This window comes from Streptomyces sp. NPDC093544, assembly GCF_040683495.1.
In the GTDB taxonomy this organism is placed as follows: domain Bacteria; phylum Actinomycetota; class Actinomycetes; order Streptomycetales; family Streptomycetaceae; genus Streptomyces.
Genome location: NZ_JBFBEA010000014.1, coordinates 115,343 through 173,013 on the forward strand (window position 1 = coordinate 115,343; position 57,671 = coordinate 173,013).

General features: G+C 70.9%; 36 protein-coding genes (2 of these 36 running past the window's edge). 14 read left to right on the forward strand and 22 right to left on the reverse strand.

What is annotated here, in order from left to right; genetic code table 11:
- Nucleotides 1-1,343, forward strand: the 3' portion of a protein-coding gene (locus tag AB0N66_RS22345) for a benzaldehyde dehydrogenase (RefSeq protein WP_365437797.1). It extends 94 nt beyond the left edge of the window; only the last 1,343 of its 1,437 coding nucleotides appear in the window; its start codon lies beyond the left edge, outside the window; it ends in the stop codon at nucleotides 1,341-1,343.
- Nucleotides 1,344-1,361: 18 nt separating this feature from the next.
- Here AB0N66_RS22345 and trxA read toward each other — a convergent pair whose 3' ends face one another.
- Nucleotides 1,362-1,739 (reverse strand): thioredoxin, encoded by a 378-nt coding sequence (gene trxA / locus AB0N66_RS22350; RefSeq protein ID WP_365437800.1) that lies wholly within the window; start codon nucleotides 1,737-1,739, stop codon nucleotides 1,362-1,364.
- A gap of 119 nt (nucleotides 1,740-1,858) precedes the next feature.
- Here trxA and AB0N66_RS22355 point away from each other — a divergent pair, with 119 nt between their 5' ends.
- A complete protein-coding gene (locus tag AB0N66_RS22355) occupies nucleotides 1,859-3,292 on the forward strand; it encodes an NAD(P)/FAD-dependent oxidoreductase (RefSeq protein WP_365437803.1) in 1,434 nt (477 codons plus the stop codon).
- A gap of 176 nt (nucleotides 3,293-3,468) precedes the next feature.
- Here the strand turns inward: AB0N66_RS22355 and AB0N66_RS22360 are convergent, their stop codons facing one another.
- Nucleotides 3,469-4,125 (reverse strand): peptide deformylase, encoded by a 657-nt coding sequence (locus tag AB0N66_RS22360; RefSeq protein WP_365437805.1) that lies wholly within the window; start codon nucleotides 4,123-4,125, stop codon nucleotides 3,469-3,471.
- A gap of 203 nt (nucleotides 4,126-4,328) precedes the next feature.
- On the opposite strand from AB0N66_RS22360, the gene AB0N66_RS22365 reads away from it, so the two are divergent.
- Nucleotides 4,329-5,732, forward strand: a complete 1,404-nt coding sequence (locus AB0N66_RS22365) for a PepSY-associated TM helix domain-containing protein (protein WP_365437808.1) — start codon at nucleotides 4,329-4,331, stop codon at nucleotides 5,730-5,732.
- Nucleotides 5,733-5,816: 84 nt separating this feature from the next.
- Here AB0N66_RS22365 and AB0N66_RS22370 read toward each other — a convergent pair whose 3' ends face one another.
- From AB0N66_RS22370 to AB0N66_RS22380, 3 genes are all read right to left on the reverse strand, one after another.
- Nucleotides 5,817-6,164 carry a tetratricopeptide repeat protein gene (locus tag AB0N66_RS22370; protein WP_365437811.1) on the reverse strand — a complete coding sequence of 116 codons (348 nt, stop codon included), beginning with the start codon at nucleotides 6,162-6,164 and terminating at the stop codon, nucleotides 5,817-5,819.
- Between the two features lie 100 nt (nucleotides 6,165-6,264).
- Nucleotides 6,265-6,705, reverse strand: a complete 441-nt coding sequence (locus AB0N66_RS22375; RefSeq protein WP_365437813.1) for a MarR family transcriptional regulator — start codon at nucleotides 6,703-6,705, stop codon at nucleotides 6,265-6,267.
- 23 nt (nucleotides 6,706-6,728) lie between these two features.
- Nucleotides 6,729-7,250, reverse strand: coding sequence for a MarR family transcriptional regulator (locus AB0N66_RS22380; protein WP_365437816.1), 522 nt, complete (start codon nucleotides 7,248-7,250; stop codon nucleotides 6,729-6,731).
- Between the two features lie 372 nt (nucleotides 7,251-7,622).
- On the opposite strand from AB0N66_RS22380, the gene AB0N66_RS22385 reads away from it, so the two are divergent.
- Nucleotides 7,623-8,588 (forward strand): pirin family protein, encoded by a 966-nt coding sequence (locus AB0N66_RS22385; RefSeq protein ID WP_365437818.1) that lies wholly within the window; start codon nucleotides 7,623-7,625, stop codon nucleotides 8,586-8,588.
- A gap of 32 nt (nucleotides 8,589-8,620) precedes the next feature.
- On the opposite strand, the gene AB0N66_RS22390 is transcribed toward AB0N66_RS22385, so the two are convergent.
- Both AB0N66_RS22390 and AB0N66_RS22395 read right to left on the reverse strand, forming a co-directional pair.
- Nucleotides 8,621-8,992, reverse strand: coding sequence for a VOC family protein (locus tag AB0N66_RS22390; protein WP_365437821.1), 372 nt, complete (start codon nucleotides 8,990-8,992; stop codon nucleotides 8,621-8,623).
- A 194-nt stretch (nucleotides 8,993-9,186) separates the two neighbouring features.
- Nucleotides 9,187-10,539 carry a discoidin domain-containing protein gene (locus tag AB0N66_RS22395; RefSeq protein ID WP_365437824.1) on the reverse strand — a complete coding sequence of 451 codons (1,353 nt, stop codon included), beginning with the start codon at nucleotides 10,537-10,539 and terminating at the stop codon, nucleotides 9,187-9,189.
- A 429-nt stretch (nucleotides 10,540-10,968) separates the two neighbouring features.
- On the opposite strand from AB0N66_RS22395, the gene AB0N66_RS22400 reads away from it, so the two are divergent.
- On the forward strand, nucleotides 10,969-12,624 hold the full coding sequence (locus tag AB0N66_RS22400) for a xylosidase (protein ID WP_365437827.1): 1,656 nt from the start codon (nucleotides 10,969-10,971) through the stop codon (nucleotides 12,622-12,624).
- 126 nt (nucleotides 12,625-12,750) lie between these two features.
- Here AB0N66_RS22400 and AB0N66_RS22405 read toward each other — a convergent pair whose 3' ends face one another.
- A complete protein-coding gene (locus AB0N66_RS22405) occupies nucleotides 12,751-14,100 on the reverse strand; it encodes a SidA/IucD/PvdA family monooxygenase (RefSeq protein ID WP_365437830.1) in 1,350 nt (449 codons plus the stop codon).
- A 50-nt stretch (nucleotides 14,101-14,150) separates the two neighbouring features.
- Between AB0N66_RS22405 and AB0N66_RS22410 the strand changes: the two genes are divergently transcribed.
- Nucleotides 14,151-15,098, forward strand: a complete 948-nt coding sequence (locus AB0N66_RS22410) for a methionyl-tRNA formyltransferase (protein WP_365437833.1) — start codon at nucleotides 14,151-14,153, stop codon at nucleotides 15,096-15,098.
- Between the two features lie 35 nt (nucleotides 15,099-15,133).
- On the opposite strand, the gene AB0N66_RS22415 is transcribed toward AB0N66_RS22410, so the two are convergent.
- The 3 genes from AB0N66_RS22415 to AB0N66_RS22425 are packed head-to-tail and all read right to left on the reverse strand — an operon-like array spanning nucleotide 15,134 to nucleotide 18,144.
- The gene (locus tag AB0N66_RS22415) at nucleotides 15,134-16,021 is read right to left on the reverse strand and encodes an ABC transporter ATP-binding protein (RefSeq protein ID WP_365437836.1); all 888 of its coding nucleotides are present in this window, start codon (nucleotides 16,019-16,021) and stop codon (nucleotides 15,134-15,136) included.
- Between the two features lie 3 nt (nucleotides 16,022-16,024).
- Nucleotides 16,025-17,122 (reverse strand): iron chelate uptake ABC transporter family permease subunit, encoded by a 1,098-nt coding sequence (locus AB0N66_RS22420; protein WP_365437839.1) that lies wholly within the window; start codon nucleotides 17,120-17,122, stop codon nucleotides 16,025-16,027.
- Nucleotides 17,119-18,144 (reverse strand): iron ABC transporter permease, encoded by a 1,026-nt coding sequence (locus tag AB0N66_RS22425; protein ID WP_365437843.1) that lies wholly within the window; start codon nucleotides 18,142-18,144, stop codon nucleotides 17,119-17,121. Before AB0N66_RS22425 ends, AB0N66_RS22420 begins: the two co-directional genes overlap by 4 nt.
- A gap of 216 nt (nucleotides 18,145-18,360) precedes the next feature.
- Here AB0N66_RS22425 and AB0N66_RS22430 point away from each other — a divergent pair, with 216 nt between their 5' ends.
- Both AB0N66_RS22430 and AB0N66_RS22435 read left to right on the forward strand, forming a co-directional pair.
- Entirely contained in the window at nucleotides 18,361-37,701 is a 19,341-nt protein-coding gene (locus AB0N66_RS22430) for an amino acid adenylation domain-containing protein (RefSeq protein ID WP_365437846.1), read from the forward strand.
- A gap of 53 nt (nucleotides 37,702-37,754) precedes the next feature.
- Nucleotides 37,755-37,973 carry an MbtH family protein gene (locus AB0N66_RS22435; protein WP_365437849.1) on the forward strand — a complete coding sequence of 73 codons (219 nt, stop codon included), beginning with the start codon at nucleotides 37,755-37,757 and terminating at the stop codon, nucleotides 37,971-37,973.
- A gap of 70 nt (nucleotides 37,974-38,043) precedes the next feature.
- Here AB0N66_RS22435 and AB0N66_RS22440 read toward each other — a convergent pair whose 3' ends face one another.
- The 3 genes from AB0N66_RS22440 to AB0N66_RS22450 form a co-directional block, all read right to left on the reverse strand.
- Nucleotides 38,044-39,111, reverse strand: coding sequence for an iron-siderophore ABC transporter substrate-binding protein (locus tag AB0N66_RS22440; protein WP_365437851.1), 1,068 nt, complete (start codon nucleotides 39,109-39,111; stop codon nucleotides 38,044-38,046).
- Nucleotides 39,112-39,215: 104 nt separating this feature from the next.
- Nucleotides 39,216-40,997 carry an ABC transporter ATP-binding protein gene (locus AB0N66_RS22445; RefSeq protein WP_365437854.1) on the reverse strand — a complete coding sequence of 594 codons (1,782 nt, stop codon included), beginning with the start codon at nucleotides 40,995-40,997 and terminating at the stop codon, nucleotides 39,216-39,218.
- Nucleotides 40,994-42,676: an ABC transporter ATP-binding protein gene (locus AB0N66_RS22450; protein ID WP_365437857.1), complete on the reverse strand. Its 1,683-nt coding sequence runs from the start codon at nucleotides 42,674-42,676 to the stop codon at nucleotides 40,994-40,996. The genes AB0N66_RS22445 and AB0N66_RS22450 overlap by 4 nt, the downstream gene beginning before the upstream one ends.
- A 362-nt stretch (nucleotides 42,677-43,038) precedes the next feature.
- Between AB0N66_RS22450 and AB0N66_RS22455 the strand changes: the two genes are divergently transcribed.
- A complete protein-coding gene (locus AB0N66_RS22455) occupies nucleotides 43,039-43,881 on the forward strand; it encodes an alpha/beta hydrolase (protein ID WP_365437860.1) in 843 nt (280 codons plus the stop codon).
- 214 nt (nucleotides 43,882-44,095) lie between these two features.
- The gene (locus AB0N66_RS22460; protein ID WP_365437863.1) at nucleotides 44,096-44,893 is read left to right on the forward strand and encodes an RNA polymerase sigma factor SigF; all 798 of its coding nucleotides are present in this window, start codon (nucleotides 44,096-44,098) and stop codon (nucleotides 44,891-44,893) included.
- Nucleotides 44,894-44,949: 56 nt separating this feature from the next.
- Here the strand turns inward: AB0N66_RS22460 and AB0N66_RS22465 are convergent, their stop codons facing one another.
- Both AB0N66_RS22465 and AB0N66_RS22470 read right to left on the reverse strand, forming a co-directional pair.
- Nucleotides 44,950-46,260, reverse strand: a complete 1,311-nt coding sequence (locus AB0N66_RS22465; RefSeq protein ID WP_365437866.1) for an ABC transporter permease — start codon at nucleotides 46,258-46,260, stop codon at nucleotides 44,950-44,952.
- Nucleotides 46,261-46,263: 3 nt separating this feature from the next.
- Nucleotides 46,264-47,055 (reverse strand): ABC transporter ATP-binding protein, encoded by a 792-nt coding sequence (locus AB0N66_RS22470; RefSeq protein WP_365437869.1) that lies wholly within the window; start codon nucleotides 47,053-47,055, stop codon nucleotides 46,264-46,266.
- Between the two features lie 161 nt (nucleotides 47,056-47,216).
- On the opposite strand from AB0N66_RS22470, the gene AB0N66_RS22475 reads away from it, so the two are divergent.
- The 4 genes from AB0N66_RS22475 (at nucleotide 47,217) to AB0N66_RS22490 (ending at nucleotide 50,586) form a co-directional block, all read left to right on the forward strand.
- Nucleotides 47,217-47,897 (forward strand): ABC transporter permease, encoded by a 681-nt coding sequence (locus AB0N66_RS22475; protein WP_365437872.1) that lies wholly within the window; start codon nucleotides 47,217-47,219, stop codon nucleotides 47,895-47,897.
- Nucleotides 47,894-48,565, forward strand: coding sequence for an ABC transporter permease (locus tag AB0N66_RS22480; protein WP_365437875.1), 672 nt, complete (start codon nucleotides 47,894-47,896; stop codon nucleotides 48,563-48,565). Before AB0N66_RS22475 ends, AB0N66_RS22480 begins: the two co-directional genes overlap by 4 nt.
- Nucleotides 48,562-49,551 (forward strand): ABC transporter substrate-binding protein, encoded by a 990-nt coding sequence (locus AB0N66_RS22485; RefSeq protein WP_365437878.1) that lies wholly within the window; start codon nucleotides 48,562-48,564, stop codon nucleotides 49,549-49,551. Before AB0N66_RS22480 ends, AB0N66_RS22485 begins: the two co-directional genes overlap by 4 nt.
- A 78-nt stretch (nucleotides 49,552-49,629) precedes the next feature.
- The gene (locus AB0N66_RS22490) at nucleotides 49,630-50,586 is read left to right on the forward strand and encodes a hypothetical protein (RefSeq protein ID WP_365437881.1); all 957 of its coding nucleotides are present in this window, start codon (nucleotides 49,630-49,632) and stop codon (nucleotides 50,584-50,586) included.
- Here AB0N66_RS22490 and AB0N66_RS22495 read toward each other — a convergent pair.
- The 6 genes from AB0N66_RS22495 to AB0N66_RS22520 all read right to left on the reverse strand — a co-directional run.
- Complete coding sequence (locus AB0N66_RS22495; RefSeq protein WP_365437884.1) at nucleotides 50,553-51,707, reverse strand: betaine/proline/choline family ABC transporter ATP-binding protein; 1,155 nt, start codon at nucleotides 51,705-51,707, stop codon at nucleotides 50,553-50,555. The two genes, AB0N66_RS22490 and AB0N66_RS22495, sit on opposite strands and share 34 nt — an antisense overlap.
- 22 nt (nucleotides 51,708-51,729) lie before the next feature.
- Nucleotides 51,730-52,371, reverse strand: a complete 642-nt coding sequence (locus tag AB0N66_RS22500; RefSeq protein WP_365437887.1) for a lactate utilization protein C — start codon at nucleotides 52,369-52,371, stop codon at nucleotides 51,730-51,732.
- Nucleotides 52,368-53,846, reverse strand: coding sequence for a LutB/LldF family L-lactate oxidation iron-sulfur protein (locus AB0N66_RS22505; protein WP_365437890.1), 1,479 nt, complete (start codon nucleotides 53,844-53,846; stop codon nucleotides 52,368-52,370). The genes AB0N66_RS22500 and AB0N66_RS22505 overlap by 4 nt, the downstream gene beginning before the upstream one ends.
- Complete coding sequence (locus tag AB0N66_RS22510; RefSeq protein WP_365437893.1) at nucleotides 53,843-54,634, reverse strand: (Fe-S)-binding protein; 792 nt, start codon at nucleotides 54,632-54,634, stop codon at nucleotides 53,843-53,845. Before AB0N66_RS22510 ends, AB0N66_RS22505 begins: the two co-directional genes overlap by 4 nt.
- A gap of 71 nt (nucleotides 54,635-54,705) precedes the next feature.
- Nucleotides 54,706-56,154 (reverse strand): rhamnulokinase family protein, encoded by a 1,449-nt coding sequence (locus tag AB0N66_RS22515; protein WP_365437896.1) that lies wholly within the window; start codon nucleotides 56,152-56,154, stop codon nucleotides 54,706-54,708.
- Nucleotides 56,151-57,671, reverse strand: partial view of a bifunctional aldolase/short-chain dehydrogenase gene (locus AB0N66_RS22520; RefSeq protein ID WP_365437898.1) — the 3' portion only. 519 nt of this gene lie beyond the right edge of the window; 1,521 of the gene's 2,040 nt are visible here — the last part of the coding sequence; the start codon falls outside the window, past its right edge; its stop codon occupies nucleotides 56,151-56,153. The genes AB0N66_RS22515 and AB0N66_RS22520 overlap by 4 nt, the downstream gene beginning before the upstream one ends.

A 57,671-nucleotide genomic window follows, 5' to 3' on the forward strand; every position in this document is an offset into this window, starting at 1 on the left:
GCGTCACGCTCGCCACCGCCGGGGACGTCGCGGCAGCCGCGCGGACCGCCCGCGCCGCCCAGTCCGACTGGGTCAAGGCCCCGCACTTCGTCCGTGCCGCCGTCCTGCGCAAGGCGGGCGACCTGTTCGCCGCCCACGCCGACGAACTGCGCGACTGGATCGTCCGCGAGTCCGGCTCCATACCCGGCAAGGCCGACTTCGAGCTCCACGTCGCCGCCCAGGAGTGCTACGAGGCGGCCGCGCTCGCTTCGCGCCCGACCGGCCAGATCCTGCCGTCGGAGGCGCCGCGTCTGTCGTACACGCGACGCGTCCCGGTCGGTGTCGTGGGCGTGATCGCCCCCTTCAACGCCCCGCTGATCCTCTCGATCCGCTCCGTGGCCCCGGCGCTCGCGCTCGGCAACGGTGTCGTCCTGAAGCCGGACCCGCGCACCGCTGTCTGCGGCGGCCTCGCGCTCGCGGCCGTCTTCGCGGAGGCGGGTCTCCCGGAGGGGCTGCTGCACGTGCTGCCCGGTGGCCCCGAGACCGGGCAGGCACTGGTGGCCGACCCCCAGGTGCCGGTCATCTCGTTCACGGGATCCACTGCGGCCGGGCGCGCGGTCGGTGAGGCCGCCGGCCGTCAACTCAAGCGCGTACACCTGGAGTTGGGAGGCAACTCCGCCCTGATCGTGCTGGAGGACGCCGACATCGACGCCGTGATCTCCACGGCGGCCTGGGGCTCGTTCTTCCACCAGGGCCAGATCTGCATGACGACGGGCCGCCATCTCGTCCACGCCTCGCTCTACGACGAGTATGTCGAACGGCTCGCCGCCAAGGCCGACTCACTCGCCGTCGGCGACCCGCACCGCGCGCAGGTGCACCTCGGGCCGATCATCGACAGCGCCCAACTCGCCAAGATCCAGGGGCTGGTGGAGTCCAGCACGGCACGCGGGGCGAAGCTGGCGGCGGGCGGCACGCACGAGAAGCTGTTCTACCGGCCCACGGTGCTCGCCGGAGTCGACGACTCGACACCCGCGTACGCGCAGGAGGTCTTCGGCCCGGTCGCGCCGGTACGTTCCTTCGCGACCGTCGACGAGGCCGCGGCCCTCGCCTCGGCGGGACCGTACGGCCTCTCTCTGGGGATCGTCACCCGGGACACCGCACGCGGCCTCGACCTCGCCGACCGCATCCCCACCGGCATCGCCCACATCAACGACCAGACCGTCAACGACGAGGCCGTCGCACCCTTCGGCGGCATCGCGGCCTCCGGCACCGGCGCCCGCTTCGGCGGTGAGGCCAACCTGGAGGCCTTCACCGACGTGCGCTGGACGACGGTACGCGGGGACGTGGCGCCGTACCCGTTCTGAGCGTGAGCGCGGGAGAACCTACTGGCCGGCCTCGGCCTGCTGCTCGGCGACGGACTTGCGGACCTCGTCCATGTCCAGCTTGCGGGCCTGGCCGATCACGTCCTCCAGGGCGGCCTGCGGCAGCGCACCGGGCTGGGCGAAGATCGCGACCTGGTCGCGGACGATCATCAGCGTCGGGATCGACCGGATGTCGAAGGCCGCGGCCAGCTCGGGCTGCGCCTCCGTGTCGACCTTGGCGAACACCAGGTCCGGGTTGGCCTCGGCCGCCTTCTCGTAGACCGGGGCGAACTGACGGCACGGCCCGCACCAGGACGCCCAGAAGTCGATCAGGACGAACTCGTTGTCCTTGACCGTCTGGTCGAAGTTCTCCTTGGTGAGCTCCACGGTGCTGCTCATGCCTGTCTCCCTCTTTCTCGGGTCGGTTCGTGCCGGTTCGCACAACGCCGCCTGCCGGTGCCGTATTCCGCGCCCGTACCCGTGTGGCCACGAAGCACACCAGGAACCAGACTGATCCCATGACGGAAACGGAATCCATCGCGTACGACGTCGTGGTGCTCGGTGCCGGGCCCGTGGGGGAGAACGTCGCGGACCGCGCCCGCGCGGCCGGCCTCTCCGCCGCGATCGTGGAGAGCGAACTGGTCGGCGGCGAGTGCTCCTACTGGGCCTGTATGCCCAGCAAGGCCCTGCTGCGCCCGGCCATCGCCCGCGCCGACGCCCGCCGCGTGCCCGGCCTCAGCCAGGCGGTGCAAGGCCCCCTCGACGCCCCCGCGGTCCTCGCGCATCGCGACTACTTCACCTCCCACTGGAAAGACGACGGCCAGGTCGGCTGGGTGGACGGCATCGGCGCCGACCTCTACCGCGGGCACGGGCGGCTCGCCGGATCACGCACGGTGACGGTCGAAGGGCCGGACGGCGAGCAGAAGGTGCTGACCGCCCGGCACGCGGTCGCCGTGTGCACCGGCACCCGCGCCCTGCTCCCAGACCTGCCGGGACTCGCCCAGGTCAAGCCCTGGACCAGCCGCGAGGCCACCAGCGCGCAGGCCGTGCCCGGCCGGCTCATCGTGGTGGGCGGCGGAGTGGTCGCCGTCGAGATGGCCACGGCCTGGCAGGCCCTCGGCTCCCAGGTCACGGTCCTGGTCCGCGGCAAGGGCCTGCTGCCCCGCATGGAACCCTTCGCGGGGGAACTGGTGGCCGAAAGCCTGCAAGAAGCGGGCGCGGACATCCGCACCGGCACCTCCGTGACCGCGGTGACCCGCGAGGGCTCGACCGTGGTCGTCCTGACGGACACCGGTGACCGCCTGGAGGCCGACGAGATCCTCTTCGCGACCGGTCGCGCGCCCCGCACCGACGACCTCGGCCTCGACACCGTGGGCCTGGAAGCGGGGTCCTGGCTCGACGTGGACGACAGTCTCCGGGTGATCGGCAGCGAGTGGCTGTACGCGGTCGGCGACGTCAACCACCGCGCGCTCCTCACCCACCAGGGCAAGTACCAGGCCCGTATCGCGGGCGCCGCCATCGCCGCCCGCGCGGCCGGCGTACCGCTCCTGGAGACGGACCCCTGGGGCGCCCACGCCGCCACCGCCGATCACGCGGCCGTCCCCCAGGTCGTCTTCACCGACCCGGAGGCCGCCGCGGTGGGCCTCTCCCTCGCCGAGGCCGAACAGGCGGGCCACCGGGTCCGGGCCGTGGACGTCGAGATGTCCTCGGTTGCGGGCGCGGGTCTGTACGCGGACGGCTACCGCGGCCGGGCCCGCATGGTCGTCGACATCAACCGCGAGATCCTCCTCGGCGTCACCTTCGTCGGCCCCGGCGTCGGCGAACTGATCCACTCGGCGACCATCGCCGTCGCCGGCGAGGTACCCATCAGCCGCCTGTGGCACGCGGTCCCGTCCTATCCGACGGTGAGCGAGGTGTGGCTGCGGCTGCTCGAGGCCTACCGGGATGCGTAGCCGGCCCGGGGGGATGGCGCGGCTCGGTGGGGCAGGTTGAGGCCGAGGGGCGCGGCCGTCTCCTGCGGTGTGGGCTGCGCCGTGTGGCTGCTTGAGGCCTACCGGGACGCGTGGTCGAGCGGTTGGCAGGGTGCCATGCCTGCACCGGGGCACTCTGGCACCGCGGCCGGAGCGGCTCAGTCGGGCAGCGTGAAGCCGAGGACCGCGGCCGCCTCATCCGGCGTCGGCTGCGCCCAGTGCTCCGCCATCGCCTGGTTCGAGGACAGCGAGCGCGTCTCCGCGCGGTCGAGATAGAGCACACCGTCCAGGTGATCGGTCTCGTGCTGGACGATTCGTGCGGGCCAGCCCGTGAACACCTCGTCGATCGCGTGACCCTCCTCGTCCAGCGCGCGCAGCCGCACCTCGGCGTGCCGGGGCACCACGGCCTGCCAGCCCGGCACGCTCAGGCAGCCCTCGAAGAACACCGCCCGGTCGGCGCCGATCCCCTCGTACGACGGATTGACCAGCACCCGGAACGGCTGCGGCACCCGCCCGCGCACCAGCCGCACCTCTTCGGACACCGGTGCCGGGTCCTCGATGACCGCGAGCCGCAGCGGTACGCCGACCTGCGGCGCCGCGAGGCCGACACCCGGCGCCGCGTGCATCGTCGCGCGCAGGGCGGCGACGAAACGGGCCAGCAGCCCCGCGTCCAACTGGCCGTCGAAGGGCTCGGCGGCACGGCGCAGCACCGGGTCTCCGGCGGCCACGATCGGCAACGGGCCTTCGTGGGAGAGGAGTTCCTCGACCTGGTCGCTGAGGGAGCGGGAGGCGCTGGGGTCACGTTCGGATGCCATCGCGCCAGGATGTCAAGCGGTCCGGCGCGGAGCGAGGCGGCGCAGGGCGCGTCCCTCACCTTCCTCCATGTGACGCACACCACTTGTCGGCCCGGGAACTCGACGCGCCCACGCTCCGACTACTGGACCGCCACCGTTGGAGGGAGCCCCACTCCCGGCCCACGGCCCGATCCCGTCCCCTGCCTGACCGGAGAACCCCGCCGATGTCCACCGCTCCCCCGATCACGACGGACGAGTCCCCGCAGTCCGCCACGCCGGCACCCACCCGAAGAGCCTGGTCCTCGCTGCGTCCCCTGGTGCTGCGCCTGCACTTCTACGCAGGAGTGCTCGTCGCCCCCTTCCTGCTGGTCGCCGCGGCCACCGGCTTCCTGTACGCCGCCTCGTACCAGGCCGAGAAGATCATCTACTCGCACGAGATGACCGTCCCCGTCGGCGACGAGAAGCTGCCGCTGTCCGAGCAGGTGGCCGCCGCCCGCAAGGCCCACCCGGAGGGCACGATCTCGGCGATACGCCCCTCGCCGGAGGCCGATGCGACGACCCGGGTGATGCTGTCGGGCACCCTGGGCGTCGACGCCGATAACACCCTCGCGGTCTTCGTCGACCCGTACACCGCGAAGGTGCGCGGGGCCCTGGAGCAGTACGGTTCCACCGGCGCGCTCCCGGTGCGGACCTGGATCGACGAGTTCCACCGCAACTTGCACCTTGGCGAGAACGGCCGCCTCTACAGCGAACTCGCCGCCAGCTGGCTCTGGGTGATCGCGGGCGGCGGCCTGGTGCTGTGGTTCGCGCGCCGACGTTCGCAGCGCAAGGTGCGTGGGACGAGCGGGCGCCGCCGCACCCTGGGGCTGCACGGCACCGTCGGCGTCTGGGCGGCGATCGGATTCATCTTCCTCTCGGCGACCGGCCTGACCTGGTCGACGTACGCCGGGGCGAACATCGACGTCCTCAGGACCTCGCTCGGCCAGTCGACGCCCTCTGTCTCCGCGGCGGCGGGCGGCGAACACGCGGAACACGAGGCCGCGGCCTCGGCGGGCGACGCGGCGGGCGGAGCGGGTATCGACCAGATCCTCGCCGCGGCCCGCGCCAAGGGCCTCGGCGACCCGGTCGAGATCACCCCGCCCGCCGACGCCTCTTCCGCCTACGTCGTCAAGCAGGTCCAGCGCAGCTGGCCCGAGAAGCAGGACGCGGTGGCCGTCGACCCGACGACCGCCGAGGTCACCGACGAACTCCGCTTCGCCGACTACCCGGTGCTCGCCAAGCTGACCCGCTGGGGCATCGACGCCCACATGGGCGTCCTCTTCGGCCTGGCCAACCAGATCGTGCTGATGGCCCTCGCGGCTGCGCTGATCCTTCTGATCGTCCTGGGGTACCGGATGTGGTGGCTGCGCGGTCGCGCCTCCGCGTTCGGCCGTCCCATCCCGCGCGGCGCCTGGCAGCAGGTCCCGCCGCAGATCCTGGTCCCGGCCATGGCGGCCATCGCCGTGCTCGGCTACTTCGTCCCGCTGCTCGGCATCCCGCTGGCGGTGTTCATCGCCGTGGACGTGCTGCTCGGCGAGATCGCGCACCGGAGGGGGAAGCGTACGTACGCCGACGGAGCCGCCAGGTAGCGGCGGGCGGGGGTCGCTCAACTCCCCGAGGGTGCACGCGAAAAGGCCGGTCACCGTGGTGACCGGCCTGCCTTCGCAGGGCTGTTACACCTGCTCGAAGTCGCCCGCGAGCGCCGAGGCGATCCGCAGGTGCGGCTCCGCCTCGTCGGGCCGCCCCTGACGCTGAAGCGTGCGCCCCAGCATCAGCCGGGCGTAGTGCTCGACCGGGTCGAGTTCCACGAGTACGCGCAACTCGGCCTCGGCGCGCCACAGTTGGGCCGAGTGATAGTACGAGCGGGCCAGCAGCAGCCGGGGTCCGACCAGCTCCGGCACCTCCTCGACCAGTCCACTGAGAACCCGCGCCGCGGCGGTGTAGTCCCTGGCATCGAAGAACATCCGCGCCCGCTCCCAGCGCTCCGCGGCCGTCCCGTGGTCGTAGTACTTCATGTCCACTGCTGACCTCCTTTGACGGGGTCAACGGCAGGAGTTGGTTGAATATTCCACTACATCGGGCCGGTGGGGTTCGGGGGGCTTTCAGAGGGGTTCGGTGAAGTCACGCGTCGCCGAGCTCCGCGTTGGCCCGCTCCGTGACCAGGGTCAGTACGCGACCGGCGGTCGCCAGGTCCTCGGCCGAAATGCCCGCGTACAGTCGGGCCGAGACCTCACGTACGCCCGGTTGGATCCGGTCGAAGAGCTCCTGGCCGCTGTCCGTGAGGGACACCTGCCCCGAGGCTGACTCTTCCAGCAGCTTCAGGGCCGCCAGCTCGTCGACGATCTCCCGGGCCGGCGACTCCTCGATCTTCAGCGCCCCGGTCAGGCGGCCGATGAGCCAGTCGTGCTCGACGGTGCCGCCCTTGCCGACGACGGCATTGAGGGTCACCGACTGGTGGAACGTGGTTCCGGTGCGGGCCAGCACTGTCTCCAGTACGGCCCGGCTCGAGTAGTGGGCCAAGGCTATGACCTGGCCGTTGGCTGGGGGAGTGGCGGTGGTCATGACTGCTCCTTCTCGGAAAGTTCTTACTTGAGGTGGTCCTTCTGAGGCTGTTCCCGCTCGGAACGTGGATCGAGTGGTACGTCGAGAAGGGCCACCAGTTCGCGGCTGAACGCCTGTGTGTGCTCGCCGTGGAGCCCGCCGAGGGGTTCGAGGAGCTGGTCCAGGAGACCCTGGACCACCTTGATCGCGCGGCGCGTGACCTCGCGTCCCTCCTCCGTGAGTGAGAGCTGCACCGCCCGGGGGTCGGCCGGATCCCGTGTCCGGTCGACGATCCCGGCCGTCTCAAGGGCGCGGGCGAGCTTCGAGACGTAGAGCGGTTCGAGTCCGGTGTGGTCGGCGAGTGCGCGCTGGCTCGGCCGTCGGCCATCCCTGTGCATGCCATACAGCGACGCCACCAGCGAGTACTGCGCGTGGGTCAGGCCCAGCGGTGCGACCGCCCGGTCGACGGCCACCCGCCATTTCATCGACAGACGCCAGACGAGGAAGCCGGGCGTCGCGTTCTCAGGTGCCGAACTCTTCGAACCGGACGAGGTGATCGAACTCATGCGAGAAACGGTACATGGCTACTATATCCATGGCTACTATTTTGAGAGCGGTCCGACCAACGGTGTATGCGGACGGGTCCCAGGTCCTAGTGCTCCAGCCGTAGAGCGTTACTTTCCGGGACTGGATCCGGCCCCGGGACGGGGCCGATAGCCGGCGATGATGACTCCGGAGGACGTTGAAGTCGCGTCGGCGACATCGAACGTGGTCGGGTCGAAGGCGTCGGTGAACAGGCGGTGGCCGGTGCCCAGGACGAGTGGGTGGATGCAGAGCAGGTATCCGTCGATGAGGCCTGCCGGATCTGTGCAGTGTGCCCCTCAATGGGCGGGTCGATGGCCTGACGGCGGGTCCCCCGCGGGGCTAGGTTGTGGGCCATGAGCAATCTTGATCGCGAGGCAGTGCCCGCCCTGTGCGGTGGCCGCGGTTTTGTGGTGGCCGAACCGGTGCGCGAACTCCTCAGTCCCCGCCGGGTCAAGCTCGGCGAGTCCACCGAAGTCCGCCGCCTGCTGCCCAACCTGGGCCGCCGCATGGTAGGCGCGTGGTGCTTCGTCGATCACTACGGGCCCGACGAGATCGCCGAGGAGCCCGGCATGCAGGTCCCGCCGCACCCGCACATGGGCCTGCAGACCGTCAGCTGGCTGCACGAGGGCGAGGTGCTGCACCGCGACTCCACGGGCAGCCTGCAGACCATCCGCCCGCGTGAACTGGGCCTCATGACCTCCGGCCGGGCCATCAGCCACTCCGAGGAGAGCCCCAAGTCGCACGCCCGCTTCCTGCACGGCGCGCAGCTCTGGGTCGCCCTCCCGGACAGTCACCGTCATGCCGAACCGCGCTTCGAGCACCACGCCGAACTGCCCCTCGTCACGGCTCCCGGCCTCCGCGCCACGCTCATCCTGGGCACGGTCGACGGCACGGCCTCACCGGGCACGACGTACACCCCGATCGTCGGCGCCGACCTGGCCCTCGCGAGCGGCGCGGACGTCCGCCTGCCGCTGGAGCCCGACTTCGAGTACGCCGTGCTGGCCATGTCGGGCGAGGCCCATGTCGACGGCGTACCGGTACTCCCGGGCTCGATGCTCTACCTCGGGTGCGGCCGCACCGAACTCCCCCTGCGCGCCGAGTCCGACGCGGCCCTCATGCTCCTCGGCGGTGAACCGTTCGAGGAGGAGCTGATCATGTGGTGGAACTTCATCGGGCGGTCCAACGAGGACATCGCACAGGCCCGTTCGGACTGGATGGCGGGCTCGCGGTTCGGTGAGGTGGTGGGGTACGACGGTGCGCCACTGCCTGCTCCTGAACTTCCGCCGGTGCCGCTGAAGCCGCGGGGGAGGGTGCGCTGAGCTGGGGTTTCAGCTCTGGTGCGGGCTGATGCTCAGCTCAGGCGCGTTCGCAGGAGGCAGAACTCGTTGCCTTCGGGGTCGACCAGGCAGTGCCAGGTCTCCTCGCCGGTCTGGCCGATGTCGGCCGGGCGCGCCCCGAGCTTCAGGAGGCGTTCGAGTTCGGCGTCCTGGTCGCGGTCGGTGGCGTTGACGTCGATGTGCAGCCGCAGCTTGCCCGCCTTGGGCTCGGAAGTGGGGCTGAAGACGAGCGTCGGCTGCAATCCGCCGAACCCTTCCCGTGGTCCGATCTCCACCGCGCCGTCCTCGGTGTCGAGCACGATGAAGCCCAGCACCTCGCACCAGAACGCCGCCAGCCGTTGCGGATCCCGGCAATCAATTACCAGCTCGGAAATGCGACTCACCATATTCGGACCCTACAGCGCAGCAACCGCATGTAGCCGGACCTTGAACGGCCCAGGGGTGCGACGCGGTGGGCACCCGGGAGCGGCGGTCGGGCCCGGTCCGTTCCCGGCCCCGACCGCTGTGGCACACAGGGGTGAGCGGCTTCTTGTCAGCCGCACACCTTGAACTCGTATCAGCCGCACACCCTGAACTCGGATCAGCCGAAGACCTTGAACTCGTAGACGCGGGTGGCGGGGTCGGTCGTCTGGGTGGGAGTGGTGACGTTCAGTCGGACGTAGCGGGCGGAGGTGCCGGTGAGGGTGTGTGTGGTGACGCCGGCGGTGTTGGCGGTGGCCTGGGCGACGGTGGTCCAGGTGGTCGCGTTGGCGGAGACCTGCACGGTGTACGCCCGGGTGTTGTAGGTCGCGGCCTCGCCGCCCGCGCCGGCGTGGTCGATCTCCAGGCCGGTGAGGGTGCGGACGGAGCCGAGGTCGACGGTGAGCTGCGACGGGGAGGTGAGGGAGCAGAATTTGTCGGTGTTTCCGCCGCTCACCGTGCCGTTGACGGCTTTGGCGGGGGCCTCGTTGCTGTTGCAGGGCGTGCTGCCGGTGGCGCTCTTGCCGAGAGCGAGGTTGGTGGGGCCGGTGCCGCCTCCCATCGCGGCGTTCACCGAGGCGGCCCACTGCCAGGGCGCGCCGGTGCCGCCGGGCAGGGAGTTGAAGTACTCCCAGCCGGAGACGCCGCCGAAGGTGGGGTACCTGGCGGAGAGTGTGGCGAGGGTGCTGTTCAGAATGCTGGGATCGACGTAACCGCTGCCGCAGTTGGCCGGATTGGTGAGGGTGCCCGCGACGACCTTGTCCGCGGGGATCACACCGCGGTTGATGATCGCGTCGTAGCCGCTGGTGGAGCTGAGCGAGCCCCAGCCGCAGTAGAACTGGGCGTTGAACCAGGCGATGGAGCTTGCGCGGTCGCGATAGAGCTGGTCGTAGTTGAAACCGGAGAGGTTGCCGCCGCCGCTCAGCGCGGTGGCCACGGGCGCCAGCGTCACGATGAAACCGGCGCCGAAGTCGGTGTGGAGCTGGTCGATGAGCCGCTCCACGCCGCCCAGCGACATGTACTCCTCGACATCCAGGTCCAGGCCGTCGAGGTGGTACGTGGACACCACGTTCTTCAACAGCGGGTAATAGGTGGCGAAGTCGGTGTCCAGGCGCTGGAAGCTGCCCTGGGCGGCCCCGCCGACCATGCCGATCGCGTGCACGCCCTTCGCCTGCATCGCGGCGACGTCCGTCCACATCTGGTTGAACATCGCGTTGCTGGGCGGGTTGTCGTTCAGATGGACCGACAGGTCGCTGTTGAGATGGATGGCGCCGATCAGGAGGTCGGTGACCCCGGTGTTGTTGTTGGTCAGGCCCAACGGGGAGACGTAGGAGCCGTTGTAGTACTGCGTCTGGTAATAGACCACGACCCGCTTGCTGCTTGCCGCAGCCGCAGGTGTCCCGCTGGCGAACAGCACGGTCGCGGCCGCGACTAGTCCGGCCACCATCCGGACGAGTGTTCTCCTGACAGTCATGCCTTGGCCTCCTTGGCCCCTCGGGCGGGGGGCGGTCGCGGTGACGACCACAGCAGCCCCAGCCCCGATGACAATGTTGTCATGAACACTCCGACGTTGTGCGTTGAACCTGTGAAGCCGGTAGTCCGGCCCCGGCCCGCTGCGGCAGCCATCCCGGCAGCTCGCGCGTCACAGGAAATTGCTAGGTGGGGCAGCTGGGAAGTTGCTTGGTCCAGACCTATTGCGGAGTCATCGCTCCAGCAGTTCAATCCCCGCAGACCTCAAACCGCATGCAGTAGTGCTCAGCGTGGTGTGCGCCGGGACCGGCCCGCACCTTCCCCACCGCAGGCCTGCGCAACAGAGCGGAGAGTTTTGCACGAATCTCCGGGCCCTTGCGCCCGAGTGCGGGTCAGGGACGCTGAGTTCAGCTGTTGAACATCGGAGTCAACCATGGGTGTGTCACGTCGTACTTTCCTGACCACGGCAGTCGGCGGTTCGGCGGCCGCGGGGCTGTCCGTGCTCGGCCTGGCCTCGACCGCGTCGGCGGCGAGCCCGCCGGGAGATGTGGTCGGAAAGGTCACCGTCGGCTACCAGGGCTGGTTCGCTTGTATAGGAGACGGTGCGCCGATCAACGCCTGGTGGCACTGGGCGCCCAACTCCGGTCAGGCGCCGTCGCCTTCGAACAACGGCATCAAGTGCTGGCCCGACACACGCGAGTACACAAGGACGTACCAGACCGGTTTCGCCGCGCTGGGCAACGGCCAGCCGGCGACGCTGTTCTCGTCGTACGACCAGCAGACGGTGAACACGCACTTCCTTTGGATGCAGCAGAACAGCATCGACACCGCGGCCCTGCAGCGGTTCAACCCCAACGGAGCCGAGGGCCCGACCCGCGACGCGATGGCCGTCAAGGTGCGCAGCGCCGCGGAGGCGTACGGCCGGAAGTTCTACATCATGTACGACGTCACCGGCTGGACGAACATGCAGTCCGAGATCAAGACGGACTGGACCAACAAGATGAAGGCCCACACGGCGTCTTCGGCATACGCCGTCCAGAACGGCAAGCCGGTCGTCTGCATATGGGGCTTCGGCTTCAACGACAGCAATCACCCGGCCACCGCGGCCGCGGCCCTGGACGTGATCAACTGGTTCAAGGCCCAGGGGTGTTACGTGATCGGCGGCGTGCCGACCTGGTGGCGGACCGGCACCAGCGACTCCAGAGCCGGGTTCCTGGACACCTATCACGCCTTCAACATGATCTCCCCGTGGATGGTCGGCCGGATCGGCAATGTCGGCGACGCGGACAATTTCTACAACGTGGCGACCGTGCCCGACCTCGCCGACTGCGCCGCACGCGGCATCGACTACCAGCCGTGCGTCCTGCCCGGCGACGTCTCGGCACGGCAGCGGGCGCACGGCGACTTCATGTGGCGGCAGTTCTACAACATGGTGCGGGCCGGGGTGCAGGGCATCTACATCTCGATGTACGACGAGTACAACGAGGGCAACCAGATCGCCAAGACCGCCGAATCCCAGGCCTGGACCCCGAGCAACGGCGGCATGCTGGCCCTGGACGAGGACGGCACCGCCTGCTCCGCGGACTACTACCTGCGGCTCACCGGTGACGGCGGGAAAATGGTCAAGGGGCAGATCGCCCTCACCGCCACCCGTCCCACCCAGCCGGTGCTCTCCGGTACCCCACCGGGTGTCGGCTCAGTGATCTCTCTGAAGGCGTTGGCCAACAACCTCTACGTCTGTGCGGACAACACCGGGACGTCCCCGCTGGTCGCCAATCGTACGAGCGTCAGCACCTGGGAGCAGTTCACCCTCGTCGACGCGGGCAGCGGCAACGTCGCCCTGCTCGCCCATGCCAACAACCTCTACGTCTGTGCGGACAACACCGGGACCTCCCCGCTGATCGCCAACCGTACGAGCGTCAGCGCCTGGGAAACCTTCCAGCTGGTCAGGAACGCCAACGGCACGGTCAGCTTCAGGGCGTTGGCCAACAACCTGTACGTCTCCGCGGACAGCACCGGGGCGCTACCGCTGATCGCCAACCGTGCGACCATCGGCACCTGGGAGCAGTTCACGATGGCCAACGCGTAGTCCTCCAACGGGCAGGGGCACTCCGGAACCGGTGACGCCGCCCGGTGGGACCGCGAGTACGAGAACGGCGACACCGGTTCCGGAGGTCGGGTGGCCCATCGCTGGGCCATGGACGGGCAGTTGGGGTCAGTGGACGCCGAGGCGCGCCACCAGGGAGTCGTGGATCTCGCCGGCTCGGATGGCCGTGGTGGACAGCAGGGTCGAGGTCAGTCCGTGGGTGTGTTCGGTGCCGCCTTGGAGATAGATGCCGGCGGTGACCTCCGGCGCGACTTCGACGCGGTGGTCGCGGCCGACCCGGACGGCATCGCCGTCGTCGCGCAGGCAGTACTTGGCGGATTCACCCAGCAGGGTGCCGATGTCCTGGGAGCGGTACCCGGTGGCGTGGACCAGGAGGTCCGCCCCCAGGGTCTGCCGCTCGCCGGTCGGCAGAAACTCCACCGTGACGTCCAGCCCGTCATCCAGGACGTTCACGTCCCGGATGCGGGAGACGTTGAGGAAGCGCAGCCGCTCGTGGCCCTGTACCTTCTCGCGGTACGCGGTCGCGTACAGGGCTTCGATGAGATCCATGTCTACGACCGAGTAGTTGGTGGAGCGGTGGTAGTCGACGAGTGACTGCTTCACCTCGGACGGAGCCCGGAAGTAGACGTCGACGGCCTCGGGGTCGAAGATCCGGTTGGCGAAGGGGCTGTCGTCGGCCGGTGTGTAGCCGTACTTGGCGAACACCGCGCAGATCTCGGCCTCGGGGAAGGCGCGGTGAAGGTAGTCGACCGCCTCGGCGGCGCTCTGGCCCGCGCCGAGGACCACGGCCCTGCGCAAGGGGGTGCCCGAGGCCTGGAGTTCGGCGACTCGTGGCATCAACTGGCTGTTGTGCCAGACGCGTTCGGACAGTTCCGTGCCCGGTGGCAGATGGGGTTCCAGGCCGACGGCCATGCTGATGTTGCGCGCCCGGTGGACCACCGTACGGGTCGGGTCGGCCTCGTCCCGGCAGGTGACGTCGAGGTGCGAGATGTCACCGTCCTCGTCCCGCACCGTTTCGACGGACAGCACCTCGGAGGAGTAGTCGACCAGGTGTCCGACCCGGGCGGCGGCCCACTCGAAGTAGTCGTGGAACTCGACACGGAGTGGGAAGAGCGTCTTCTGATTGAGGAAGTCCACCAGTCTGCCCCGCTCCCGTAGGTAGCAGAGGAAGCTGAAGTCGCTCGTCGGATTCCGCATGGTGACGAGGTCTTTGAGGAAGGACACCTGCATCGTCGCGTCGTCGATGAGCATGCCACGATGCCATCCGAAGCGTGGTTGCCGTTCGAGGAACCGAGCGTTGAGCCGCTGGTCCTCCGGGAGTTGTGCGTTGTGCTCCTCAACGGCTATCGCCAGTGCCAGATTTGACGGTCCAAAACCAATTCCGAGGACATCGTGAATGACGTGCGGCCCACCGCGCGGTGATTTCACCGTTCCATCGCCTCCCTCAGCGCGGCTCATAGTAGATAAGGTTAGGCTTACCTTGCAATAACGTCGAAGGGGAGAACCGCATGCGGGTCGTCATGTTCGGCTATCAGACCTGGGGTCACCGCACGCTGCAGGCGCTTCTGGGCTCCGACCACGAGGTCGTCCTCGTCGTCACCCACCCGAAGAGCGAGCACGCGTACGAGAAGATCTGGGACGACTCGGTCGCCGAACTGGCTGCCAAGCACGGCGTCCCGGTGCTGTTGCGCAACCGTCCCGACGACGCCGAACTCCTCGACACCCTGCGAGAAGTGGCCCCGGACATCATCGTGGCCAACAACTGGCGCACCTGGCTGCCCCCGGAGATCTTCGACCTGCCGCCGCACGGCACGCTCAACATCCACGACTCGCTGCTGCCCGCCTACGCGGGCTTCTCGCCGATCATCTGGGCCCTCATCAACGGTGAGGAGCGGGTCGGTGTCACCGCGCACCGGATGAACGGCGAACTCGACGCCGGAGACGTGCTGATACAGCGCTCGGTGCCGGTGGGCGCTGCCGACACCGCGACCGACCTGTTCCACCGGACGGTGGACCTGATCACCCCCATCGTGCGTGAGTCGCTGGACCTGATCGCCGCGGGCGAGGACCGCTGGCAGCCGCAGGACCGCACGCGCGCGAGCTTCTTCCACAAGCGGTCCATCGAGGACAGCCGTATCGACTGGTCCTGGCCCGCCGAGGACCTGGAACGGCTGGTGCGCGCCCAGTCCGACCCCTACCCCAGCGCCTTCACGCACCATCGTGGCGAGCGGATCCGCGTCGTGTCCGCGGCCGTGTCGGAGGCGCGGTACGGCGGAACACCCGGCCGCATCTTCATCCGCGAGGGCGACGGCGTGGTCATCGTGGCCGGTGCGGACGCCCGTGGCGGAAAGAGCCGTGGCCTGGTCATCCGCCGGTTGCGCACCGAGGACGGCACCGAGCACGCGGCGAACGACTACTTCCGCACCATGGGCGGCTACCTCACGGCCCGCCCCTGAACCCACCGCCGGACCGGCCCGGGCGCGTGCCCGGGTCAGTCCGTGCCGACCGGAACCGCCTCGTGATGGCGGCCCATCGGAATCACCAGCGGGGTACCGCTGACCGGGTCGGTGGTGACCTGGCAGCGCAAAGCGAAGACGTCCTCGACCGTGGCGGCGGTGATCACCTCGGCCGGCGGTCCCTCGGCGACGATGCGGCCGGACTTCATGGCGATGACGTGATCGGCGTACCGGCAGGCCTGGTTGAGGTCGTGCAGCACCATCACCACCGTGCGGTTCTCACGGCGGTTGAGGTCCGTGATCAGATCCAGGACGTCGATCTGGTGGGCCAGGTCCAGATACGTCGTGGGCTCGTCAAGGAGCAGTACGGGCGTGCCCTGGGCGACCGCCATGGCGATCCAGGCGCGCTGCCGCTGGCCGCCGGACAACTCGTCCACGGTGCGGTCGGCGAGGTCGGTCAGACCGGTCGCCTCCAATGCCTCGTGCACGGCGAGCTCGTCGGCCTTGGACCACTGCCGCCACCAGGTCTGATGCGGTGAACGGCCCCTGCTCACCAGGTCGATGACGGTCAGCCCCTCCGGGGCCACCGGGGCCTGCGGCAGGATTCCGAGCTGCTGCGCCAGTTCCCGGCTGGGTATGGAGCGAAGAGCCCGGCCGTCCAACTGCACGGAGCCGGCGCGAGGTGTCAGCAGCCGGGCCAGAGCACGCAACAGGGTGGACTTGCCGCAGGCGTTGGCGCCCACGATGGCGGTGATCCGGCCGGGCTGGAGCGCCAGGTCGAGGTCCTCGACGACCAGCCGGCTGTCGTACGCCAGATGCAGACCGCTCGCCCGCAGGTCGGGGCCGGGGGAGGGGGCCACGGTGGGGTCTGCTGCCGGGCCGGTGTCGGGGCGGGGAGCCTGGCCAGGTGTGGTGGTCGTCATGCGTCAGCCTCCTGTGCCCGCGCGGTTGGCGCGGATGAGCAGCCAGAGCAGCACCGGCGCGCCTAGGACGCCGGTGACGATCCCGACCGGCAACTCGATGCCGGAGATCGCTTCACGTGCGATGAGATCGGAGCCGAGGACGACCAGCGCGCCGGTCAGTCCCGAGGCGACGAGCGGCGGCCATGCCGTACCGACCAGCCGCTGGGCGATCTGCGGGGCGGCCAGCGCCACGAAGGCGACGGGTCCCGCCGCCGCCGTACCGAAGGCGACCAGGCCCACGCCGGTCAGCATCAGGGCGAGCCGGACCAGCTGTACGGGGGTGCCGAGTCCGGTGGCCACGTCGTCGCCGAGGTGCAGGGTGCGCATCCAGCGGCCGCATCCCAGCGCCACGGGTACCAGGACCACCAGGGCGACGGCGAGAGTCGAAACCTCGTCCCACGTACGGCCGTTGAGGTTGCCGACCAGCCAGCCGACGGCGGCCTGCGCCTCGAACTGCCGGCCCCGGGCGAGCAGGAAGTCGGTGGCGCTGCTGCAGATCCAGGACACGCCGATACCGACCAGGATGATGCGGTAGCCGGTCGCGCCCTGCTTCCAGGCCAGGGCGTACACGACCAGGGCCGTGGCCAGGGCGCCGAGCAGTCCGAGGCCCTGGCTGCCCAGGCCGCCGTCCCAGCCGAGCACGATGCCCGCCACGACGGCGGTACCGGCGCCCTCGGTCAGACCGATCATGTCCGGACTGGCCAGCGGGTTGCGGGTGATGGTCTGGAACAGCGCCCCCGAGATCCCGAAGGCGATGCCGACCAGCAGGCCGGTCAGGGCGCGTGGCAGCCGCAGGTCCTGTACGACGATCACCGTCCCCGGATCGCCCGAGCCGGCCAGTGCCTTGACCACGTCGGGCAGGGTGATCGGATAGTCGCCGATCGACACACCCCAGCAGAACAGCAGGAACACCGCGACGGTCAGGGCCAGGCAGACCATGACCAGCCGCGGCCGCAGCACCCCGGAGACGGGCGGTGCGGTGAGCCGGAAGGGTCTGCGATCCCAGGGCGTCCTGGGGCGTCGCACGCCGGAGGCGGTGGTGGCGGGTGCGGACACGCTCATACCTCCGCGAGCTTGCGTCGGCGGACCAGGGCGATGAAGAACGGGCCGCCGACGAACGCGACGAGTACTCCGGCCTGGATCTCGACGGGCCGGTCCACGACCCGTCCGAGGATGTCGGCGGTGAGCAGCAGACAGGGTGCCAGGGCGGCCGAGAGGGGCAGCAGCCACCGGTGGTCGGGGCCGAGCCCGGCCCGCTGCGCGAGGACCCGCGCGAGGTGCGGGACGACAAGGCCGAGGAAGACGACCGGGCCGATGGCCGCGACCGACGCACCGGTCAGCAGCATGACGGCGGTGACTCCCTGGAGCCGTACGAGACCCACCCGGCGTCCCAGCGAGGCAGCCACGTCGTCGCCCAGGGCCAGGCTGTTGAGCGCCGGCGCGGAGGCGACGGCGAGCACCGCGCCCACGGCGAGGAAGGGCAGGATGCGCTCGACCACACCGCTGTCCTGGGTGGCGAGCGAGCCGGCCGACCAGAAGCGGAAGCGGTTCAGGGCGTCGGGGTCGGTGAGGACGACGGCGCTGGTGAGTGACGAGAGCAGCGAGGTCACCGCGACCCCGGCGAGCGCGAGTTTGACGGGGGTGGCGCCGGAACGCCCCATCCTGCCCAGCATGAAGACCACCACGCTGGCGACGAGCGCACCCGCGAAGGCGAACCACACATACCCGTACAGCGATCCGACGCCGAACACCGCGACGGCGATCACGATGGCGAAGGAGGCACCCGCGCTGACACCCAGGATCCCGGGGTCGGCGAGCGGGTTGCGGGTCAGGGCCATCATCAGGGCGCCCGACAGGCCGAGCGCGGCGCCGGTGGCCAGGCCGAGTGCGGTGCGCGGGACGCGGACCGACCAGACCACGTCCTGGACCGTCTGGCTCGGTGGATGACCGAAAACCGCCTGGACGACCTGCACCGGCGGAATGTTCAGGGCACCGAGGCCGATCGAGAGCAGGCACAACAGGGCGAGGACGGCGATGACCGAGCCCACGAGCAGGGTGGGCCGCAGTCTTTCCGCCCGGGTCACCGGCCTGGCTCCACGTCAACGTCCTTAGGTTAGGCAGGCCTTAACTCTAACGCTCTGAGCTGTCCGGTTCCCCGGGCGGGGAGAGGGGAAGGGTAGGCCGAGGGGTACCTAGTTAGGTAATGCTTACCTTAATATGGCGACCGGTTGCGGCTCGGCCGAGTCGGTTCTGCAAGGTTTTCGCATGTTTTCGACATGCTTGAGGAGGCGCGGGCGGCTGTGTCTGGTAACTCGGGTTACGAAGAACTGACGGCCACGGCAGCGGAATACTGGCGCGAGCAGTTGGTTCCGCTCCCGCAGGAAACGGCTCTGCCCGTCGACTTCGCCTACCCACAGCGCCCGGTCGGGCAGACCCTGACCCGCGCTCGTGCGCTCACGGCCCCGGCACCCGAATCCACGCTGCTCGCCGCGTACGCCGCCCTGTTGCACCGCTACGGCGGCCGCGAGGGCGACCTCGCACTGGCGTATCGAGGACTGCCCGTACGGATCGCGCTCGAAACCGAAACCTCGTTCGCGGAACTCGCCGCGGGGACCACCGCCGCGTATGAGAAGGCCGCCACCCACCGGGTCCCGGTGGGCGCGCTGGTGGCGACGCTTGGCCCCGAACCCACGCGCGCAGGGGGTTGGTTCTGCAACACCGGGTTCGGTGGTGGCACGCGTCCCTGGGACGGCGGTCCCCTCGATCTCGAACTGCAGGTCGGTGCGGGTGAGGTCCGCGCGATCTACCGGACCGATCTCTTCGAGGCGTCGACCGTCGACCGGCTGCTCGGTCATTACGAGAACCTGCTCACGGACGCCCTGGCCCGCCCCGACGCGCCGATCGGCGAACTGGCGTTGCTCGGCGACGAGGAGCGGCACCGCGTCCTCGTCGAGTGGAACGACACCGATCACGACGTGCCCGCCGCGACTTGGCCGGAAATGTTCGCCGCGCAGGTGCGGGCCCGCCCGGACGCGGTGGCTCTGGTCTTCGAGGACACCCGGCTCACCTACGGCGAACTCGACGCGCGTGCAAACCGTCTCGCCCACGCCCTCGTGGCGCGTGGCGCGGGCCCGGAGCGGGTGGTCGCCCTCGCCGTGCCGCGCTCGGCCGAACTGATCGTCGCCGAGGTCGCCGTGCTCAAGTCCGGAGCCGCCTATCTGCCCGTCGACACCGACTACCCGACCGACCGCATCGCGTACATGCTCGCCGACGCCACCCCGGTCTGCCTGGTCACCACCTCGGACGTGGCCGCCGACCTGCCCCTGGACACCGGGACGGGCCGACTGGTCCTCGACGACCCCGCCACCGTGGCCGAGTTGGCCGCCCGGCCGGCCGACGAACCTGAGCTGCGGGGGCTGTTGTCCGTCGCGAACGCGGCGTACGTGATCTACACATCCGGCTCGACCGGCCGCCCCAAGGGCGTCGTACTCTCCCATGCGGGGGTGGCCAAGCTCGTCGCCACACAGAGCGAGCGTTTCGGGATCGGCCCGCACAGCCGGGTCCTGCAGTTCTCCTCACCCAGCTTCGACGTGGCCTTCTGGGATCTGTGCCTCGGCCTGCTCTCCGGGGGCAGGCTCGTCGTCGTCCCGGCCGAGCGCCGGGTGCCCGGCGCGCCGCTCGCCGACTACGCGAACGCCAACGGCATCACGTTCATGATCCTGCCGCCCGCCCTGCTCGCGGCCATGCCCGACGACGTACAACTGCCCGCGGAAGCAACCCTGTTGGCGGGCACCGAACGCGTCTCGCCGGAACTGGTCGGACGGTATGCGCGCGGACGCATGATGTTCAACGCGTACGGGCCCACCGAGGCGACCACCAACTCCACCCTCGGCCTGTGCGACCCCGACACCCCGTCCGGCACCATCGTGCCCATCGGCGTCCCCGACCCCGGTACCCGGGCGTACGTCCTGGACAGCCGCCTGCGGCCGGTCCCCGCCGGGGTCCCCGGCGAGCTGTATCTGGGCGGCGCCGGACTCGCCCGCGGCTACCTCGGGCGGCCCGGCCTGACCGCCGAGCGCTTCGTGGCCGACCCCTTCGGAGGGCCCGGAGAGCGGCTGTACCGAACCGGCGACCTGGTGCGCTGGAAGGCCGACGGGCGGCTGGAGTTCCTGGGGCGGGCCGACAGTCAGGTCAAGATCCGCGGCTTCCGTATCGAGCCGGGCGAGATCGAGTCGGTCCTGCGCTCCCACCCCGCCGTGGACCAGGCCGCCGTCGTCGTCCGCGAGGACAGGCCGGGCGACCGGCGGCTCGCCGCGTACATCGTGCCCTCCCTGGAGGGCGCGCCCGAGGTCGCCGAATGGAAGGACCTGCACGAACTCCTATACGCGGCCGCCGGATCCGAGGGCTTCCAGGAGAACTTCGCGGGCTGGAACAGCATGTACGACGGGCTGCCCATCCCGCTCGCCGAGATGCGGGAGTGGCGCGAGGCGACCGTCGCGCGGATCCGTGAACTCCGGCCGCGCCGCGTCCTGGAGATCGGCGTCGGCAGCGGCCTCCTGCTGTCCCGCCTCGCACCCGACTGCGAGACCTACTGGGGCACCGACGTCTCCGAAGAGGCGATCCGAGCCCTCGACACCCAGGTCCGGACCGTCCCCGGCCTCGCCGACCGCGTCGAACTGCTGGCACGCCCCGCCCATGACACGGCCGGGCTGCCCACGGGCTTCTTCGACACCGTCGTCATCAACTCCGTGGCCCAGTACTTCCCGAGCGCCGACCATCTGACCGATGTGCTGCACCGGGCCGAGGAACTACTCGCCCCCGGCGGTTCGGTGTTCCTCGGCGACGTACGCAACCTCAGACTGCTGCGCACCCTGCGGGCCGCGGTGGAGAGCGGCCGCACGGACACGGACGACAAGGACGCCCTGCGCGCCGCCGTGGACCGGTCGGTGTCCTGGGAGGGCGAACTCCTCCTGGATCCGGACTACTTCGCCTCCCTGGACGGCTTCACCACCGACGTACGGGTCAAGCGCGGCGCGCACCACAACGAGCTGACGCGGTACCGGTACGACGTCGTTCTGCGACCGACTGGTGACGGCAGCCGGGATGGCTCGGCCCCCGGCGGTTCCGTTGCGGCCACCCGGGATGGTTTGGCTCCTCGCGACTCCGTTCGTGGCATGCGGGACGGCTTGGCCACGCCCGACTCCGTTGCGGGCAGCCGAAACGGTTCGGCTCGCCGCGACTCCCTTACGGGCACCCGAAGCGGCTCGGCCTCCCTCGACTCCCTTGCGGGCGCTGGGGCGTCGGTTGATGCGGAAGGCCTGGTGCCGGGCGGCGGACCGGTTCTCCCGGGCACGGGCGCGGGGGAGAACCCGGCCGGTTCGGACGCGGCGGTTGTGCCCGACCTGCCTGAGCCGGAGGGGCAGTTCGGTCCGGACGCGGGTATGTCGGCTGTCACTGACTCCGCGCTTGTACGGTCGGCTGTCACTGACCCTGCCCCCGTGCGGTCGGCTGTCACTGACCCTGCCCCCGTGCGGTCGGCTGTCACTGACCCTGCCCCCGTGCGGTCGGCTGTCACTGACCCTGCCCCCGTGCGGTCGGCTGTCACTGACCCTGCCCCCGTACGGCCGGCCGCCGAGGAACTGGCCTGGTCCGGCCCCGCCACCCTCGCCGCACTCGACGCTCGCCTCGCCGCCGAAGGCCGGCGGCCCGCCCTGCTCCGCGTCACCGGTCTCCCCAACGCCCGGCTCGCGGAGGACCTCGCCGCGCTCGGTGCGCTGGACGGCAGCAGCCGGCCCCCTGCCGAGGCGACGGACCCCGAGACGTTGCACGAACTGGCCGCACGACACGGCTACCGGGCCGCCGTGACCTGGAACGGCTCGGCGGTGGACGGCAGCCTGGACGCGGTGTTCGCACTCGGCGACACCCCCTTCGGCGCGCTCTACCGCCCCGGACACGACGGCGCACACCCGTCGGCCAACCGTCCGGCGCCCTTCCGTGACGCGACAGCTCTGATGCGTACGCTGCGTGCCCACGCCGCCGAGTGGCTGCCCGAGTACATGGTCCCGAGCGCCCTCGTCCCCCTCGACCGGCTGCCCGTCACCCCCAGCGGCAAGCTGGACGGCGCCGCGTTGCCCGTACCCGACTACGCCGCCCTCAGCTCGGGCCGCGCCCCGCGCGACGCCCGTGAGGAACTCCTCTGCGGGCTGTACGCACAGGCGCTCGGCCTGCGGTCGGTCACCGTCGACGACGACTTCTTCACCCTGGGCGGCGACAGCATCATCGCCATCCAGCTACTCGTCCTGGCCCGCCGCGCGGGCCTGCGCCTCACCCCCCGCGATGTCTTCAGCCACCGTACGGTCGCGCAGCTGGCGCGGGTCGTGACGGTGGACGTGGGACGGGCCGAGGAGGCCGACGAAGCCCCGTTCGTGCGGCCCACCGACGCCGAACTCGCCGCACTCCAGGGCGAGTACCCGGTCACCGTCGAGGACGTACTGCCCCTCAGCCCGCTCCAGGAGGGCTTCTTCTTCCACGCGCTGGTGGACGGCTCCGACCACGACGCCTATGTCGTCCAGCAGGTCATCGAACTGACCGGACCTGTCGACGCCGATGCCCTGCGCCGCGCCGCCCAGGGGCTGTTGGACAGGCATGCCCCTCTGCGCGCCTGCTTCCGGCAACTCGCCGACGGCCGGCCGGCGCAGCTCGTCACCGGGCGGCTGGACCTGCCCTGGCGCGAGGTGGACCTCTCCGGACAGGACACCGACGTCCAGCACGCGCTCGCCGATGCCGTCGCCGCCGGCGAGCGCGCCCGCCGTTTCGACCTGGCTCGACCGCCGCTGCTGCGCTGCGCGCTGGTGCGGCTCGGCGAGGACCGCAGCCGACTGCTGCTGACGTTCCATCACATCGTGGCCGACGGCTGGTCATTGCCCGTTCTGCACCGCGAACTGATGGGCCTGTACGGAGACGGCGCCACCGCCCTGCCCCCGGTGGCCCCCTACCGCGCCTATCTGCGCCGGCTCGCCTCGGCCGACCGCGACGCCGCCCGTGCGGCCTGGCGAACGGCGCTCGCAGGACTCGACGAGCCCACCCGCTTCGTCGAGGCGCCCGCTGACGGATCGCCGATCGAGCCCGCGCAGATCCGGGTCGAACTGTCCGAGCGGGTCACCGCCCGGCTGGCGGCCCGTGCGCGGGAACACGGAGTGACCCTCGGCACTGTCGTGCAGGGTGCCTGGGGCCTGCTGCTCGGCCGGTTGACGGACCGTCAGGACCTGGTGTTCGGCACCACGGTCTCCGGGCGTGACGCCGCCGTGGACGGCATCGAGTCGATGGTCGGCCTCTTCATCAACACCCTTCCGACGCGCCTGCGCTGGCAACCCACCGACACCCTGGCCCAGTTGCTGAGCCGCCTCCAGGACGAGCAGAGCGCCCTGCTCGACCACCAGCACCTCGGCCTCGCCGAACTCCAGCGGCTCGCGGGACTCGCGGGCAGCGGTGAACTGTTCGACACCCTCGTCGTCTTCGAGAACTACCCGGCCGAGCCGGGACTCACCGATCCCACGGGCACGATCCGGATCGCCGGACATACCTTCCACGACGCCGTCCACTACCCGCTCGCCCTCATCGTCAAGCCCGGCCGCCGCTTGGACCTGCGGCTCAAGCACCACGCCCAGCGCCTCGGGGCCGACGCCGTGCGGGTTCTCGCCGACCGGCTGACCCTCGTCCTGCACGCCCTCGCCGACGACCCCGGCCGCACCGTGGCCTCCCTCGACCTTCTCTCCCCCCGGGAGCGGGCTTCCGCCCACCTCACCGGAGAGGTCCACGACGTCCCGGCGACCACCCTGGCCGCCGCCTTCGAGGCGCAGGCCGCCCGCACCCCGGAAGCCACCGCCGTCGTCTTCCGGGATGAGGCCCTGACCTACGCCGAGTTGGACGCCCGCGCCGAAGCCCTGGCCCGCCGTCTGCGCGCCGGGGGAGCCGGTCCTGAGAGCTTCGTCGCTGTCGCCGTGCCCCGCTCGGCGGAGCTGATGGTCACTCTTCTTGGCGTGCTCAAGTCCGGTGCCGCGTACCTCCCGCTCGACCTCGACTACCCGGCCGAGCGCGTGGCCTACATGTTGGCCGACTCGGGTGCGGACACGGTGGTGACGACGGCCGCGGCTGCCGCCCGCATTCCCCGGTTCGACGGGCTCAAGGTGCTCGCCCTGGACGAGCAGGCCGCCTCCGAGACGGGTGGGCGAGACGCCGCGCCGACCGCCGGCCCGGGCGATCCCGCCTACCTGATCTACACCTCCGGTTCCACCGGCCGCCCCAAGGGCGTGGTCGTCACCCACCGGGCCATCGTCAACCGCCTCGCGTGGATGCAGGGTGCCTACGGGCTCACGCCCGACGACCGGGTGCTCCAGAAGACACCGTCCAGCTTCGATGTGAGCGTCTGGGAGTTCTTCTGGGCCCTGTGCGAGGGCGCCGCCGTGGTCCTCGCCGAGCCGGACGGTCACCGCGACCCGGCTTGTCTCGCGGGGCTCGTCCGCGAACAGAGCGTCACCACGATGCACTTCGTGCCGTCGATGCTGGAAGCGTTCCTGGCCGCGGACGAGGTGACCGGCGACCCCGCGTGGGCGGACAGTCTGTGCCGCGTGTTCAGCAGTGGTGAGGCCCTGTCGGGGGAAGCGGCCGGACGCTGGCGGGAGTTGACCGGCGTACCGCTGCACAACCTGTACGGCCCGACCGAGGCCGCGGTGGACGTCACCCACCACCTCTACGACGGCGCGCCCGGCACGAGCGTGCCCATCGGAGCGCCGGTCTGGAACACCGGGCTGCGGATCCTCGATGTGTGCCTGCGGCCGGTACCGGCCGGAGTGCCGGGCGAGCTGTACCTGACCGGGGTCCAGCTGGCCCGCGGCTATCACGGCAGGCCGGGCCCGACCGCCGAACGGTTCGTCGCCGACCCCTTCGGTGAGCACGGCGAGCGCATGTACCGCACCGGCGACCTGGTACTGCGGCGCGAGGACGGCACCGTCGAGTACCTCGGTCGCACCGACCGCCAGGTCAAACTGCGCGGCAACCGCATCGAGCCGGGCGAGATCGAGGCGGCGCTGGTCCGCCAACCCGCCCTCACCCAGGCCGCGGTGACCGTACGGGAGCAGCGACTCGTCGCGTATGTAGTCCTCGCGGGACCGGTGGGCCCGCACACCGCCGCCGGCCTCGACACGGCAGCCCTCCGCGCCACGATGGCCGACACGCTCCCCGCCTCCCTGCTCCCGGACGCGTACGTCGTCCTCGACGCACTGCCGCTCACGCCCAGCGGCAAGCTGGACCGCGCGGCGCTGCCCGCTCCCGAGGCGGAGCGGGCGGCAACCCGGCGAGCCCCCAGCGGAGAGCGGGAATGCCTGCTGACGGAGATCTTCGCGGCCGTGCTTGAGCTTGCGGAGGCAGGACCGGACGACGACTTCTTCCTGCTCGGCGGCGACAGCATCCGCTCGATCAGCGTCGCGGGCCGGGCCCGCGCGGCCGGCCTGGCCCTGAGCCCGCGCGATGTGTTCGAGCACCGGACGCCCGCCGCGCTCGCCATCGCGGCCTCGGCCGCCACCGTCCCGGCGACGCCTGCCGCCGACCGGTCCGCGCCGGCCCTCACCGACGAGGAGACCACGCACGTCCACCGGCTCGCCCCGGGCAAGGTCGCGGAGATCTGGCCGCTGGCCCCGCTCCAGGAAGGCCTGTTCTTCCACTCCACGTACGACGACGGTGCCCTTGACGTCTACACCGTCCACGAGACCTTCGACTTCGCCGAGCGGATGGACGCCGACCGGCTGCGCGCCGCCGCCCGCGCGCTGCTGGTCCGCAACCCGAGCCTGCGTGCCGGGTTCACCAGCGACGGGCTGCGCCAGCCGGTGCAGTTCATCGTCGACGATCCGGAGATCCCCCTTGAAGTGGCGGACCTGTCCGCCCTCCCGGAGGCCGAACAGGACGTACGTCTGCGGGAGTTGACGGACGCCGAGCGATCTCGCCGGTTCGACCTGGCGGCACCCCCGCTGTTCCGGCTGCTGCTCGTCCGCCTCGGCGCCGAGCGCGGCGACCGGCTGGTGATCGGGCGCCATCTGATCCTCTGGGACGGCTGGTCCGCGTGGCTCTTCCTCGACCAGCTCTTCGCGCTGTACGAGTCCGGCGGCGACGCCACCGCGCTGGCCCGCGCCGGCTCCTACCGTGACTATCTGACCTGGCTGGCCGCCCAGGACGACAGCACCGCCACCGCTGCCTGGCGGGCGGCTCTCGGCGGCCTCGACGAGCCCACGCTGCTCGCCCCGGCGGCCGCCGACCGAGGCCTGGAACCGGTCATCCCCGAGCAGTTGGACGTGCTGCTGCCGGCCGCGCTCGGCGACCGGCTGGTCGAGAGCGGCCGAACCCACGGCCTGACCCTCAACACCCAGCTCAACGCCGCCTGGGGCCTGACCCTGGCATCCGCGACCGGCCGCGACGACATCGTGTTCGGCACCACCGTGGCCGGGCGGCCCAGTGAGGTGCCGGACGTCGGACACGTCATCGGCATGTTCCTCAACACCGTGCCCGCCCGGATCACGTACGACCCGGCCGAATCAGTCCTTGACCTGCTGCGTCGCATCCAGACCGAGCGTCTGGACCTGATGCCGTACGAGTATCTGGGCCTCGGCGTACTCCAGGCCGAGACCGGGCACCGGCGGCTGTTCGACACTCTGTTCGTGCTGCGCGACAACGACACCGGCAGGCGCCTGGAGCGGCTGCGAGAGCGGCACGGCGCCACCGCCGTCGACAACGTCGACGCCACCCACTACCCCGTCAACCTCGTAGTGACCCCTGGGCCGCGGATCCGGGTCACCCTCTCCCACCGCCCCGACCTCGTCGGCCCCGAGCGCGCCCGCGCCCTGCTCGACCGCTTCACGCTGCTCCTTGAGCGGCTGGCCCACGACCTGAACGCCCAGGTCGGCCGGCTCGACCCGCTGCTTCCCGACGAGCGCGCCGCGCTCGAACGCGAGTGGGCCGACAGCCGCGTGCCCGACCCCGAGGAGACCGTCGCCGACCTGCTCGCCGCCCAGGTCGTCCGCACCCCGGACGCCGTCGCCCTGGTCTTCGGCGACCGCACCCTCACGTACGCCGAACTCGACGCCGACGTCAACCGGATGGCCCGGCTACTGCTCGCCAGGGGCGCGGGCCCGGAGCGGGTCGTCGCCCTCGGGCTGCCCCGCTCCATCGACATGGTCGTCGCCCTCTTCGCGGTGCTGCGTACCGGCGCCGCCTATCTGCCGCTGGAACTGGACCACCCCACCGACCGGCTCTCGCTCATGCTGGCCGACGCCCGCCCGCTGCTCCTGCTGACCAACCGGGCCGTCTCCGCCACCCTGGACGGCGACGACCTGACCCGCGTCCTGCTGGACGACCCGGCCGTGGCAGGGGAGTTGGCCGCGCATCCGGCGGATCCGGTCGCCGCGCGCTTCAGCCTGGAGCACCCCGCGTACGTCATCTACACCTCGGGCTCCACCGGCCGCCCCAAGGGTGTCGTCACCCCTTACCGGGGTCTGACGAACATGCAGCTCAACCACCAGAAGGAGATCTTTGAACCGGCCATCGCCGCGGCCGGCGGGCGCCGCCTGCGGATCGCGCACACCGTCTCCTTCGCCTTCGACATGTCCTGGGAGGAACTGCTCTGGCTGGTCGAGGGCCACGAAGTGCACGTGTGCGACGAGGAGTTGCGGCGTGACGCCCAGGCGCTGGTGGAGTACTGCGAACGGCACCGCATCGACGTCGTCAACGTCACCCCGACCTACGCCCGTCTCCTGATAGAGGAGGGGCTGCTGGAAGGACACGTGCCGCCGCTGGTGCTGCTCGGCGGCGAAGCCGTCTCGGAGACGGTGTGGGCCGGGCTGCGCGACACCGAGGGCACCTACGGCTACAACCTGTACGGCCCGACCGAGTACACCATCAACACCCTCGGCGGCGGCACCCACGACAGTGCCACCCCGACCGTCGGGCGCCCGATCCGGGGCACCCGCGCCCACATCCTCGACGCCTGGCTGCGCCCCGTCCCGCAGGGTGTGCCCGGCGAGCTGTACATCGCCGGTATCGGACTCGCCCGCGGCTACCTCGACCGGCCCTCGCTGACCGCGGAACGGTTCGTCGCCGACCCGTTCGGTGAGCCCGGCGAGCGCATGTACCGCACCGGAGACCTGGTGCGCCGCCGTGCGGACGGCAACCTGGACTTCCTCGGACGCACCGACGACCAGGTGAAGATCCGTGGCTACCGGGTCGAGCTCGGTGAGATCGAGACCGCGCTCAGCCGCCTCCCGGAGGTCTCCCAGGCCGCCGTGGTCGTCCGCGACGAGCGGCTGGTCGGCTACGTCGTACCGGCCCGCCTCACCGACGAGCAGCGGGAGTCGGCGGAGCGCGCCCAGGTCGGCGAATGGCAGGAGATCTACTCCGACGAGTACGAGGAGATCAGCACAGCCGTCTTCACCGAGGAGTACGCGGGCTGGGACAGCTCGTACGACGGACTGCCCATCCCCTTCGACCACATGCACGAGTGGCGCGAGGCCACCGTCGCGCGGATCCGTGAACTCAGGCCGCGCCGCGTCCTGGAGATCGGCGTCGGCTCCGGGCTGCTGCTCTCCCGTCTTGCCCCCGAGGCGGAGGCCTACTGGGCGACCGACTTCGCGGCCCCCGTCATCCACAAGATCGGCGAGGAACTGCGCCGCGACCGCGACCTCGCTGCCAAGGTGGAGCTGCGCTGCCGCCCGGCCGACGACCTGAGCGGACTGCCCGACGGTTACTTCGACACGATCGTCATCAACTCCGTCATCCAGTACTTCCCGAGCGCCGACTACCTGACCTCCGTCATCCACGGCGCCATGGATCTGTTGGCGCCCGGCGGCGCCCTCTTCGTCGGTGACGTACGCAACCTGCGGCTCGCCCGCACTTTCCACACCGAGATCCAGCAGGCCCGGGGCACCGCCGAAGCAGACCTCGGACAGGCCGTCGAGCGCGGACTGCGCCTGGAGAAGGAACTGCTCCTGGACCCGGACTACTTCACCGGCCTGGGCTACGGGTTGGACCTCCGCACCAAGCGCGGCCACCACCACAACGAGCTGACCCGCCACCGCTACGACGCCGTGCTCTACCGGGGGGCGGCGGACATGCGTCTGGGCGATGAGCCGTCCGTGTCATGGGCCTTGGGCCTGGACCTGGCCGGCCGACTGCGCTCCGAGCGTCCCGAGCGGCTGCGGGTCACCGGTGTCCCCGACGGCCGACTCACCCCGGAGGCCGTCGACCCCGAAGCCCTGCACGACCTCGGAGCAGGGCTCGGCTACCGCGTCCTGACCACCTGGTCCCGCGAACCGGGCACGTACGACGCCGTGTTCCTCGCGGCGGGCGACCTCCGCGTGACCGCCGGGTTGTACCTTCCCGGCGGCGCCGAGGCCCCGTACACGAACAACCCCACCGCCGCGCGCGATGCCAGCGCCCTCGTACGGCGGCTGCGCGAGGACCTGAAGCGGCAGCTGCCCGACTACATGGTTCCGGCCGCCTTCGTCACCCTCGACCGGCTGCCCATGAATGACAACGGGAAGCTGGACGTCCGGGCCCTGCCCGACGCCGAACCTGCCGTCGCGCTGGGCGGCGGACGTGGGCCGCGCACCCCGCAGGAGGAGGTGCTGTGCCGACTGTTTGCCGAGGTGCTCGGGCTAACGTCGGTCGGCGCCGAGGACAACTTCTTCGAGCTGGGCGGGCATTCGCTGCTCGCCACCCGATTGGTCAGCCGGGCCCGGACGGAACTGGGTGCCGAACTCGCCATCCGTGATCTCTTCGAGGCCCCGACACCCGCGCTGCTTGCCGACCGGGCGGACGGCGGCAGGCCCGCCCGCCCGGCGGTCACGGCGGCGGGCGAGCGGCCCGAGCGGATCCCGCTGTCGGCCGCCCAACGGCGGCTGTGGCTGGTGGAGCGGATCGCGGGCGGCGAAACCGGGGGAGTCGCGTACAACTTCCCGCTGGTCTTCCGGCTGCGGGGGAGCCTGGACACCGAAGCGCTGCGGCAGGCGTTGCACGATGTCGCGGGTCGGCACGAAGCGCTGCGCACGGTCTTCGAGGAGCACGAGGGCGAGCCCTATCAGCGGATCCGCACGGCGGACGAGGCCGCGCCCTCGTTCACCGTGACGGACTGCGCCGAGGACGACCTGCCCGGGCTGAGCGAGGCCGCACAGCGCCGCCCCTTCGACCTGTCCGGCGAACTGCCGCTGCGCGCCGAGGTGTTCCGGATCGGACCCGCCGACCACGTGGTGGCCGTCGTCCTGCACCACATCACCACCGACGAGTGGTCCGACAGGCCCTTCCTCGCCGACCTCGATGCCGCCTACGCGGCCCGCCGCGCGGGCAACGCACCCGTGTGGGCCCCGCTGCCGGTTCAGTACGCCGACTACACCCTCTGGCAGGAGGACCTGCTCGCCCGCACCGGCGAGGCCCAACTCGCCCACTGGGCGGACGTCCTGCGCGGCCTCCCCGACGAACTGCTGCTGCCCGCCGATCGCCCCCGCCCGGCAGAATCGACCGGCCGGGGCGAGAAGGTCCGCCTGGAGCTGCCCACGGCCATCGGCCATGCCCTGCGCGACCTCTCCGGCACCACTGGCACCAGCATGTTCATGCTGTTCCAGGCGGCCAGCGCCGCGCTGCTGCACCGGCTGGGGGCGGGCGACGACATCCCGCTCGGCGCGCCCATCGCCGGCCGCACCGACGAAGCCCTCGGCGACCTGGTGGGCTTCTTCGTCAACACCCTGGTCCTGCGCACCGACCTGTCGGGCGACGAGCTGACCTTCCGTCAACTCCTTGGCCGGGTCCGGGAGTCGTCGCTCGCCGCCTTCGAGTACCAGGACCTGCCCTTCGACCGGGTCGTGGAGGCCGTCAATCCTCCCCGGGTGGCAGGGCGCAACCCGCTCTTCCAGGTCATGCTCGGCTACCACCACCGGCCCGACGGCGACCCCGACGTGCTCGGCCTGGCCACCGAGTGGTTCGACATGGACACCGGCATGGCCAAGTTCGACCTGCACTTCACCTTCGTCGACGAGACCGACCGTGTCGTGCTGCTCCTCGAGTACGCCACCGACCTCTTCGACCGCGCCACCGCCGAACGCCTGGTGGCCCGCATGGTGAGACTGTTGGGGCAGGTGGCTGCCGAACCGGACCGGCTCGTACGGGAGTTGGAAGTCCTTGAGGACACCGAACGCTCCCGCGTCCTCACCGACTGGAACGCCACCGCGCACGCCCTGCCGGACCTGACCCTGCCCGAGCTGTTCCGCGCCCAGGCCGCCCGCACCCCCGAGGCCACCGCCCTCGTCTTCGAGGACCAGCGGCTGACCTACGCGGAGCTGGACGCCCGCGTGGAGCACACTGCGCACGTCCTGGCCGGCCTCGGCGCCGGCCCCGAGCGGATCGTCGCCGTCGCCCTGCCGCGCTCGGTCGATCTCGTCGTCGCACTGCTCGCTACCCACCGCGCCGGAGCGGCCTATCTGCCGCTGGACCCGGACCACCCGGCGGACCGGCTGGCCCTCATGGTCGACGACGCCCGCCCGGTGTGCGTGATCCGCGACGCCCTGCCCACCGGCCCGGGGGCCCCACTGCCGACGTCGTACGACCCGCGCCACCCGGCGTACGTGATCTACACCTCTGGTTCCACCGGCCGCCCCAAGGGCGTGGTCGTCCCGCACGCGGGCATCGCCAACCGGCTGCTGTGGATGCAGGACGCCTACGGCCTGACCGCCGAGGACCGGGTGCTGCAGAAGACGCCGTCGAGCTTCGACGTGTCGGTGTGGGAGTTCTTCTGGCCGTTGATCACCGGCGCCGCCCTGGTCGTCGCCCGCCCCGGGGGCCACCGCGACCCCGCCTACCTGGCCCGGCTCATCCGCGAGCAGGGCGTCACCACCGTCCACTTCGTGCCCTCCATGCTCCAACTGTTCCTGGAGGAGCCGTCCGCCGCGGACTGCGCCGGACTGCGCCGCGTGATGTGCAGCGGCGAGGCCCTGCCCGCCGCCCTCACCCGACGCTTCCACGACGTGCTCTCCGCCGAACTGCACAACCTCTACGGCCCGACCGAGGCATCCGTCGACGTGACGGCGATAGAGATCGGCCCCGGCGCGACGACCGTGCCGATCGGCCGCCCGGTGTGGAACACCCGCACCTACGTGCTGGACGCCGGCCTGCGACCGGTGCCGCCCGGTGTGGCGGGCGAACTGTACCTGGGTGGTGTGCAGTTGGCGCGCGGCTACCTGGGCCGCCCGTCGCTGACCGCCGGGCGGTTCATCGCCGACCCGTACGCGCGGACGCCCGGCGCGCGCATGTACCGCACTGGAGACCTGGCTCGCTGGACGGCGGACGGCACGGTCGAGTACCTGGGCCGCACCGACGACCAGGTGAAGGTACGCGGCTTCCGTGTCGAACCCGGCGAGATCGAAGCCGTGCTCGCCGCGCACCCGTCCGTAGCCCGCGCCACGGTCGTCGTCCTTGACCAGGTGCTCGTGGCCTACGTGATTGCGGCCGGCGGACGTGTGGACGCGACCGCACTGCGCGTCCACACGTCCGCCACCCTCCCGGCCCACATGGTGCCCGCGGCCTTCGTCGCACTCGACGCGCTGCCGCTCACCCCGAACGGCAAGCTCGACCGGAGGGCCCTGCCGGCCCCCGACTTCATCGCCGGGACCACCGACACCCTGCCGCGGACCCCGCGCGAGGAGATCCTCTGCGGCCTGTTCGCTGACGTCCTGGGTCTGGAACGGGTGGGCGTCCACGACGACTTCTTCGCCCTGGGCGGCCACTCCCTGTCGGCCATGCGGCTGGCGGGCCGCGTCCGCGTGGCGCTCGGCGCGGAGGTCTCACTGCGCACGGTGTTCGAGGCCGCCACGGTCGCCCGGCTGGCCGAGCAGCTCAGGGAGGGGGGAGGTGCCGGCCTGCCGGTTCTCGCACCGGTGGACCGGCCGGAGCGGCTGCCGCTCTCCTTCGCCCAGCAGCGACTGTGGGTGCTGTACCGGGTGGAGGGCCCCAGCTCCACGTACAACATCCCGCTCGCCTGGCGGTTGACCGGACCGCTCGACACCGATGCGCTGCAACGCGCGGTCGACGACCTGGTCGCCCGGCACGAGCCGCTGCGCACCGTCTTCCCCGAGGAGGACGGACGCGCCCACCAGCTGATCCTGGAACCGCAGCAGGCTCGGATCGAGGTGGAGATCACACCTGTTTCGAGTGAGGAGGAGCTGGCCGGGCGGCTTGCCGACTCCGCCTCGTACGGCTTCGAGCTGGACAGGGAACCGCCCCTGCGCGTCCACCTCTTCCGCACCGCCGACGACGAACACGTACTGCTGCTCCTGCTCCACCACATCGCGGGCGACGAGTGGTCCGACGGGCCGCTCACCCGGGACCTGGCTGCCGCCTACGAGGCACGCGCCGAGGGCCGGGCTCCGGACAGGGCGCCGCTGCCGGTCCAGTACGCCGACTACGGCCTGTGGCAGCGCGCGCGGCTCGGCGACGAAGCCGATCCCGACAGCCTGGCGCACCGTCAACTCGCCTTCTGGCAGCAGGCATTGGCCGGGCTCCCCGAAGAACTCCAGCTGCCCGTCGACCGTCCGCGACCGTTGGAAGCCAGCTACCGGGGCGGCTCCGTGGACATGGCCCTGGACCCGGAGCTGGAGGCGGCGCTGCGCGGGCTGGCCCGGTCCGGCGGCGTGAGTATGTTCATGGTCGTCCAGGCCGCGGTGGCGGCTCTGCTCACCCGGCTGGGAGCGGGCACGGACATCCCGCTGGGCAGCCCGATCGCCGGGCGCGGCGACGAGGCGCTGGAAGACCTGGTCGGGTTCTTCCTCAACACGCTTGTGCTGCGCACCGACACCTCCGGCGACCCCACCTTCCGTGAGCTGCTGACAAGGGCGCGGGAGACCGACCTGTCCGCCTTCGACCACCAGGAAGTGCCTTTCGAGCGTGTGGTGGACGTGCTCAACCCCGCTCGCTCGCTCTCCCGACACCCGTTGTTCCAGGTCATGGTGGTGTACCTGCCCGCGGGAGCCGGCTCGGTGGCCCCGGCAGGGCTGCGGTCGCGGCGGGAGCCCGTCGGTCAGACCTCCGCCAAGTTCGACCTCTCCTTCGACTTCGTCGAACGAGCCGGTGGTGACGGCATCGGTGGTGCCGCCGGTGTCGACGGAGTGCTGGAGTACAGCACCGACCTGTTCGACCACGCGACCGCGGAAGCCATCGCCGAGCGGCTCATCCGAGTCCTGAAGGCAGTGGTCGCCGCCCCCGACACCCCGATCAGCCGGATCGACGTACTCGGCACCGCCGAACGCCATCGGATCCTGCACGAGTGGAACGCGCGCCCCCTGCTCGCCCCGCCGACCACCGTGCCGGCTCTCTTCGAGCGCCAGGCCGCACTCTCGCCCGACGCCCCTGCCGTGGCGTCCGACGGGATCGAGTTGACGTTCGCCCAGCTGAACTCCGAGGCCAACCGGCTCGCCAGGCTGCTGGTCGCGCACGGCGCGGGGCCGGAGCGGATCGTGGCGCTGGCCCTTCCGCGCACCGCCCGCATGCTGGTGGCCATCCTGGCGGTGCACAAGGCGGGTGCCGCCTATCTGCCGCTCGATCCGGACGCTCCGGCGGACCACACACGCGACACGCTCGACGACGCCCGTCCGGTGCTGCTGGTGAGCACTGAGGGGATCGCACCGCTGCTGCCTTCGGACGGCCCACCCGTACTGGAGCTGGACGCGCCGGGGACGGCCGAGCTGCTCGCCGCCCAGGACCCGGCCGACCTCGTCGACACCGACCGCACCACCGCCCTGACCCCGCGCCACTCGGCGTACGTCATCTACACCTCGGGATCCACCGGTCGGCCCAAGGGCGTCGTCGTCACCCACGAGAGCGTCGGCCATCTCTTCCACAGCCACCGCGAGACGTTGTACGCGTCGGCCAAGGCCGCCACCGGACGTCGCCGGCTGCGCGCCGGACACGCCTGGGCGTTCTCCTTCGACGCCTCCTGGCAGCCGCAGCTGTGGCTGCTGGACGGGCACTGCGTCCATGTGGTGTCGGACGAGACCCGACGCGACCCCGAACTGCTCGCGGCGGCCGTTGTCGAGCACGGCTTCGACTTCCTGGAGGTCACGCCGTCGTTCTTCGCGCAGATGGCCGAGACGGCGGGCCTGGTCCGCGACGACGGGAGCTGCCCGCTTGCCGTCGTCGGCGTCGGGGGCGAGGCCGTACCGGCGGCGTTGTGGGAGAAGCTGGGGCGGCTGAGCGGTACCGAGGCGTTCAACCTGTACGGACCCACCGAGTCCACCGTCGACGCCCTCGTGGCGCGCGTGCGTGACAGTGACCGTCCGCTCGTCGGCCGCCCGGTGGCGGGCACCCGGGCCTATGTCCTCGACGAGCGGCTGCAACCCTTGCCGCCCGGCGTGACGGGAGAGCTGTATCTGGCCGGGGGCGGGCTCGCTCGCGGCTATCTGGGCCGCCCCGCGCTGACCGCCGAGCGGTTCGTCGCCGATCCGTTCGGCGCGCCGGGGTCCCGGCTCTACCGGACCGGCGACCTGGCACGGTGGACCGTCGACGGGCACCTGGACTACCTCGGCCGGGCCGACGACCAGGTCAAGATCCGCGGCTTCCGGATCGAACCCGGCGAGATCGAATCGGTGCTCGCCGGCCATCCGGACGTCGGGCAGGCCGTGGTGACGGTGCATCAGGAAGCCGCGCGGAAACTGCTCGTCGCCTACGTGGTCCCCGCGTCTGGCACGAGGGCCGATCCCGGACGGCTGCGCTTTGACGTCGTCCCCGCATCCGGGACGCCGGCCGACCCCGGACGGCTGCGCGCCCACGTCGCACTACACCTGCCGGACTACATGGTCCCGGCCGCCGTCCTGTTCCTGGACCGGCTTCCCGAACTCACCAACGGCAAGCTGGACCGGGCCGCCCTGCCTGCCCCGGACTTCTCCGCCCTCTCCACCGGCCGGGCACCCGGCACCCGACTGGAGAAGACCCTGTGCGCCGTCTTCGCCGACGTGCTCGGTCTGGAGGAGATCGGCGGCGACGACGACTTCTTCGCTCTCGGCGGCGACAGCATCATGGCGATGCAACTGGTCAGCAGGGCCCGCGCGGCGGACGTGCGGATCACCCCGCGCCTGGTACTCCGGCACCGCACCGTGGCCGGCCTGGCCGAGGTGGCCACGGCCGTCGGTGCCGCCGGCGCGGGCAGGGCCGACGACGGCACCGGTACGGTTCCGCTCACGCCGGTCATGCACTGGCTGCGCGAACTGGGCGGCCCGTTCAAGGGTTACCACCAGTCGGCCCTGGTCCAGACACCTGCCGGTCTTGACCGGCCGAAACTCGCGGCCCTGCTCCTTGCGCTCGCGGACCGGCACGACATGCTGCGCGCCACTCTGGTCCGCACGGAAACGGGCGACTGGACGCTCGAGGTGCCGTCGGCCGGATCGGTGGACATCGAGGCGTCATGGATCGAGCGGGTCGATGTCGCCGGACTGGACGCCGAAGCGCTCCGGGAGGTCGTGGCCGACCGCGCCCGCGTGGCCCGCGCGGCACTGGACCCGGACGCGGGCGCCATGGTGAAGGCCGTGTGGTTCGACGCGGGCGGTGAGCCCGGCAGGCTGCTGCTGATGGCCCACCACCTTGTCACCGACGGCGTGTCCTGGCGTGTCCTGCTGCCCGACCTGGAGGCCGCCTGGAGGGCCGTCGAGGCAGGGCGTCCCGCGGAACTTCCGCCCGTCGGCACGTCCTTCCGCACCTGGTCCCGCAGGCTCGATCAGCTCGCCCAGGATCCCGCACACGAGGCGGAACTGCCGTTCTGGACCGGCATGCTCGGCAGCGCGGTGCCCCTTGCGCTGGACGCGCCGCTCGACCCGACCCGCGACACGGCAGGCACGGTGCGGCGACTGGAGCTGCGTCTGCCTGCCGAGTACACGGGTCCACTGCTGTCCACGGTGCCCGCCGCCTTCGCCGCGAACGTCAACGAGGTGCTGCTCACCGGGCTCGCTCTCGCCGTGGCCGACTGGCAGGTGCGCCATGGGGGCGACCCGCGGCGCCCGGTACTGGTCGACCTCGAAAGCCACGGCCGCGACGAGGAGCTGGCCGAGAACGCGGACCTTTCCCGTACGGTCGGCTGGTTCACCAGCATCTTCCCCGTCCTCCTGGACCCCGGTCCCGTCGACCTCGCAGCGGCGTTCGAGGGCGGTCCGGCCGTCGAGGAGGCCTGCGCGAGAACGCGACGGCACCTCGCCTCGCTGCCTGCCAACGGTGCGGGTTACGGGATGCTCCGCCACCTCAACCCCCGTACGGCCCCGGTCCTCGCCGGTTTCGAGGCACCGGCCATCGAGTTCAACTACCTCGGCCGATTCGGCATCCCCGACGCGACGGACTGGTCGTACGCACCTGAGGAGGACGTTTCCGACATCGGCCCGGAGCCCGACATGAGGGAGGGCCACCTGCTTGGCATCAACGTCGTGACCGAAGACCGCCCCGGCGGTCCGGTCATGGCTGCCCACTGGTCCTGGCCTGAGGCGATCGTGTCCGAGGACGCGGTCCGCGATCTGGCGGAGACCTGGTTCCGAGCCCTGAAGTCCCTGGTCGCTCGCGCACAGTCCCGCGACGAGTGACGAGCAATGCTCCCGTACATCACGAAACACCTTGAGAATGCCGGAGGATCCGCATGAGCAGCGGCAGCACCAACCCGTTCGAGAACCCCGAGGGCGTCTACTCGGTCCTGGTCAACGACGAGGGCCAGTACAGCCTGTGGCCCGACTTCGTGGATGTGCCGGCCGGCTGGACGGTCGCACACGGGCCCGCCGGCCGTCAGGAATGCCTCGACCACATCGAGGCCAACTGGACCGACATGCGCCCCAAGAGCCTGGTGGAGCGGACAGCCTGAGCCGTGCGCCCGAGGACGATTGAAGGGGCGGCCTTTCGGGGCCGCCCCTTCAGCCATGTGTCAGAGAGCCTCAGGAAGCCGGCTGCTCCACCTTCGTCGCGGTCTTGCCGTCCACCGCCGCCGCGAGCTGGGGCACCAGCCGCTCCAGAACGTAGGGAATGCTGAGCAACGTCGACAGGGACACCGCGTTGCCGTAGTCGGAGGTCTCCGGGATGAAGACCTCGCGGCCCTGCTTCACGACGTTCAGGTCGCCGTAGAGCTTGTCCGCGTGCAACTTGGTGACGGCCGAGGTGGTGTCCGTCAGGATCCACACGGCGACGTCCTGGTCGAGCAGATCGGTGCGTTCCTTGCTGATGTTGGCACCGAAGGTGTCCCCGATCAGCTTGTCCAGTCCGTCCGGAAGACTGAAGCCGAGGTCGGTCAGCAGGTGGGAGCGGGTGTCCTGGCTGCCGTAGACGAAGGTGCCCTCGTACGGGGTGGCCATGACCGCAGTGGCCTTGGCGAACTCGGGGTGCTCCTGCTTGGCGGTGGCGAAGCCGGCCTCGACGCCGTCGACCAGCTTCGTCGCCTCGGCCGCCTTGCCGAGGGCCTTGCCTATGATCTCGGTCTGCTGCTGCCAGGGAACGCCGTAGTCGTTGTACTCCTTGGGCTGGGCCACGACCGGGGCGAACTTGGACAGCGTCTCGTACTGCTCCTTCGTGAGCGCGGAGTAGACGGCGAGGACGAGGTCCGGCTTGAGGGCCGCGATCTTCTCCACCTGGGGCCCGGTGCCGGTGTCCGTGAGCACGGTCGGGGCCGCGGCGGTCCCCAGCTTGTCCTGTGCCCAGGGGCCGATGGCGCCCTTGTAGTCGCCGAGCCATTTGGTCGTCCCGACGGGGACCTTGCCGAGGGCCAGCACGGCGTCCTGGTCGGTCAGGCCGACCGTGACGATGCGCTTGGGCTCGGACTTGATGGTCGTGGAGCCGTACTTGTGCGCGACGGTGACGGGGAAGGCGGAACTCGTGGCGCCCTTCCCAGCGGCGGACGAACCGGGATCCGTGTCGGAATCGGAGGAGCCGCAGGCGGCTGCCGCGCCGACGATCAAAAGTACGGATGCGAGCAGGCCGGTGAGCCGGGTGGCTCTCTGGGCGCGGGGCATTGCGGGATCCTTCCGTTCGTTCTGGATCTGTTCGGCTTTCGGTGCCGGGCTCGGGCGGGGCCCCGGACAGGGCTTGGTGCTGCGGTTCTCCTACGGGCCCCCGGTCAGGGCTCGGTGCTGCGGTTCTCCGACCAGGCCTGCCACAGGGCGGCGTACGGCCCCCCGGCGGCGCGGAGTTCGTCGTGGGTGCCGCTCTCGGCGACCCGGCCGTTCTCCATCACGACCACCCGGTCGGCGGCGGCGGCCTGGCTGAGCCGGTGCGCGACGACCAGCGCGGTACGGCCGTCGAGGGCTCGCTCGGCGGCCTGCTCCAGCAACTGGGCGCCGGAGCTGCCCGCTTCGGCGGTGGCCTCGTCGAGTACGGCGACCGGGGGATCGGCCAGCACCAGCCGGGCCAGGGCGAGTTGCTGTGCCCGGTCGGAGGTCAGGCGGTGGCCGCCGTCGCCCACGACGGTGCCGAGGCCTTCGGGCAGGGCGTCGACCCAGCCGAGAGCGCCCACCCGGTCCAAGGCTTCACGGAGCTCTTGGTCGGTGGCGTCGGGCCGGGCAAGCCGCAGATCGTCGGCGAGCGGGCCGGCGAAGACGTGCACCTCCTGGGTGACCAGCGCGACCGTACGGCCCGACTCGCTGGGCTCCGCCCCGCCGATGTCGATCCGGCCGCCGGTCGGGCGGTGGATGCCGACGATGAGCTTGGCGAGGGTGGTCTTCCCCGCCCCGCTGGCGCCGACGAGGGCGACCTTCTCCTTCGGGCGGAGAACGAGGTCCACGTCGTGCAGCACGGGGCGGCCGGGCCGGTAGGCGTGGCCGACGCCGGTCAGGGTGACCGTGGGGACGCTCCGGGACATCTCCTCGGCCCGGGTTTCCGGCGCCGGTTCGTCCACGACACCGACCAGCCTGGCCAGGGCGGCGGTCGCGGACTGGGCGTCGTCGAGCAGCACCAGCGCGGTGTTTACCGGCCCGAACAGGCTGTGGAAGTACAGCGCGGCCGCCGTCGCCGTGCCGATCGACGTCGATCCGTCACGTACGAGCAGGAAGCCGACCACCAGGACGGCGGCGAGACCGGTGTACTCGGCCAGATGGAGCCGGCTGTAGAACCGCAGCACCAGCCGCACCCCGCGCAGGGTCAGGTCGACGGCCGCCCGGGAGCGCTCCGTGACCCGCTCGGTGTGCGCGGTCTCCAGCCGGTAGGCCCGTACCGTGCCCGCCCCGCCGATGGTGTCGAGCAGTTGCTGCTGCTGGACACCGGTGGCCACGCGCTCCTTCGCATAGAGGGGCGTGGCATGGGTCACGTACCAGTGGGCGGTGTGCGCCTGTACGGGCACCGCGAGCAGCGCGGCGAGCAGAAAGCGCCAGTCGAGGATGGCCAGAGCGCCGAGGGTGAGCACGATCGACAGTCCGGAACGGGCCAGTTCGGGCAGCGCGGAGCGCACCGCGTCGGCGACCCGGGAGACGTCCCGGGTGACGCGGGCGGTCAGGTCGCCCGAGCCGGCCTTCTCCAGCCGGTCCAGCGGCAGCAGCAGGGCGCGCTCCACGAACCGCTCGCGCAGCTCGGCCAGTACGGTCTCGCCGAGCCGGGAGACCAGCGACATGCCGAGCGCGGTCGCGATGCCCTGCGCCGCGGCGACGCACACCAGCAGCACCACGGGCAGGGTGAGCGCTCCGGCCGGGCTCTTGTCCGTGACCAGGTTGATGATGTGGCCAAGGAGCGGCTGGGTCAGCAGCCCCACCGAGGTGGCCACCACGAGGACGCCGAACCCCGCCCAGGCCAGCGCCCGGTGCGGGCGCAGCAGTTCACCCACGGCGGCCCGGGTACGGGCGGGCGTGGCGGTGGGCAGCAGCTCGCGGGCCGCTGTTTCGGGTGCGGTGGTGTCGGCTCCCGTGGTCATGCCAGTACCGCCGTCCGGTAGGTCGCGTGACCGCGTACGAGGTCGGCGTGCGGCCCGTCGGCGGTGACACGGCCGGCGTCGAGGAGTACCACCCGGTCGGTCACGGCGAGCAGCGCCGGGCTGTTGGTGACCAGCACCGTGGTACGGCCGTGCCGGAACTTCCTTACGCCCGACGCGATCCGGGCCTCGGTGACCGCGTCCACGGCGGTGGTCGGATCGTGGACGACGAGCACGGGCCGACGGGCGTTCAGGGCGCGGGCGAGGACGACGCGCTGGCGTTGGCCGCCGGACAGCGATCGTCCGCCTTCACCGACCTCGGCGGCCATGCCGAGCGGCAACGCGTCGGCGACCTCGTCGGCGGACGCGGCGGCCATCGCGGTTTCGGCGCCTTCGATGGCGCCGATGTTCTCTCCGAGCGTGCCGTCGAAGAGGGCGGCGTCGTGCGCGGCGACCAGTACGGCCGTCCGCAGCTCCGCCGGATCGAGGTCCGGCAGGGGTACGCCGTCGAGTTCGACGATCCCCGAAGCGGGGTCCTCGGTGCGGCCGAGGCAGCGCAACAGGGCTTCGGCGGCGGCCGGGTCGGTGGTGGCGACCCCGAGGAGTTCGCCGGGCGCCACCGTCAGGTCGACCTCGCGCAGCTCGCCCAGGCTGACCCCGCGCAGCCGCAGGCCCCCACGCACCGGGTCCGAAAGACGCCGGTCGCCGGAAGTGACGTCGGGCGGGGTACCGAGCACCTCGGCGATGCGCGCGGCCGAGGCCCGGCCCTGTGCGAACTCGGCGTTCACCCAGGCGAGGACCTCCAGCGGCCCGAGCAGGAACAGGGCAAGACCGACCGCCGACACCAGCTGACCCAGCGTGATGTCACCCTGCACGGCCAGCCGTCCGCCCACGAGGGCCACCAGGGCGATGAAGCCGCCGGTCAGCGCGAGGACGACCCCGCTCTGCCAGGCCTCGGCGCGAGCGGCGCGCAGCGTGGCGGCCAGTGAGTCGCGGCTGGTGCGCCGGTAGCGGTCCACGGCCGTGGCCTGGGCGCCGATGCCTTTGAGTACCCGTAGCCCGGCCACGAGATCGGCCGCGACGCCGGAGGCATGGGCGGCCCGCTCCTGCTCGGCCTCGCTGCGCCGTTCCAGGGGCTTGCTGAGCAGATGCCCCAGCCAGAGCAGCACGGGCGTGCCCAGCAGGACCACCAGGCCAAGAGGCACGGAGACCACCAGCAGTGCCACCGCGCTGACCGCCAGCCCGACGAAGGCCGAAATCCCGAGCATCACGGCCATGTTGACCGCACCGACCCGCTTGGCGTCCTCGGTGGCGATGTTCGCCAGCGCGCCCGGCAGCCGCCCGTTCTCCGCTCCGCCCCGGGGATCGAGTACGCGCCGCACCAGCTCGACCCGCAGCTGATGTGCCGCCATTTCGGCGGCGCGCTCTCCGGCGCGAGCCCCGAAGCGGAAGCTGAAGGACAGCCCCAGGTACACGACGGCGAGCACGGCAAGCCAGCGCACCAGGGCGTTGGTGTCGCCCTTGGCCACGGCCTGGTCGATCACCAGGCCGATCAGTACCGGAACCAGGGCTTCGCCGAGCTGGTGACAGGCCCCCAGCAGGGCCCCGACGGTTACCCCCCGCCGCTGCCCCCGGACGGTCCTCGCCAGGACATCCCGCCCTTGCGGCGCCCCTGCCCCCATCGGCCCACCCTCCGGAACCAGCCACCATGAATTTAGGTAAGGCTAGTCTAAGTAGGGGCGTGACGGTCAAGATTGCGGTGGGTGAGCCGGGGGCCGGCGGCTCCGCCCGCCTTGGGGGTCCGCCCGGCGCTCCACGACTGCGAGGCGCCGGCTTTGTCGCTGTCCCCGGGCCGTGACGGCGACGGTCCCGTTGTCCCGCACGACCGCGTACACGCCTGTGACTGTCCGGTGCCGAACCTCGGCAGGTCCTGTCGTCGGAGGGCGGGCGGTGTCCCCGATCGGTAGTGTCGGGAGTGATCGCCGCTCGCTTCCCGTGCCCGGCTCCCGGACCAGGATGGCCGAGCGGAGGGAGGCAGACCGCCGTGACCGTGATCTCCGTGAAGTCCACGCCGGTGGGGGACGGGCTCGTGCTCCCCTACGCCGAGGCCGGTTACCCCGATGGCACACCGGTGGTCTTCGTGCACGGACTCTCCGACTCCTGGTGGTCCTTCGAGCCCCTGCTGCGGCGTCTCCCGGCCTCCCTGCACGGTTACGCGCCCACCCAGCGTGGCCACGGCGACGCCGACCGTCCCCCCGACGGCTACACGCCCGAGGACTTCGCGTCCGACCTCGTGGCCTTCCTCGACGCCGTCGGTATCGACCGCGCCCTTCTCGTCGGATCCTCCAGCGGTGGCGTGCAGGCTCGGATCGTCGCGGGCAGCCACCCCGACCGCATCTCGGGGCTCGTCCTCCTCGGCGTCCCCGCCACCCTTGCCGACAAGCCCGCGGCGCTGAGACTGCGGGAGGCCGTGGACGGCTTCTCCGGCGCCGTTCCCCGCCAGTTCGTCGAGGACCTCATGGCCGGCACGGTGGCCGACGGGGTCGCCAGGGGGCTCATCGAGACCATGATCGACGAGAGTCTGAAGGTCCCGGCCCGCGTCTGGCAGGAGACCCTGCGCGGCCTGCTGGAATCCGATCTCCGCGCGACCCTCGCCGGCATCCTGGTGCCGACCCTCGTCATCTGGGGCGACCAGGACGATATCCTCCCGCGCAGCGACCAGCAGGTCATTCTGGACGCCGTCTTCGGTTCTCGCCTCCTTGTCTACGAGGGTGCGAGCCACGTCGTCCACTGGGAACAGCCCGAGCGGGTCGTCGCCGACCTCGTCGATTTCGCCGCCCGTATTGCCCACCAAGGCGCCGCTCCATTTCCGAATTCAGGGAATTAACGTTCCAGATTCGATTGATCGCTGGGCGTCACCTAATTGGTGAATGGGTTTTTGGTGGCCCTGCGCGGGGAATTGGAAATCCAGTGCTTCGGACAGGAGGCACGTCCGTGGGTGCGGGTCGGCATAAGGCCGCGGGTGTTTCCCTTCCGGCCGGTATGCGCGCCCTCCCATGGTGACTGTCCACTCAGCACCCTCTGAGGGAGTTGTGAGCACCATGCCTGTTGTCCCGGTCGGCACGAAGCAGCATCCGCACGATGACGCCCCCGACACCGCCGCGGCCTTCGCCCGGCTCTCCGGCCTGTCCGACGGTCCCGAGCGACAGGCACTGCGCGACGAACTCGTCGAATCCTGGCTGCCCATGGCGCGACGCGTCGCGAGCCGGTACCGGGGCAGGGGCGAGAACGTCGAGGACCTGAACCAGGTCGCCGCCCTGGGACTGGTCAAGGCGGTCGACCGCTACGACCCCGCCCTGGGCAACGCCTTCGAGAGCTACGCCGTGCCGACCATCAACGGCGAGATCAAACGGCACTTCCGCGACCACATGTGGGTCCTGCACGTGCCGCGCCGCGTCCAGGATCTGCGCAACCGGGTGCGCGCCGCCCTCAAGATCCTGGCGCAGACGATCCCCGGCCGACAGCCCACCATCATGGAGATCGCCGAGTACGCGCACCTGAGCGAGGACGAGGTACGCACCGGCCTGGAGGCCCTCGACTGTTTCGCCGCCCTCTCGCTGGACGCCGAACTCCCGGGCAGCGAGGACGGATACGACCTTGCCGACACCCTCGGCGAGTCCGACGCCGGCTTCGACCTGGTCATCGACCGCGAGGCCGTGAAACCCGCGCTGCGCACGCTCCCCGAACGCGACCGGACCATCCTCTACCTGCGCTTCTTCGGCGGGATGACACAGAGCGGCATCGCCGAGCAACTCGGCATCTCGCAGATGCATGTGTCGAGGCTGATCAGCGGTTGCTGCGCCACGCTGCGCGAGCAGGTAGGAACCGACGCTGCCTAGGCCTGTCGCGGAAGGGCGGCCGGGCGAATACGCCCGGCCGCCCCTGAACGCCGTGGTCACGCGGCTGTCGTCACCGCCGCCACCGCGGGCGTCCGCAAGGTACGCCGGGCCGTGAACAGGCTGGTTCCCAGCGTGACCGCCGCCGCGATCGCGACGATGGTGAGCCAGATACCGAGGCCCTGGTCCGGCCAGGCCGCGTCCGTGCGGACCATGGTGAAGGGGAGAAGTCCGGCGAGGCCGGCCCCGGTGCCGAGGAGGACACCGGTGACCGTCACGATCAGGCCCTCCACGCCGATCATTCCCATGACCTGGCCCGGCGTCGCACCGGCCAGCCGCTGCTGGCCGAACTCCCGGCTGCGGTAAGTCGTCGCCGCGTAAAGGGAGTTGATCAGCATGATGCAGGAGAAGACCACGATGATGCCGACGACCACGAGGTTGAGGGTTTCGAGGTTCTTCGCATCGATGGACTTCGGGACGCCCGAGGCCCTGATCGCGTCGCTCTCGACCGCCTGCATGTAGAGCGTCGCCGTCGCCATGCCGGTGAAGAGGATCAGCGGCATCAGGACCCCGGACAGCTCAGCGGCCCGGCGGCGCATGTTCCGTACGGCCAGATAGCCGCTCGGGCTCGTCGGCGCGAGCCGGTCGAGCAGGTCTTTCAGCAGCTGCGGTGAGAGCAGTGCGAACCCGACGGACAGCAGGATCGCCCCGTACGCGGGAGGAGCCATCAGCGCGGCGCCCGTCGAGGAGAACCCGAAGGTGGACAGGACCGCGATGCCGCCGACAGTCAGTGCCGCGTAAGCGAAGAACTTCCGTACGCCACCCCGGGGTTGACGCCGCTGCGTCGCGCGCCGTACCGCGAGGAACGCCGCGCCCGCCGAAGCGAGCACCGTGATCCAGATGCCCGACATGAGCGCGACGGGACCGAAGGAGTAGTCCACGGACCGGGCGACCTGGCCGCTGTCGTGGAACACGTCCAGCAGGGCCGTCCCGCCGAGCATCGCCGGACCGATCGCCAGCACCGCGCCCACCAGCGCGACCACCACCGACTCACCTACGACCATCCGCTTGATCTGCGCCGGTGTCGCCCCCGAGCAGCGCAACAGCTCGATCTCATCGGCGCGTTGACGGACATTGACCGTCAGCGTCGAGGCGACCGCGAAGAACACCAGCAGGGAGCCGTAACCGCCGACGACGCTCGCCGCCGTGGTCAGTGACTCCGCGCTCACGGAGTCGACGCCCGGCTGCCCCGCCGTGTCGTGCATCGCGTTGAAGGTCATGATGATCGCCGAGCCCAGGAAGGCGGACAGCAGCGTCGCGGTGAAGCGCCCGGGGCGCTGCCGGATGGAACGCAAGGCCAGAGCGAACATGGCTCACACCCCCACCGCGGTGTCGTCACCCAGGTGCGCAAGACGCTCGGCCACGGCGTCGGCCGTCGGCGCGTGCATCCCGCCCGCCAGCTGTCCGTCCGCGAGGAACACGACGGAGTCGGCGTACGAGGCGGCGACCGGGTCGTGCGTCACCATGACGACGGTCCTGCCGTGCACCCGTACCGTCTCCTGAAGCAGCCGCAGCACATCCCGCGCACTGCGCGTGTCCAGCGCCCCGGTCGGCTCGTCCGCGAAGATCACCCTGGGCTCGGTGACCAGTGCGCGGGCGATCGCGACGCGCTGCCGCTGGCCTCCGGAGAGCTGGTCGGGCAGATGGCCGAGCCGGTCGCCGAGGCCGACGGCCGTCAGGGTCTCCTGGGCCCGCGCACGGTCGACGCGCCGCCGGGCGAGCTTGAGCGGCAGCACCGTGTTCTGGGCGACGGTCAGCGTCGGCAGCAGGTTGTACTGCTGGAAGACGAACCCGATCCGACTGCGCCGGAACCTCGTCAGCTCGGCCTCACTGCCGCCCGTCATCTCCGCGCCGTCGACCATCACGATGCCGGAGTCGGGCCTGTCGAGGCCGGCCGCGCACTGCAACAGCGTGGACTTGCCCGACCCCGAGGGCCCCATGACCGCGGTGAAAGTACCCCGAGCCAGCGTGAGCGTCACCCCGTCAAGGGCGGTCACCGCATTCTCCTCGGTTCCATAGGTCTTGGTGACCTTGACCAGCCGCAGAGCCTCCGGGGCGGGTCCCGAGTCCTTCGTACGTCGCGCGGTGCTGCGAAACATCGTCATCACCCTCCGTGCGGCACGCCCTGTGCCTCGCCAATGACGCTACGGAGAGCCGGGTCGGACCACATTGGGCGCAGAACCCGTATACCGGGGTGTACTCAGCGACACCCCGTACGGGTCACCACAACGCGCCGACCCCCTTGCTGGACAGGTGCAATGGACAGGTGACCGCGCCCCCGGACGACTGCCTAGCGCGCAACGAGTGGATCTGCGGCGAGTATCTGAGCACCCGCCGCCAGATCCTCATCGACGCCGTGGTCCAGCACCTTCAGCTGACCTCGCTCGCGGTGCTCATCGCCGTCGTCGTCGCCGTACCGCTGGCCGTCCTCGCACGCCGCTGGGGCTGGGCCGCGGCGCCTGTCCTCGCCGTGACGACGATCCTCTACACGATTCCGTCACTGGCGATGTTCTCGCTGCTCCTGCCGGTGTACGGACTCTCGGCGGCGCTCGTCGTCGCGGGCCTCGTCCTCTACTCGCTGACCCTGCTCGTACGGAACATCCTCGCGGGCCTGCGTGCGGTCCCCGAGGACACCCGGCAGGCGGCGCGAGGCATGGGCTACGGGCCGATCCGGCTCCTGCTCACCGTCGAACTGCCACTCGCCCTGCCCGCCGCCATGGCCGGTCTGCGGATCGCCATGGTCTCGGCCGTGTCGCTGGTGACGGTCGGGGCGATCGTCGGCTTCGGCGGGCTCGGCAACCTCATCTACGCGGGCATGAACACCTACTTCAAGGCCCAGGTCCTGACCGCGTCCGTGCTGTGCGTCATCATCGCGGTCCTCGCCGACCTCCTGCTCCTCGGCGTGCAGTGGCTCATCACCCCCTGGGTAAGGGCGGCCCGCGGATGAACACACTGACGGACGCCTGGCACTGGCTCACCGACTCCGCGCACTGGTCGGGCGCCGACGGCATCTGGCACCGGCTCGGTCAGCACCTCGTCCTGACCGTCGTCTGCCTGGTCATCAGCTGCCTCATCGCGCTGCCCATCGCCCTCGTCCTCGGCCACCTCGGCAAGGGCGGCGCGCTCGCCGTCAACATCTCCAACGTCGGCCGTGCCGTCCCCACCTTCGCCGTACTGGTGCTGCTGCTCCTCACCCCGGTGGGGAACTGGGGCGACGGCCCCACCGTCGTCGCCCTAGTCCTGTTCGCCGTACCGCCCCTGCTCACCAACGCGTACGTGGGAATGCGCGAGGTCGACCGCAGCGTGGTGCGTGCCGCGCGCGGGATGGGGATGACCGGGCGGCAGATGCTGTTCCGCGTGGAGCTCCCCCTTTCACTCCCCATGGTCATGAACGGGGTCCGGATCGCCGCCGTACAGCTCGTCGCGACCGCCACCATCGCCGCGCTCGCGGGCGGCGGCGGGCTCGGCCGGATCATCACCGCCGGCTTCAACCTGGCGAGTACGCCCCAGGTCGTCGCCGGTGCCGTCCTGGTCGCCGTGTTCGCGCTGATCGTCGAGGGGATCTTCGAGGTCATCGAACGACTGGCTCCCAGCTGGGCGAGGGGAACGCGATGAGACGTGCGCGACCGTCGGGACCACCACGCGCGCCTCGCGGATGCCGCCCGGCACCCCTGACCCTGGCACTGCTGGCACTCGTCCTGCTGAGCGGCTGCACCACCGGCCCCTCCCTGGAGAACCAGGGCGCGGTCACCGCTCCGCCCGGCGACAGCAAACACCTGACCATCGGCTCGGCCGGATTCACCGAGAGCGACCTGCTCGCCCAGATGTACGCGCTGCTCCTGAACCAGGCCGGCTACAAGACGTCGATGCTCACCGTCGCCAACCGCGAACTGTACGAACCCGCCCTGGAATCGGGCCAGATCGACGTCGTCCCCGAATACGCGGCCACCTTCGCCGACTGGTTGAACACCAAGACCAACGGCGTCGACGCACCGTCCGTGGGCTCGCCGGACCTCGACGTCACCATGGCCGCCCTGCGCAAGCTGGCCACGCCGCGCGGGCTCACCGTCCTCGACGCGGGCAAGGCCGTCGACCAGAACGCCTTCGCCGTGACCAAGGCGTACGCCGCTCAGCATCACCTCAAGACGCTCAGCGACCTCGGGAAGTCCGGCCTGAAGGTACGGCTCGCGGCGGGCGACGAATGCGTGCAACGGCCGTACTGCGAACCGGGGTTGAAGAAGACGTACGGCATCGACATCACCACCGTCGACCCGAAGGGCGTCGGCACCACACAGGCCAAGCTGGCCGTGCAGAACGGCCAGGACCAGATGGTGCTGACCACCACGACGGACGCGACCCTGGGCGACTTCGGGCTCGTCCTGCTCACCGACGACAGGCACCTGCAGAACGCCGACTACATCGTCCCCGTCGTCAACCGCTCCCGCGCCGGCGGCGAGGGCGTCACCAAGGCACTCGGCAAGCTCAACGACGTACTCACGACCGCCGACTTGGCATCCATGAACGAACAGGTCGACAGCTGGCGGCGACTGCCCGAGGACGTGGCGCGGACCTATCTGAAGGAGAAGGGCCTGCTGAAGTGACAGGACCGTGACGTCGGTTACCGGACTGGTGCGGCGGGCCGGGTTTTCCGCGGGGGCGGACATCGGTACACCTGGTCCATGCAGGACAACGGGGGATTGCGCCGGACCTGGCGCCAGGTATTACGTGAGGCGGTCCTGGGGGCCCGCACCGACGCGAAGGCCGACGGGCTGGCGAATCTCGTCGAACCCGGCCGCGAGAAGGCCTGCGAGTGGTTCGGGACCATCTACCCCAGACATCAAGTGCAGTTGCAGCTGCTCCACGGCGAATCACAACGGGCTTTCGAATCGCAGACCAGACAGTCGATGCGCATAACCATCGGCTGCGTGTTGAGCAATGTCCTGCGCGATCCGCGGCTGAATTCCGAGGAGCCCAACCGCTATGTGGGCGACTATCTCCACAAGGAGATCTCAGGACTGCGGGCGCGCATCGACGAGGACTGCGCACTGGCCGTCAGCCGCGGCATCAACGTGGGACTCACGCTGGGTGCGCTCATCAGCATGGTGCTGCTGATCACTCCTCTGCTGGTGGGAGGCGCGGGTCTGCTCGACCTGGTGGGGATCGAGATGGGCTGCACGGACCGCTGGAGTCTGCTGGGCGCCTTCGTGTGCGGGGGAGTCGGCGCGTTCGGCGCGGTGCTCAGCGTCCTTGTGCGGCTGCGCAACACCGGCGGGGAACTGTCGCGGCGCAGGACCAACGGTGACCGGGGCACCGTCGCGCCCGGCCAGATGGCGCGAGGGATGCGCCACGAGGGCGTCTACCGGGTCTTCGTCGGCTGGATCCTGGCGCTGGCCGTCTACTTCCTGCTCAGCGCCGGCTTCATCAAGCTGTTCGACATGCCGGCCACCACGGTCGAGATCTGCTCGGGAAACACGGCAGGGCAGGGCACCGCCTTCTGGGGGTTCTGGTGTGCCGTCGGCTTCCTGGCGGGCTTCAACGAACGCTGGGCCTTCGGACTCCTCGACCGTTCGCACCGCCCGGAGCGGCACACACCGGCCACGGCTCAGGCATCCGCCACCGAATCGAACTCCACCTGACCCCGCGACACGCCCAGCGCGTCCGCGTCCACCGACCGGCGCAGCGCCTCATGCAGCTTCGCCGGGGTCAGCACACCGAGGAAGCGTGCCCCGTCCACCACGGCGACCCAGCCCGCGTCGTGCTGGAGCATCACGCCGAAGGCCTGCTTCAGCGGGGCGCCCACCGCCACCCAGGAGTTCATCCGGTGCACGAGGTCGCGGACGGAGCCGCCCGTCCCGAGTTCGTCGACGCCGACCCAGCCGTGCAGATCACCCTCGGAGTCCAGGACCACCGCCCAGCGCGCGCCCTCCGTCAGCATCCGGGCCGCCGCCTGCTCGGCGGGCTCGTCGAGCCGGGCGATGGGCGGCTGTTCGAGGTCGCTCGGCTCGATCTCCGTCACCGACAGCCGCTTCAGCCCGCGATCGGCGCCCACGAACTCGGCGACGTACGGCGTGGCGGGCATGCCAAGGACAGCGCCCGGCGTGTCGAACTGCTCGATGCGCCCCTGCCCGTACACCGCGATCCGGTCGCCGAGCCGCACCGCCTCCTCGATGTCGTGCGTGACCAGCACCACCGTCTTGCGAACCGCCTGCTGCATCCGCAGGAACTCGTCCTGCAACTGCTCGCGCACCACCGGGTCCACGGCCCCGAACGGCTCGTCCATGAGCAGCACCGGCGGGTCGGCGGCCAGCGCCCGCGCCACGCCGACCCGCTGGCGCTGACCGCCCGACAGCTGGTCCGGATAGCGCGCTCCGTACGTCTTCGGGTCCAGGCCCACCAGTTCGAGCAACTCGGCGGCGCGCGCCCGCGCCTTCGCCTTCTTCCAGCCGACCAGCGACGGCACCGTCGCGGTGTTGTCGAGGATCGTCCGGTGCGGGAAGAGGCCGACCTGCTGGATGACGTATCCGATGCGGCGGCGCAGCTGTACCGGGTCGACCGTGGCGATGTCCTCGCCGTTCACGAAGATCTGCCCGGACGTCGGCTCGATCAGGCGGTTGACCATCATCAGGGTCGTCGTCTTGCCGCAGCCGGACGGGCCGACCAGCGTCACGAGTTCGCCGTCGGCGACCTCGAAGGAGAGGCCGTCCACGGCGGTCGTGCCGTCCGGATACCGCTTGGTGACCTGTTCGAACCGGATCATTCCCTCACGCTAACCGCGCCGGTCACTCTCCGCTCACCAGCACCACCTCAAGGGTGCGCGGACCGTGCACCCCCTCGACCCGGTCGAGTTCGATGTCACTGGTCGCGGACGGACCGGAGATCCAGGTCAGCGGACGGGTCGGATCGAGGCGATCCATGGCTTGGGGAACCGAGGCCACGACCTGGTCGGGGACGCGTACGACACAGATGTGGTGGTCGGGGATCAGAGTGATGCGGCGGCGGCCCTGGTCGGGCGAGCCGTCCAGCACGATGGTGCCGGTCTCGGCGATCGCCACCGCACACGCCGTGACCACGCTGTCGACCCCGTCCAGCTCTCGCGGAGTGCTCTGCGCGCGATCGGCGACCTGTTCGACGCCCTTCAGCCAGTGGGACGGCAGCCCCGGCGGCACCAGAACGCTCCGTGAGCCCCGTTCGGTGAGCAGCCGGGTGAGCAGCGACGGCAGGCCGGCGTCATCCGTCCGGTGCACGAGGGCCCGATAGTCGGCCAGATTCTCCGCGAGCAGATCCACCGTCTCCTCGACACGCCGGGCACCGTGCTCGCGCAGATAGTCCCGTTGAACGGCCTGCTCGTACGGCGTGTCGTCCTGTTGTACGTCCGCGATCGCGCGCCGCACCCGGCCCAGGATCAGATCCCTGCTGCTCACTTCGCCGTGTCCTTTCCACCGTTCGTACGCTGCCACCAGTCCCGGAACGGCTCCGCGGGCACCGCCGGCAGATCACGGGTCTCGCTCCACGCCTTGCCGGGGCCCGGCAAGGTCCGAGGATGGAAGCGGCGGGTGCGGGAGGCGAGCCGCTGGCCGGTGCGCAGGGCGCCGGGGTGGCTGAACGCCCAGCGGGCCGCGCGCATCGCCGCCCGCTCGGCGGCATGGCCCTTGGCGGGCTTGAGCACGACCTTGTTGCCCTGGCTGGTGGCCGGACCGCCCTCGGCGATCCGCTCGCGCAGATGGACGAGCACTTCCGGGATGTCGATGGCGACCGGGCAGACCTCGTAGCAGGCGCCGCACAGCGAGGAGGCGTACGGGAGGGAGGCGTCGATCTCGCTCGCGGTGCCCCGGAGTTGAGGGCTGAGGATGGCGCCGATCGGGCCGGGGTAGACCGAGCCGTACGCGTGGCCGCCGGCCCGCTCGTACACCGGGCAGACGTTGAGACACGCCGAGCAGCGGATGCAGCGCAGGGCCTGGCGGCCGACCTCGTCGGCGAGCGTGTCGGTGCGGCCGTTGTCGAGGAGGACCAGGTGGAAGGTCTGGGGGCCGTCCTCGTCGGTGGTGCCGGTCCAGGTGCTCGTGTACGGGTTCATGCGCTCGGCGGTCGAGGAGCGGGGGAGGGTCTGGAGGAAGACCTCCAGGTCCTGCCAGGTGGGGAGGATCTTCTCGATGCCGACGACCGAGATCAGCGTCTCGGGGAGGGTGAGGCACATCCGGCCGTTGCCCTCCGACTCCACGACCACCAGCGTGCCGGTCTCGGCGATCATGAAGTTGGCGCCGGAGACGCCGACCTTGGCGCGCAGGAACTTCTCGCGCAGATGGACGCGGGCGGCCTCCGCGAGCTCGGCGGGCGTGTCGGTCAGGCCCTCGGGGGCCGGGCGGCCCCACTCGCTCATCTCGCGGACGAAGATGTCCCGGATCTCGCCGCGGTTGCGGTGGATGGCGGGCACGAGGATGTGCGAGGGGCGGTCCTTGCCCAACTGCACGATGAGTTCGGCGAGATCGGTCTCGTAGGCGTGGATGCCCTCGGCTTCGAGCGCCTCGTTGAGGGCGATCTCCTGCGTGGCCATCGACTTGACCTTGACGACTTCGGTCTCGCCGGTCGCCTTCACCAGGTCCGTGACGATCCGGTTGGCCTCGTCGGCGTCGGCGGCCCAGTGCACGGTGCCGCCGGCCGCCGTGACCGACTCCTCCAACTGGACGAGGTACTGGTCGAGATGGCGGAGGGTGTGGTCCTTGATCTGTTTGCCCGCCTCGCGCAGCTCCGCCCAGTCCGCCAGCTCCGCGACCGCCTTGGCGCGCTTGGTGCGGATCGTGTGGGTGGCGTGGCGCAGATTGCCCCGCAGCGTCGTGTTGTGCACGGCTTCGTGCGCGGCCTTGGGGAAGGCCGGCATACCGACGAACGTCCCGCTCATGCCTTCGACTCCGCTTCCGTGAAGGTCCCCGGGACCGTGCTCGGCTCTTCTTCCGTGCTCGCCAGGATCTCCGCGATGTGCAGGGGCCGCATGCCCGTGTGGAGGCGGGACATCGTGCCGCCGATGTGCATCAGGCAGGAGTTGTCGGCGGCGCACAGCACATCGGCGCCCGTCGACTCGGCGTTGCGCACCTTGTCGGCGCCCATCGCCGCGGAGACATCGGCGTTCTTGACGGCGAAGGTGCCACCGAAGCCACAGCACTCGTCGGCGCCGGGCAGCTCGCGGAGCTCAAGTCCCTTCACCGCCTGGAGCAGCCGGTACGGACGGTCGCCGAGACCGAGGCTGCGCAGCCCGTGACAGGTGGGGTGGTACGTCACCGTGTGCGGGTAGTACGCGCCGACGTCGGTCACGCCGAGAACGTCGACGAGGAACTCGGTGAGCTCGTACGTCTTCGGCACGACCGGCGCGAGCGTGGCCGCGAGAGTGTCCCCGCGGCCTTCGGCGCGCGCCCGCTCGCCCATCCGCGGATACAGCTCACGCACCATCGCGCCGCACGACCCTGAAGGCGTCACGATCGCCTCGTACTCCCCGAAAACATCGGAGAAATGTCGGGCGAGCGGCTCGGCCTCGTGCCGGTACCCGGTGTTGTAGTGCGCCTGCCCGCAGCACGTCTGCGCCATCGGGAAGTCAACCTCTACGCCCAGCCTGGTCAGCAGTTTCACCACGGAGCGGCCCGTGTCGGGATAGAGCGTGTCGTTGACACAGGTCAGGAACAGGGCGACACGCATCGCGGCTCCTCGGGTTCGATCATCGGATGAGTGCAGCGTACGCGGCGGGCGCGTGACACGGGAGCCCCCTCTCACGGGCCGGTCAGCAGCCGGTCCTCCGCGGCACGCCAGGCGCCCGCGTCGCCCCCGGGCTCGTATCGCCGAAAGGGTTGTGTACGAGCCAGAAGCTGCCGCATCGACGCACGGTCGCCGACGAGTCCGTGCGCGCGGGCCTGCACGAGAACGTTGCCCAGTGCCGCCGCCTCCGCCGGGCCCGCCACCACGGGCAGACCGCAGGCGTCGGCGGTCAGCCGGCACAGCAGGTCGTTGCGGGCGCCGCCGCCGACGATGTGCACGACGTCGACCGGGTGGTCGGCGAGGGACTGGGCCTCTGTGATCGCCCGACGGTGGGCCAGGGCCAGCGAGTCGAGGATGCAGCGGGTGACCTCGGCGGGGGACCGGGGCACCGGCTGGCCCGACTCCCGGCAGGCGTCGGCGATCCGGGACGGCATCCGCCCCGGGGCCAGGAACGCCGCGTCGCCCGCGTCGACGACGGAGCGCAGCGGCGCCACCTCGGCCGCCGCGGGCAGCAGATCGTCCAGCTCCGGATCCCCCCACTCCCGCAGGCACTCCTGAAGCAGCCACAGCCCCATGATGTTCCGCAGATAGCGGACCGTGCCGTCCAGGCCCAGCTCATTGGTGAAGTTGGCCGCCCGGCTCGCCTCGGTGAGCACGGGCCCGTCCAGCTCCAGGCCCACGAGGGACCAGGTCCCGGTGCAGATGTACGCGAAGCGTTCCCCGGTGGCGGGCACCGCGGCCACCGCCGAGGCGGTGTCGTGCGAACCGACCGTGGTCACCGGGACCGGGCCGGTCAGCCCGGTCTCCTCCAGGACGTGCGGCTGGAGCAGTCCCGCCGGGTCTCCGGGGCGGCGCAGCGGCGCGAACAGGCCGAGGTCGATGCCGAGCCGCGCCGCGAGGTCGTAGGACCAGTCGCGCGTGCGGGGGTCGATCAGCTGGGTGGTGGAGGCGTTGGTGAGTTCGGTGCCCGCCTTGCCGGTGAGCCAGTACGCCAGCAGGTCGGGGATGAGCAACAGGCGCCGCGCGGAGGCGAGTTGGGGGGAGGAGCGGGCCGCCGTCAACTGGTACAGGGTGTTGAAGGGCGCGTACTGGAGCCCGGTCGCCGCGTACAGGTCCGGAGCGGGCACCGACGCCCACACCTTCTCCGCTACGCCCTCGGTGCGCGGGTCGCGGTAGTGCACCGGGTTGCCGAGCAGAGCTCCGTCCGCGTCCAACAGGCCGTAGTCCACCGCCCAGCTGTCGATCCCCACGGAGTCGACCTGCCCTGCCGCCCGCAGACCGTCCAGGACCCCCGAGTACAGCGCGAGAATGTCCCAGCGCAGCCCTTCGGGAAGGCGGACCGGCCGGTTCGGGAAGCGGTGCGCCTCGGTGAGGTCCAGCGAGTCGGGGCCCACACGGCCGACCATGACGCGCCCGCTGGACGCGCCGAGGTCGACCGCGGCGAACGAGGCGGTCGTCGTCATCGCAGGAACGCGGCGGCGACGCCGGCGTCGACCGGGATGTGCAGCCCCGTCGTGTGCGTCAACTCCCCACCTGTCAGGGCGAACACGGCGTTCGCGACATGCTCGGGGAGCACCTCACGCTTCAGGATCGTCCGCTGCGCGTAGAACTCGCCGAGCTTCTCCTCCTCGATGCCGTACGTCGCCGCGCGCTGTGCGCCCCAGCCGGCCGCGAAGATCCCCGAGCCGCGCACCACACCGTCCGGGTTGACCCCGTTGACCCGGATCCCGTGCTCGCCCAACTCGGCTGCCAGTAGCCGTACTTGATGAGCCTGATCGGCCTTGGTCGCGGAGTACGCGATGTTGTCGGGACCGGCGAATACCGCGTTCTTGGAGGCGATGTAGACGATGTCGCCGCCCAGGCCCTGCCTGCTCATCACGCGGGCCGCCTCGCGCGAGACGAGGAAGGAGCCCCGGGCCATGATGTCGTGCTGGAGATCCCAGTCCTTGGCAGTGGTCTCCAGGAGCGGCTTGGAGATGGAGATACCGGCGTTGTTCACGACGAGATCGACGCCGCCGAAGGCGAGCACCGCCGACTTGAACGCCTCGGCGATCTGGTCCTCCGACGTCACGTCGACGGTGACGGCGACGGCCCTGTCGGGACCGCCCAGCTCCGCGGCGACGTCGGCCGCCCCCTGCGCGTTGAGATCCGCGACCACGACACAGGCGCCCTCGGCAGCCAGCCGACGGGCGATCGCCTTGCCGATCCCGCTCCCGGCGCCCGTCACCAGGGCCACCCGGGTGGCCAGCGGCTTGGGCCTCGGCATCCGCCGGAGCTTGGCCTCCTCCAGCGCCCAGTACTCGATGCGGAACTTCTCCGACTCCTCGATCGGCGCGTACGCCGACACGGCCTCCGCCCCGCGCATCACATTGATCGCGTTGACGTAGAACTCGCCGGCCACCCGTGCGGTCTGCTTGTCCTTGCCGAAGCTGAACATGCCGACACCGGGGATCAGGACGATCGCCGGGTCCGCGCCGCGCATGGCGGGGGAGTCGGCGTCGGCGTGCCGCGTGTAATAGGCGGCGTACTCCTCGCGGTACTCGGCGTGCAGCTCACCCAGGCGGGCGACCGCGTCCTCGACCGAAACGGTCGGCGGCAGGTCAAGCACCAGCGGCCTGACCTTCGTACGGAGAAAGTGGTCCGGGCAGGAGGTACCGAGGGCGGCGAGCCTCGGGTGCTCGGCGCGGGAGACGAAGTCCAGCACCTCCGCCGAGTCGTTGAAGTGGCCGACCTGCGGCTTGTCCCGCGAGGCGATCGCCCTGATGTACGGGGCCAGGACGGCGGCCCGCTCGCGGCGCTCCGACGCGTCGAGTGCGCCGTAACCGTCGAGCACCGGCCCGAACGGCTCCGCCTTCCCGCGCTCGGTGAGGAAGGCCTCGGCCGTCCGGATGATGTGCAGCGAGTTGCCCTCGCACTCCTTCGCCGTGGCACCCCACGCGGTGATGCCGTGGCCGCCCAGGACGCAGCCGATCGCCCCCGG

Excerpts from the sequence above, each read along its gene's own strand:
- AB0N66_RS22480 (WP_365437875.1), top strand. The coding sequence starts at position 47,894 with ATGAACACACTGACGGACGCCTGGCACTGGCTCACCGACTCCGCGCAC.
- AB0N66_RS22490 (WP_365437881.1), top strand. The coding sequence starts at position 49,630 with ATGCAGGACAACGGGGGATTGCGCCGGACCTGGCGCCAGGTATTACGT.
- AB0N66_RS22420 (WP_365437839.1), bottom strand. The coding sequence starts at position 17,122 with ATGAGCGTGTCCGCACCCGCCACCACCGCCTCCGGCGTGCGACGCCCC.
- AB0N66_RS22375 (WP_365437813.1), bottom strand. The coding sequence starts at position 6,705 with ATGACCACCGCCACTCCCCCAGCCAACGGCCAGGTCATAGCCTTGGCC.
- AB0N66_RS22415 (WP_365437836.1), bottom strand. The coding sequence starts at position 16,021 with ATGACGACCACCACACCTGGCCAGGCTCCCCGCCCCGACACCGGCCCG.
- AB0N66_RS22365 (WP_365437808.1), top strand. The coding sequence starts at position 4,329 with ATGTCCACCGCTCCCCCGATCACGACGGACGAGTCCCCGCAGTCCGCC.
- AB0N66_RS22360 (WP_365437805.1), bottom strand. The coding sequence starts at position 4,125 with ATGGCATCCGAACGTGACCCCAGCGCCTCCCGCTCCCTCAGCGACCAG.
- AB0N66_RS22515 (WP_365437896.1), bottom strand. The coding sequence starts at position 56,154 with ATGACGACGACCGCCTCGTTCGCCGCGGTCGACCTCGGCGCGTCCAGC.
- AB0N66_RS22445 (WP_365437854.1), bottom strand. The coding sequence starts at position 40,997 with ATGACCACGGGAGCCGACACCACCGCACCCGAAACAGCGGCCCGCGAG.
- AB0N66_RS22390 (WP_365437821.1), bottom strand. The coding sequence starts at position 8,992 with ATGGTGAGTCGCATTTCCGAGCTGGTAATTGATTGCCGGGATCCGCAA.
- AB0N66_RS22470 (WP_365437869.1), bottom strand. The coding sequence starts at position 47,055 with ATGACGATGTTTCGCAGCACCGCGCGACGTACGAAGGACTCGGGACCC.
- AB0N66_RS22440 (WP_365437851.1), bottom strand. The coding sequence starts at position 39,111 with ATGCCCCGCGCCCAGAGAGCCACCCGGCTCACCGGCCTGCTCGCATCC.
- AB0N66_RS22400 (WP_365437827.1), top strand. The coding sequence starts at position 10,969 with ATGGGTGTGTCACGTCGTACTTTCCTGACCACGGCAGTCGGCGGTTCG.
- AB0N66_RS22485 (WP_365437878.1), top strand. The coding sequence starts at position 48,562 with ATGAGACGTGCGCGACCGTCGGGACCACCACGCGCGCCTCGCGGATGC.
- trxA (WP_365437800.1), bottom strand. The coding sequence starts at position 1,739 with ATGAGCAGCACCGTGGAGCTCACCAAGGAGAACTTCGACCAGACGGTC.
- AB0N66_RS22510 (WP_365437893.1), bottom strand. The coding sequence starts at position 54,634 with ATGCGTGTCGCCCTGTTCCTGACCTGTGTCAACGACACGCTCTATCCC.
- AB0N66_RS22405 (WP_365437830.1), bottom strand. The coding sequence starts at position 14,100 with ATGAGCCGCGCTGAGGGAGGCGATGGAACGGTGAAATCACCGCGCGGT.
- AB0N66_RS22505 (WP_365437890.1), bottom strand. The coding sequence starts at position 53,846 with ATGAGCGGGACGTTCGTCGGTATGCCGGCCTTCCCCAAGGCCGCGCAC.
- AB0N66_RS22465 (WP_365437866.1), bottom strand. The coding sequence starts at position 46,260 with ATGTTCGCTCTGGCCTTGCGTTCCATCCGGCAGCGCCCCGGGCGCTTC.
- AB0N66_RS22395 (WP_365437824.1), bottom strand. The coding sequence starts at position 10,539 with ATGACTGTCAGGAGAACACTCGTCCGGATGGTGGCCGGACTAGTCGCG.
- AB0N66_RS22355 (WP_365437803.1), top strand. The coding sequence starts at position 1,859 with ATGACGGAAACGGAATCCATCGCGTACGACGTCGTGGTGCTCGGTGCC.
- AB0N66_RS22495 (WP_365437884.1), bottom strand. The coding sequence starts at position 51,707 with ATGATCCGGTTCGAACAGGTCACCAAGCGGTATCCGGACGGCACGACC.
- AB0N66_RS22380 (WP_365437816.1), bottom strand. The coding sequence starts at position 7,250 with ATGAGTTCGATCACCTCGTCCGGTTCGAAGAGTTCGGCACCTGAGAAC.
- AB0N66_RS22385 (WP_365437818.1), top strand. The coding sequence starts at position 7,623 with ATGAGCAATCTTGATCGCGAGGCAGTGCCCGCCCTGTGCGGTGGCCGC.
- AB0N66_RS22460 (WP_365437863.1), top strand. The coding sequence starts at position 44,096 with ATGCCTGTTGTCCCGGTCGGCACGAAGCAGCATCCGCACGATGACGCC.
- AB0N66_RS22435 (WP_365437849.1), top strand. The coding sequence starts at position 37,755 with ATGAGCAGCGGCAGCACCAACCCGTTCGAGAACCCCGAGGGCGTCTAC.
- AB0N66_RS22410 (WP_365437833.1), top strand. The coding sequence starts at position 14,151 with ATGCGGGTCGTCATGTTCGGCTATCAGACCTGGGGTCACCGCACGCTG.
- AB0N66_RS22450 (WP_365437857.1), bottom strand. The coding sequence starts at position 42,676 with ATGGGGGCAGGGGCGCCGCAAGGGCGGGATGTCCTGGCGAGGACCGTC.